The organism is uncultured Allofournierella sp. (assembly GCA_944382705.1).
Taxonomy (GTDB): domain Bacteria; phylum Bacillota; class Clostridia; order Oscillospirales; family Ruminococcaceae; genus Allofournierella.
Map to the genome: position 1 here is coordinate 1 of CALWNE010000006.1, position 42294 is coordinate 42294.

A 42294-nucleotide genomic window follows, 5' to 3' on the forward strand; every position below is an offset into this window, starting at 1 on the left:
GAGAATATATGAAGGCTGAAAACAGCGAAAGCAAGAAAGCTTTCATGTACAACGGCCGGTGCCGATGACGCAGAGGTCCCACCTGTTCCCATTCCGAACACAGTAGTTAAGCTCTGTTGTGCCGAAGATACTTGGTTGGAAACGACCTGGGAAAATAGGTAGGTGCCGGCTTTTTCTTTTTTTAATGCCAGGATTGTGCCTTGCAATTCTTTGGGGTGTCACGGCAGGCGTCTGCTGGTTGCGCCAGTTTTTTAGCAAATTACAGCATAATTTCACTAAAACCAGCATGAGGGAGTTTCCTTGTGCTGGTTTTTTATTTATACTGATATAAAGGGCTATGATGAAATAACATTATGCCTTGGTTTGCAAGGTGAAGTAAGGTGGAGTTTTGGGTATTTGGTTGCAGCTCTGTAATACAGCGGAGAGAAATTCAGGCTAACAGTGTTTAAATAAGAGACAGTGCAGGCAAGATGTCAAGGTGGTATGGTAGATTGAACGGAAGCATTTTTTAATGCAATGCTCCAAAAACATTGTTTTAAAAATCTATAATATTCCTGGCTGGAGATGATGAACCGGAAACAGAATTTTTTCAAACAATGTACCTCAGTGGTTAAATCTATGGAAAGATGCCAGACAGGTTGAACCATTTGAGTGGAGCCACAGTATAAGTGTTGCAGGTTTTGTCCTTGCAGAACGCTGTTTAAAAATAATTCCAGTGGGATTCGGTTGTTGGAGGATGAAACTTTTGCACTTTGTATCAAAATGGAGGTTCATCGATTTTTTTTAAGGAGATACTGTGTTTGAGGCGCTGCACTCGGTGAATGAATCAATTTAAGCAATAGGGTAGCTTGATTGCAATTTTTTGGAATTTACTTAAAAGGATTCGCAAAGCACCCAGGCAGTTTTGAAAGAAATCAAGAATTTCGGTGATGTTATACACATACCTGGAGAAACAACGCTTTTACCCTTAAAGATAAACATACAAAAAGCACAAAATTCATGCCCAGAAATACCAGGGGCAGATGGCTGTGAGAAAGGACGATTGAATTGTATGACTGAAATTTTGCGTCAGAATGGTTGGTGGGCTGCACTCCCGGCAAAGAGCAGGAAGTGGGCCTGCTTGCGAGGGGGAGTTACCCTTTTGTCGGTACTGCTATATCTGTTTGTGTGTGCGGCAGGTGGTGCCCAGATGCTTCGCTTGCCCTTGTTTTTGGCTGCGGCGGCAATCTATCTTTATCTGCCAGGGGTATGCTTGAGCCACTGGATTGGGCCAAAGCAAAAGGAATTGCAGCCCTTGCTATCCATTGTATACGGAAGTGCGCTGCTTGCAGCAAGCCACTGTGTGGTTGTTCGCTTTCAGATGCAGGAACTCTTATTTTTGATTCCCCTTGTACCCATCGTGCTGTTTGGTCGCAGTGCATTTCAACGGTTTAAGCAACCGAAAGAACAGCTGCTTTACCGTGCCGTAGAAGGCCTGTGCAGCCAAACAGCATTTGCATGGAGCATTCTGTTGTTTTTGTACACCATCTGCTTTTCGGCACGGAATCCGCACCCAACTGCCGCAGGTTCCGTGGTATTAAACCAGGATATGCTCTGGAATGTGGGCAACGCAGCGGCACTGGGAAATGCGTTTCCGGCACAGGACATTCGGTTTTCGGGCGTTCGTTTGTCCTACCACTATCTTACCGAGCTGCTGGCGTCTGCCCTAAGCCTTTTGAGCGGTGCAGAATGCTATGATGTATATGTGTTCTTTTTTGGTCCGCTGTTTCTGGCAGCGGAACTGACAGCCCTCAAGGCGATGGCCTCCAGCTATTATGCAAAAAACATCCGCAACGGCTGGCAGTGGCTTACCTTTTTGCTGGTTGGTTTTTCCTGTGCATCCCTCTGGAAACCTCTTTCCAACGGTGAAAGTTTGTTTGGCAACACTATGCTGCGCCATCTGGTGACTAACATCAATGCCCAGGCAACGGCGCTGGTGTTTTTGTGCGGATTTTTGTGTGCCTTCATTCACATGAGCCGTCGGCATTTTGCTGTGGAATGGAATTGGTATGCTCTGGCCTTGCTCTCCTTCTTTTTGCTGTCTGTGGGCTAAGGGCCGGAAGCAGCAATTCTAGTATGCAGCCTGGTGGTAACCATGGTTTTTGTGCTGGCGTTTCAAAAGCCGCAGTACGGTAAGGCATTGCTTCTGACCGCAGGGTGTGCAGGCGTTTTTGGAGTTGTGTATTTCATTCTGTTTTCTTCTGGTTCCAACAGCATGGAGCTATCCATTTTTGCCATGCGCAATTCCTGGTGCTACCGGGTTTTAAGCCCTCTCACCGATTGGCTGTGCCAGGTGGTGCCTATTTCTGGTTATGTGTGGCTGGTGGGGATTGGCCTGTGCAATGTGGTGTGCATGGTGCCCTTCCAGGTGATTCTGTGGGTTCTTACGATTCCCAGTTCGGTGCGCAATCTCTGCAAGCTGGATGCCACGCGCATTCTGCTTAATGGCGTAGCGGCTGGCGGATTTCTGGCCTACCAGCTGTTCTATCACACCAGTTCCAGCCAGGTGTATTTTGCTCTGGTTGCCATGATTGCACTGGCAATTTTGGGGGTAGAACCCTTGCAGCGTCTGCGAGAGGGCAAAAGATGGTATCGCTGGCCGGTGTATCTGGTGGGTGCTGTGGGACTGTTGAGCACGGTGTGCATGACCATAAATTACACAGCCCAGGCCGCTGGGCAGCTGGCTGTAACGGTAGGGGTTACCCAGCCCCAATTTGCGGAAAAAGCCATTACCGCAGAGGATGAACAGGCCATGGAGTGGCTGCGGCAAAATCTGCCCCTAGGCCAGCAATTTGCCACCAACAAAACCTCCAGCACTCCCGCCCAGACCGATGCCATCACCAATGTGTACAGCGCATTCAGCCAGCGGCAGGCGTACATGGAGGGGTGGACCTATGCCATGACCAACATGGGGGTAAGCATGGAGGTACTCACCCACAAACAACAGGTGAACGAGGCGTTTTTCAGCGCACAGACCTCCACCCAACACTTGTTGGAGCTGGCAGAGCAGGAGGGCGTGCAGTGCCTTGTGTATGCCAAACGCTGGCCAGGCGATGCACCAAGCGGCCTGATGCCTGCGTATGAAAGTGAAAATTTGGCCATTTACCTGCTGAATCAGCAGGGCTAATAAACTGTAAAGAAAAAAGGAGGAGTAGTTATGCAGCAGTTTTCTTGCCAAAAGCCGAAGGTAGCGTTTGTTTGCGTACACAATTCTTGCCGCAGCCAGATTGCAGAGGCCCTGGGCCGTCATCTGGCGGGGGATGTGTTTGAAAGTTATTCTGCCGGAACCGAAACAAAGCCCTGCATCAACCAGGATGCGGTGCGGCTGATGAAACAGGTGTACGGCATTGATATGGAACAGCAGCAGCGATCCAAGCTGCTGGAAGAAATTCCCCAGGCAGATGTATACATCTCCATGGGCTGTAATGTGGCCTGCCCCTATGTGCCGGGCAAAGAGCGGCAGGATTGGGGCTTGCAGGACCCCACCGGCCAGCCGGATGAGGTGTTTTTGAAAATCATACAAGCCATTGAGGAGCGTGTGCTGGCACTGCGTAGTCAGTTGCTGGAACAAGCAGCCAAAAGCTGAAACATAAGCTGTACTTTCCCAGCGGAGGAATTGCAAACAGTTTTTTGCGCCAGCCTCAGGGCAGGTCTCTACCATTTTGGGAGACTTTGTGATACAATAGCAAAAGACAGGCATTTAAAAATCTGCACCCCTGTTGCGGTGCGGAGTAAGGAGCGAATAAAAGTATGCAAATCTTTAATACGCTGAGCCGTAAAAAAGAAGAATTAATTCCCCAGGTACCAGGGGAGTACCGTATTTATGTGTGCGGTCCCACCGTATACAACTTTATTCATATCGGCAATGCACGGCCGCTGGTGGTGTTCGATACACTGCGTCGCTATCTGGAATACCAGGGCAATAAGGTTTTGTATGTATCCAACATTACCGATATTGATGATAAGCTCATTAAGAAAGCCCAGGAAGAGGGCGTTTCCATGCAGCAGGTGGCCTGCCGCTATGAGGAAGAATACATTAAGGACAGCCAGGGTCTGAATGCATTGCCGCCTACTGTGCGTCCCCGTGCAACCGAACATGTGCAGGAAATTCTGGACATTGTGAAGGATATTATTGATAAAGGCTATGGCTATGTGGCCAAAAATGGCGATGTCTACTTCCGCGCTAAAAAGTTTGCCGAGTATGGCAAGCTAAGCCACCTGAACCTGGATGATCTGGAGAGTGGAAACCGGGAACTGCGCAGCCAGATGGCGGATGATTTGAAGGAAGACCCCGCCGACTTTGCGGTCTGGAAGGCCGCTAAGCCCGGCGAGCCTGCCTGGGAAAGCTCCTATGGCCCCGGTCGTCCCGGTTGGCACATTGAGTGCAGCGCCATGGCCCGCAAGCATCTGGGCAACACCATTGACCTGCACTGCGGCGGTCAGGATTTGATTTTTCCCCATCATGAAAACGAAATTGCTCAGTCTGAGTGTGCCAACGGCTGCACCTTCAGCCGTTACTGGATGCACAACGGCTTTTTGAACATCGACAACCACAAGATGAGCAAGAGCGCCAATAACTTTTTCACTGTGCGGGAAGTGGCCGAGGTGTATGGGTATGAGCCCATTCGGTACTTTATGCTCACCGCAGGCTACCGGATGCCCCTGAACTATACAGTGGATTTGATTCGCTCCTGCAAGGCAAGCCTGGAACGGCTGTACACCTGCCGTGAAAATCTGGATTTCCGGCTGGAGAAGGCAGGCCAGGGCAGTGACGCATTGACAGAAAAGGCGAAGCAGGCCAAGGCGAAGTTCATCACTGCCATGGACGATGACCTGAATACACCCGATGCCTTGGGTGCCCTGTTTGAGCTGGTGAAAGATATCAATACTTTGGGCGAAGAAGCCAGCAAGGAAGCCCTGCAACAGGCTGCCCAGGTATTTGATGAGATTACCGGCGTACTGGGTTTGCTGTACAACCGCAATACCCAGCAGGTGCCCAGCGAGGTTATGAGCCTGGTGGAACAGCGTGCCGCTGCCAAAAAGGCCAAGGATTGGGCCACGGCCGATGCGCTGCGGGCACAGATTACCCAGATGGGCTGGGTGGTGGAAGATACCGCTCAGGGCCCCAAGGTAAGCAAAGCCTGATAAAAAAATAGGCTGAAATCAAAAAAGACCGCAGGGCAGCTGTTCGGATAAGAATCAGAACAGTGTGCTGTCTGCGGTTTTTTGTGTAACTGGAAAGAGGACAATATGAAGCAACAAAAAATCACTTTGCCTTCTGCCCTGCTGTTTCTGCTGGCTGGCAGCTTTGTGCTGCACCTGGGATTATCGGTTATTACAGATGGTTATTCCACCGATGTAAACTGTTTTGCCGCCTGGGCCAGTAAGCTGGCAGAGCAAGGCCCGGCGGCTTTTTACCAGCCGGATTATTTTGCCGATTATCCTCCCGGCTATATGCTGGTGCTATGGCTTTTGGGCAGCGTTTCACGGCTGGGCGGTATTGCATTTGGCACAAAGGCGTACACGGTGCTCATGGTACTGGTATCTACGCTGTGCACCATGGGGCTGGGCCTGCTGGTATGGCAGATTGCTTGCCGCTATCTGGATGAGGAAAGGGCATTGCGGCTGGCTGCGATGGCCCTGTTCTGCCCGCCGCTGCTGTATGACACTGCGGTGTGGAAACAGGTGGACAGTGTGTTTGCGCTGTGCATTGTGGGCGCCTTCTGGCTGGTATGCCGGCGCAAATTTTTACCCGGTGCCGCAGTGTTTGGTCTTGCGCTCACGGTGAAACCTCAAGCGCTGCTGTTTGGGCCGGTGCTGGCCATCTGCTTTTTGGCCCCCTTGCTGGAAAAAAGAGAGAGAAAGTCTGCCTGGGTGAAGGTGCTGACCACCAGCGTACTGGGCGGTATGGCCTCGGTGGGGGTGGTGCTGTTAAGCGCCCTGCCTTTTTGGGGCCAGCAGCCGGTGGGGTGGCTGCTGGAAAAGTACACCGGCACAGTGAACAGCTACCCCTATGCCAGTGTGAATGCCTTTAACCTTATTACTTTACTGGGCGGCAACTGGGTAAACCAGACCGATGCAATCTGGCCCGGCGGCCTTACCTGGCAGACCCTGGGCATCATGGGTATTACAGCTGCCACCGTGTGCCTGGCATTGCTGGCTTGGCAGGGGATGAACAACCGCCGCTTCAGCCCCATGCTGTTGGCGGCTGTTTATACCGCTCTGGTATTTTGCCTTGGACATCGGATGCATGAACGGTACCTGATGGCTTCGTTGCTGATGCTGCTTGCCGCTGCCGCCCGTATTGGGGACCGTCGGCTGCTGGGAGCTTTTGGGCTGCTGAGTTTTTCCACCCTTTTGAATGTGGCCATGGTGCTGATTAACAACGGCACAGAGGACCAGTTTTTAAACAGTACTACCTCCTGCATCATGATTGTAATTATCAGCGCCATGAATGTGGCAGGTACGGCGCTGCTGGTGTATGCCGCCTGGGCCATCTGCTCCGGGCGGGACATTGTGCCCTACACCTTGGCGGCGGAACCGGAACACAAGTCTGCCCCGGCAGGTCTGCCGGCCTGGACGGCCCGGGAGGCGGGGCTGCTGGCCCTGATTACAGCCCTCACCGCAGTGGTTTCCCTCTGGAACCTGGGCGACATGACCGCACCACAAACCGTGCAGGATGCCCAAGGAACAACCTTTACCGCTCAGGTTCAGGTGGAGGGGCAGCCAGCCAGCCTTTGGATTTATCCGGAGGTAAACTGGAATGGTACCCTTACCCTGTGGGATGAACAAGGCCAGCAGCTGGTGCAGCAGGAACTGGATTACAGCAATGTGTTCCACTGGTTGGAACTGCCGCTTTCCAATCTGGAAAGCGGCCAGCGGTATACTATTACTCTGGACAATGCAAGTGTGCTGGAAATTGCCTTTAAGGATGCTCAGGGCCAGCTGCTTTCGGTGCAGGGAGATGGGGCAGCCCTGATGGACGAGCAGGAGCTGGTGCCCCAGACCATCAGCTACCGCAACAGCATGTATTTCGATGAGATTTACCACGGGCGCACGGCCTACGAACATCTGCACGGAATGCCGGTATACGAAACAACCCATCCGCCTTTGGGCAAGGTGTTCCAGATGGTGGGCATCTGGCTGTTTGGCATGACTGGCTTTGGCTGGCGCATTTCCGGTGTGCTGTTTGGCATCGGCATGGTTCCGGTGCTCTACCTGTTTGTGCGCCGCCTGAGCCGCAAAACGGCCCCGGCCCTTTTTGCGGCCCTGCTGGCGGCTCTGGATTTAATGCGCTATGCCCAAAGCCGCATTGCTACCATTGATGTATACGGTACCTTCTTTATTTTGCTGGGGGCCTATTTTATGGTATGGTATGCCCAAAGCGTGCTGGAAAAAGGGGTGTGCAAAAGCATTCTGCCCATGGCACTGTGCGGATTGGCCTTTGGCCTGGGAGCGGCCAGCAAGTGGACGGGAATCTATGCCGGTGCAGGCCTTTGCGTGCTGTACTTTGGTGTGCTGTGGGTGCGCTGGCGGCAAAATCAGCCCGGGTTTGGCAGGGAACTGGCAACGGCCCTGGCTGGCGGCGTGGTATTTTTTGTGGCGGTACCGTTGCTGGTTTATTATCTGGCGTATCTGCCCTACTACTGGCGGGAGGGCGGTTTTAGCTTGCAGGAGTGGTGGCGCTGCCAAATCACCATGTTTGAATACCACAGCCAGTTAAAAAGTACCCATCCCTTTGAGTCTCGCTGGTATAGCTGGCCCTTTGATATTCGGCCGGTGTGGTATTATTCCGGCAGTGCAGCAGAAGGGATGCGGGCCACTATTTCCGGCATAGGCAACCCGGTGGTGTGGTGGTCTGCTCTGGTGGGGCTGGGTGCCCTGTTGTGGCGGCAGATCAGTGGCAGAGCCAACCGGGTGCAGGGAGGCATCCTTGTGTTCTATCTCACCCAGCTGTTGCCCTGGGTGTTGGTAACCCGCTGCACCTTCCAGTACCATTATTTCCCCAGCCTTTGGTTTGCAGTGGCAGCCCTGGCCCTGATGGTGGACCAGCTCCAGCAGCGGCATCCCCGGTTGGGCCGTTGGCTTTATTGGGGCTTGATTGCTGCGGCAGCCTTGGTGTTTGTGTGGTTTTATCCGGTTGTAACGGGCATCTCTGTGCCACAAGCCTGGGTGGACAGCACCAAGTGGTTGGCAAGCTGGTATTACTAAAGTTGTTTTGCGAAATTTAACTACAAAAAGTATAAAAAGACTTAAAAACAACAAAAATAACCCCCTTTTGCAGTGCAATCGGCTGCAAAAGGGGGTTATTTGCTTGCAAGAGGAGGGTGTTTTGTCAACACAGCAATGCTGCAAGAGCTCCCTTTTAGTGGAATAGTGGGCTTGCAACAGGATTTTACAAAGGCAGGTGATAGTGGTGCACCGCTTTTTGATTGAGCTGAATTTCCCGGGTCAATGTACCGCCGCAGTGCTTAATTACCTGAGCGGAGGGCAGATTTTCGGCCCAGCAGGTGAGCAGAAGCTGGTTCAGCCCCAGGCTGCGGCAGTAGGGCAGCAGTGCTTGCAGGGCCGCGGTGGCGTACCCCCGATTGCGCAAGCCGGGCCGCACACTGTACCCCACATGACCGCCCCAGCGAGCCAGGTGGTCGTCCAGCCTGTGGCGCAGGGCAATCATGCCCACCAGCTGGCAGGTGACGGCATCCATGACCAAAAACACCGTGGTGGGAACAGTTTCCCCGGCGGGGTGTTCTGCCCCTTGCACACGGGCCAGCCATTCTTCAAAGGTGGCAGCCCAGGCCAGCCCACAGGAACCATCAATGGAATCGCCACTGTTCAAAAACTCCTGGCGATAGGCCCAAACCGGCTGTTTGTGAAGGGAAAGAGGGGTGCACAAAAATACAGATGGCATGGCGGCAGCTCCTGTTTGCAAGATGTATTAACCACCAGTATACCACAGGAGCACAGGGCAAGAAAAGGCTGGCTTGAAGGAGATTTTGGCGCGTGTTACAATAGAACAAACAACACAGTACGGGAGGCTTTCATGAAATTTTTGCATCTTTCAGACCTGCATCTGGGCCGCAGGCTGTGCGAGCTGGATTTGTTTGAAGATCAGGCGCATATCCTGGCTCAATGCGTTGAGATGGCCAGCCAGAACCAGGTGGACGGTGTACTGGTGGCTGGGGATATATACGACCGCAATGTGCCCACCGTGGGGGCGGTAAATCTTCTGGATGAATTTTTAAGCCAGCTGAACCAGCTCAATATACCGGTGTATCTCATCAGCGGCAACCATGACAGTGCCGACCGTTTGGGGTTTGGCAGCCGTTTGCTGGCCAGCCGGGGAGTGTACCTGGCTTCCAGCTTTGAAGGCAGACTGGAACACTACCAGCTGGAGGATGAGCACGGCACCCTGCATCTGTGGGCACTGCCCTTTATACGCCCCAGCATGGTGCGCAGCCAGTGGCCCCAGGAGCAGATTGATGACTATACCCAGGCGGTGGAGGTGGTGATTCGCCATGCACAGCTGGACCCTTCGGCCCGCAATGTGCTTATGGCCCACCAGTTTGTGACGGCATCCGGCCGCTGCCCCGAAACCTGCGACTCCGAAAGCCTGAGCCTTGGCAACCTGGACCATGTGGAGGCCAGAGCATTCGATGGGTTTGATTATGTGGCACTGGGTCACCTGCATGGCCCCCAGCAGGTAGGGCGGCCCCAGGTGCGGTACAGTGGTTCGCCGCTGGCCTATTCGGTAAGTGAGGTGCATCACAAAAAATCTGCCGTTTTGGTGGAGTTTGGCCCCAAAGGCCAGGTGGAATGCAGGCAGCTGCCCTTTGCGCCCCTGCGGCCCCTGCGGCAGCTGAAAGGGCCTTTGGAGCAGCTGCTGGAACACGCCCAGCCCAGCGGTGACTACATCCACGCCATCCTTACAGACGAACAACCTCCGCTCAATGCGGCGCCCCGGCTGCGCAGCGTGTACCCCAACCTGGTAAAACTGGATTTTGCACCCAAAGCCAGAGAACAGAATGCCAGCAGCCGGCGGTGGCAGAAAAATATACACAGCACCAGCCCGCTAGAATTGTTCGGTGCTTTTTATGAAAGTGTGCACCACCGGCCCATGAATGCCCAGGAGCAAACGGTGATGGAACAGGTGTTTGAGGAACTGAAAGGAGAGGAGCAATGAAACCATTAACCCTTACCATGCAGGCGTTTGGCCCCTATGCGGGCTGTCAGCAGGTGGAGCTGGGCCAGCTGGGCAAAAGTGGTTTGTTTTTGGTGACAGGGGATACCGGAGCAGGCAAAACCACCTTGTTTGATGCCATTTGCTATGCCTTGTTTGGCAAGCTGACCGGCCAGGTACGGGACGAAAAGATGATGCGCAGCGATTATGCGGACCCTACCCTGGAAACAGCAGTGAAGCTGGTGTTTGAGCACCGGGGGCAGACCTACCGCATTGAACGCAGCCCGGAGCAGTACCGCCAAAGCCAGCGCAAAAAGGATGGGGTGTATCCTTTGGTAAAGGTCACTGCCAAGGCGCAGCTTTACCGGTGTGAGCCGGACGGTGACAAGGTACTGGCAGACGGCAAGGAAAAGGTGGATGCGGCGGTGAACGAATTGCTGCGCATCAATGTGGATCAGTTCCGGCAGATTGCCATGATTGCCCAAAACCAGTTTGCCCAGCTGCTGCACAAATCCGGGCAGGAGCGCAGTGCAGTGCTGCGGCAGATTTTTGGCACGCAGCTGTACCAGGCGGTACAAAAGAAATTGAAGGAAATGGCCTCCCAGTGCAATGCGGAGGGCAGCCAAACCCAAAAGGAGCTGGAACGGAACATAGGGGCCATCTGCCTGCCGGAGCAGCCCCCGGCGGAATTGGCAGAGCTGCTGCAAACCCCCCAGCGCATCTGGCGCTGCCCGGAAATTTTGGAGCAGCTGGCCCAGCTTTGCAGCCAGGATGCAGCACAGATGCAGCAGCTTACAGCCCAGATACAAACGCTGGACCAGCAGAGAGACCAGATAACCGGGCGGCAAAACCAGCTGCAAGTTTACTGTGCCCTCAGAGAGCAGCAAATAAGCAAGCAGCAGCAATACAGCCAGCTGATGGACATCTGGCCCAAGGCCCAGAAGCTGGAACAGCAAATCAAACGGGAAGAACTGGCAGCCTACACACTGGAGCCGGTATACCGGGAGTGGCAGCAGGCTATACAGCAGGCCCAGCAGGAGCAAACCGCCTACACCCAGGCTCAAAACCGATGGGAGGAGCTGGAGCGGCTGGCACCTGCCATGGAACAGGCCCAGCAGGAGTACCAGCAGCTTACAGAACAGTCCCAGCAGCTGGCGGTGGAACACAAGCAGCTGCACCAGGCGTTACAGCAGCTGCAAGAGCTGCTCAGTCTGCAAAATCAGCACAAGGAACAGGTACTACAACTGGAACAGGCCAGCCAAAAGGAAAAAAACGCCCGGGAACAGCTGGCCCAGCTGGAGGAACTGGTGCGCCAGAAAGAAGAACTGGTGCAGCAGCAGCCCCAGGCGCTGGAGCAGGAGCACAGGGCTCGCCAGAACAAGGAGCATTGGGACGGCGCACTGGAAGCACTGGGCCAGCTTTACACCAAAATGAAGCAGCTGGTGGAGCAGCAAAAGCTGCACCTTGGCAATGTGGATGCATTGCAGCGGTGCCAGCAGCAATTTGAGGAAGTCCAGACCCAGTACACCCAGGCAGAACGCTGGTTTTGGGATAACCAGGCCGGCGTATTGGCCCAAACCCTGCAAAAGGAGCAGCCCTGCCCGGTGTGCGGAAGTTTACACCACCCCGCCCCAGCCCAAATTGAGGTGGGAGAGCACCCAGTAAACGAAGCAATGCTCAATGACCTGCGAAGCCAGAAAGAGGCGGCAGAACAAAACCTGACCCAGGCCCGCAGCCAGGCGGCGGCCAGCAATACCACCGCCCAAACCCTGCGGCAGGAGTATCTGGAGCGGGCTGCTCAGGTGCTGGCCCTCTGCCAGGGCACCCAGCCCCAGGTTCAGGAGGATGCAAAGGCGGTAAGCCTTGCCTTGCAGGAGTGCCGTGCCCAGGCGCAGGCCCAGCAGCAGGAGGCCCAGCAAACATGGGAGCAGGCTCAGCAGGTGTGCCTGCGCTTGCAGCAGGAAGTTCGGCAGCTGGAGCAGCTGCGCCACCAGCGGCAGGAGCAGAGCCAGAAGTGGGAAAGCGCCCAGCAGCAGCGGCAGCATTACCAGGAGGAATGCAGCAGGGTTGGGGTTTGCGTTCGCCAGATGGAACAAACCCTGGGCCAGATGGATCCCCAACAGGCCAGCCAACGGGCCCAGCAGGTTGCCCAGGCTTTGGGGGAGAATGAGCAAAAGCGGCAGAGCTTGCAGCAGCGGCAGCAGCAGTACATTGCCCAAAGGGCGGCCGCCCAGGAAACCCTGCATAAGCAACGCCAGCGGCTGGCCCAAGCCGACCACAAGCAGCAGCAAAGCCAGGAGGCGTGGCACAATAAGCTGGCAAACAGCGGCATGACCGCCCAGCTGTTTGCGGAACATCGGGTAACACCCCAGCAGCTGGAGGAACACCGCCAGCAGCTAGCTGTGTGGAAGGAGCAAAAACAAACGCTGGAAGCCACTCTGGAAACCCTGGCCCAGCAGCTGAACCAGCAGTACAGTGGGCTGGCTCAGCTGCCAGAGACCGAATTAACCCAGCAGATGGAACAGCTGGCCCAGCAGCTGATGGAGTGCGAACATCAAAAGCAGCAGCTGGATGCCCGGCGGCTGCAGCTATCCGGCAGGCTGACCACAAACCAGGGAGTTTGCCGTCAGTTGGAGCAAACCTGGAAAGAGAGCCAGCAGCAGCAGGAGCGGCAGGCGCTGATTCGCCGTTTAAGCAACACCGCCAACGGAAACCTGGAAAAAGGCAATGTAAAACAGGAGTTTGAGCAGTTTGTGCTGGGAGCCTACTTTGCCGATGCGGTGGAGGCTGCCAACCAGCGGTTGTGGGTGATGACCGGCGGGCAGTACGAGCTGCAATGCCACCAGCTGCAAAACACCGAGGCGAAGGGCACACTGGATTTGGATGTGCTGGACCATTACACCGGCAAGGTGCGCAGTGTGGGCAGCCTTTCCGGCGGCGAAACCTTCCAGGCGGCCCTTGCACTGGCACTTGGCCTTTCGGATGTGATTCAAAGCTATGCAGGAGGGGTAGAAATTGATACCCTCTTTATTGACGAAGGCTTTGGCACACTGGATGAGGAGAGCCTGGAAAAAGCCATTCAAACCCTTCACGGGCTGGCACTGGATAACCGGCTGGTGGGCATTATCTCCCATGTGCCGGAACTGCGCACCCGCATTGAAAAGCAGATTCTGGTGCGCAAAACCACCAACGGCAGTCAGGTGCAGCTGAAATTTTTATAAATCCAGTGTGGCAGGTTTTGCAAAAACTGCCACAAAACAAAAAGAGAGCCTTTGCACTGCAAAGGCTCTCTTTTTTTATGTTTTATTGCAGGCGGATGTGACGGGGAACACCGTTCACAAAGATGGGCAGCTGCTCGCCCTGAATCAAGGGGCGGGCGTACCGCTCAAAGGCATCGGTGAGCTGGGTGCCGTCGGCGGTAATCCAGTCCTGAGGAATGACCTTTTCTTGGTTGGCTACCTGCTGCACATCCACGGTGTGGCACAGGGACTGATAGGGTGCATCCGACACACGCTGAATGGCGCTCATGCGGCCGGTCTCGCCGGCAATGGCAGCCTGCACACCGGCGCCGCCCACCTGGTAGGACTCGTTGATGTCGATGCGGCTGGTGAGGTGGCTGGCACACCGCTGCAGGGTGGACAGCTCAATGGCACGGGTCTTGCAGCCCAGATGTTTTTGAATCACACCGGCCAGGTAACGGCTGGTGCCGGAAAGGGCGGCCTTGTGGCCAAAGGCGTCCAGTGCGCCCTCCTCGCCCATTAAATCGCACAGGAACACGCCCTCGGGGGTTTTTACGCCTTCGCTGGCGGCAATGATGATGTTGTTCTTCTGCTTGCGGATTTTTTCCACCTGAGCCAGGAAGGTATCCTGACAGAAGGCAATCTCCGGCAGCAGAATCAAATCGGGGCCGTCGCAGTCGTCGCTCTTTGCAAGGCTGGAGCAGGCGGCCAGCCAGCCAGCATGGCGGCCCATGATTTCGGCCACGGTCACGCTTTGCAGGTCGTATACATTGGAGTCACAAATCAGTTCCTTCACAACGGTGGCAATAAACTTGCCGGCGCTGGCAAAACCAGGCGTATGGTCGGTGAGCATCAGGTCGTTGTCGATGGTTTTGGGCACACCGATAAAACGGATGGGGCTGCCGATGCGGCTGCCGTAAGCGGAAAGCTTTGCGATGGTATCCATGCTGTCGTTGCCGCCAATGTACAGCACTGCATCAATGGCGTACTTGGCAAAGATGGAAAACAAGGTTTGGTAAACGCCCTCGTCCTGCTCCGGGGTGGGCAGTTTGTACCGGCAGCTGCCCAGATAGGAGGAGGGGGTGCGTTTGAGCAGCTCGATGTTCAAATCGCTGCCCAACACCTGGTCCAGATCCACCAGTTTTTCCTGAAGCAGGCCCTGAATGCCGTACTGCATACCGTATACCTTACCAGCACCGTACTGGCGAGCAGTGGAGTACACACCGGCCAGGCTGGAGTTGATTACCGCAGTGGGGCCGCCGCTTTGGCCCACTAAAAAGTTCATACCCATTGTATTGTTACCGTCCTTTTTATTGCCGGGGGCATCCCGGCCAATCTATTAGCCGGGTATTATTTTATCGTATTTAGCCGGAAGGCACAAGAATTGCAGGTGATTTTGTAAAAAAGAATAGAGGAATTGGGATTTTCACACCGTTCTTCGGCGGGTTTGCCAGCCTTTATACCCAAATTGGGGATGGTGTGGCAATTTTAGGAGATGTTTGGATGGGTATCTCCAAAATCTTTTGGGCGGCAGGGCTGGTGCTGCCAAAATCCCGGTACCAGAACTTTTGGCGTGGGGCCGGCAGGGCATGGGCCAACCGGCAAAGAATGGCCCGCCCTCGCCGAAAAGGGGGAACAGGGAGCCTGCACCAGGGAACCGGAAAACTGGCCTTCGGGTGGCCCTGAAGCAAGGCACAGGGCAAAGAAAAAGTCCCACGGTTGTACCGTGGGACTTTTGAAAGGAAAGCGAAGGGAGATTAGCTGTTCTTTTTGCCCTTCAGGCTCTTCATGCGCATATCGTGGTTCAGGATACGCTTGCGGATGCGCAGATTTTCGGGGGTAACTTCCAGCAGCTCGTCGGGAGCCAGGAACTCCAGGCAGGCCTCCAGGCTGAACTTGGAAACAGGCACCAGACGCAGAGCGTCGTCGGAACCGGAAGCACGGGTGTTGGTGAGGTGCTTGGTTTTGCAGATGTTTACGCTGATGTCCTCGCCGGTGGCAGTGTAACCAATGACCATGCCCTCGTAGACCTTCTCGCCGGGGGTCACAATCAGGGTGCCACGGTTCTGGGCATTGTACAGACCGTAGGTAACAGCCTCGCCGGTTTCAAAGCTTACCAGGCTGCCGGTGCTGCGGCAGGAAATATCACCGCACCACTCATCGTAACCATCAAAGATGGTGTTCAGGATGCCCTCGCCATGGGTATCGGTGAGGAACTGGCTGCGGTAGCCGAACAGGCCACGGCTGGGCATACGGAACTCCAGGCGCACACGGGTGCCCATGGGCTCCATCTGCTGCAAAATGGCCTTGCGGGAGCCCAGAGCAGTCATAACAGCACCCTGGTACTCGGTGGGAGTATCCACAACCACACGCTCCATGGGCTCCATCAGCTTGCCGTCCTCCTCGTGGGTCAAAACCTTCGGGGGGCTTACCTGCAGCTCGTAGCCTTCACGGCGCATGGTTTCAATCAGGATGGACAGGTGCATTTCGCCACGGCCCATAACACGGAAGGAGTCGCTGGTGGCGGAGTCCTCAACCTTGAGGGCCACATCCTTCAGCAACTCACGCATCAGGCGGTCACGAATCTGACGGCTGGTAACGAACTTGCCTTCACGGCCAGCAAAGGGGCTGTCGTTCACAGAGAAGGTCATTTCCACAGTGGGATCGTTGATTTTAACAAAGGGCAGAGGCTCCACATTGGCGGGAGTGCACAGGGTGTTGCCGATGGTTACATCGGTAATGCCGCTGAATGCCACAATATCACCGGCGGAAGCTTCCTCGGCAGGCTCACGGCCATTGGCCTTGAACTCGTACAGCTTGGTGATACGGCCCTTAATGGAAACGCTGGGATCATGCCAGTCGCAAACCTGCACATCCTGGCCAACCTTCATGCGGCCATTCTGGATGCGGCCAATGCCGATACGGCCCACAAACTCGTTGTAATCCACGCTGGAGCACAGCATCTGGAAGGGGGCATCCGGGTCACCCTCAGGGCCACGCACATACTCCAGAATGGTGTCGAACAAGGGTTTCAGGTCGGTGCCGGGCACATCGGGGCTGTAGCTTGCGGTACCTGCACGGCCGGAGCAGAACACCATGGGGCTGTCCAGCTGTTCGTCGGTTGCGCCCAGATCCATGAGCAGCAGCAGAACCTCGTCGATAACCTCCTTGATGCGGGCATCGGGACGGTCAATCTTGTTAACGGCAATTACCAGGTTCAGATTCTGCTGCAAAGCCTTTTGCAGCACAAAACGGGTCTGGGGCATACAGCCTTCGGCAGCATCCACCAGCAGCAGAACACCGTTCACCATCTTGAGCACACGCTCAACCTCACCGCCGAAGTCGGCGTGACCAGGGGTGTCGACAATGTTGATTTTTACACCATTGTAGGTGGTGGAGCAGTTTTTGGCCAAAATGGTGATGCCGCGCTCCCGCTCGATGTCGCCGGAGTCCATCACACGCTCAGCAACCTGCTGATTTTCCCGGAAGGCACCGCTCTGCTTGAGCATCTGGTCCACCAGGGTGGTTTTGCCATGGTCAACATGGGCGATAATCGCAATGTTGCGCAAGTCTTTTCGTTCCATAGTTTTCCCTTTCTGATATTCGGTTCACTTCTATTACTACTATTATATAAACAGAGTTAGCAACGATACTTATACTAAAGCAGGAGAAAAGCTTTGTCAAGAATATACAAATAAATTTTCAATCCTTCATGCACACCTACAAAGGGATGGGAAGCTCTTGCAAGGGGGCTGGTTTTGGCAGCGAATTTGCAGTGTGCAGCAATCGATTTGGGATGAAGGGTGAAATAAAATGAAAAAAATTAAAAAAAGGGCTTGCATTTTTTGCAAACATTCGATATAATAAACGAGCTGAAACAACATGGACGGTTAGCTCAGCTGGTAGAGCATCTGCTTGACGTGCAGAGGGTCAGGGATTCGAGTTCCTTACCGTCCACCATAAGGCAGGGCGGGTATGCTGCTTGAGAAAGTAGTATGCCCGCTTTTTGTCTCCTTACATAGGAAATCAGATGAAAGCAGTTTTCCACACTCTAAGGGCTTCTTTGTGGAAAACTGCTTTTGCTATTTTAATCAACAAAACAGGCCCGCCCCTTTTGCAAAAGGAGCCGGGCCTGTTTTGTTTTTATCAAAGCATTTCCAGGAAGGCGGCGCAGCGGGTGCTGATTTGGCCCACATCGCTGGAAGAATAGTCGGTTTCGATGTACATATAGGGAATATCCTGCTGGGTGACGAATTCTTTTACCAGATGGGATTCCACGCTGTAGGTATGGCAGGCCTGCAAAACCACTTCCACCACACCGTCAATCTGGTACTCCTTCAAAAGACGGCCCAGCAGCTCAAACCGGTTGGGGTCCGGAGTCATGCAGGAGCAGCCGATGCTCAGGTACCGGTCTGCAATGGCCTTGTATACATCCGGCTCATTTTCGTCCACCAGCCGGTCCACCGCTTTAGCACCGCTGCAATTTTCGAAGCACACCACATTGCCGCCGTTTTCCTCAATGGCCTTTACAACCTTGAGGGCATTGCCGCCAATGGGGCAGCCGGTAATCAGGATACGGGGCTGTTTGGGCACCGGGCGGCTGCCTGCCTCGTACTCTGCCTGAATGCGGTCGGTGAGAGCATTTACCTCCTGAATGGCCTGCTGCCGGTTGAATTTAAAACCGGAACCGTACAGCACACTATACAGGCTGGAGCCAGGCATGGGGGGCGGGTCCAGCCGCATCAGCTCATAAAAACGGCGCAGGGCTTTGCGGTTTTCGTTGCACAGGCGCACCTGCTCCCAGAGCATTTCCTCGGTGATGGTAACGCCGAAGGTTTCTTCCAGGGTTTCTTTTAAGGCAATTACCTCCTGGCGCCAGAGCTCCTGCCCCACCTGAGACTGGCGGTTGGGCAACTCCATGACATGGGTCTTTTTAAAACGGCCCAGCAGCTCGTACATCTTCTTTTTGCCGTCGCAGGTGGTTTCGCCCACAATCAGATCGGAAAAATAAAAATAAGGGCACTTCTGGGTTTTGGCAAATCCATAGCTGGATTTTACCAGGGGGCACAGGTTGCGGGGCAGCTCCTGTTCGGCTTCCGGGATGGGCTCGTCCGAAAAGGAGCACAGGCCCACCGCCACTGCGCCAGCTGCCATAATTACTTCGGTGGGGGTGTAGGTGCAAAAGGTGCCCACAAAGCGAATGTTCTGCTTTTTGATTTCCAGAGCGTGCAAAAAGGAATTGCGCCGCTGCTGAGAAAATTCCTCAAAAATATCCGGCAGGGTTTGAATGATGTCCATACATTACTCTCCTTTGTAAAAAATTCGATTTAGGTATATAGATGGCAGGCCACAAAGTGGCCGGGATTGATTTGTTTCAGCGACGGCACCTGGGTGTGGCACCGGCTGGTGCATTGGGAACAGCGGGTAACAAAGGGGCAGCCGGTGGGGGTATGAAGGGGAGAGGGCAATTCACCGGACAGAATGGTTCCTTTGGGCTGACGGGCAATTTCAGGGTCCGGTATCGGTACCGCAGCCAGCAGGGCCTGGGTGTAGGGATGAGCCGGGGTTTTGTACAGATTGTGGCAGGGAGACAGTTCCACCAGATGACCCAGGTACATCACCGCAATGCAGTGGGAAATATGCTTGACAATGGCCAGGTCGTGGGCCACAAACAGCATGGTCAGATGCCGTTGCTGCTGTAGCCTGGTGAGCAGGTTGATGATTTGAGCCTGAACCGAAACATCCAGTGCAGAAACGGGTTCATCACAGAATAAAAATTCCGGTTCCACCGAGAGTGCCCGAGCAATGCCGATGCGCTGGCGCTGGCCGCCGGAAAATTCCGAAATGCTCCGCAGGGCGTGGTGGGCAGCCAGGCCCACCTGCTCCAGCAGCTGGGCAACCATTTGTTGCTCCTGGGCACGGCTGCTGGCCCGTTTGTGAATGCGGATGCCCTCGGCCAGAATGCCGTACACCGTTTGGCGAGGGTCCAGGGAGGAATAGGGGTCCTGAAAAATCATCTGCGCCTGGCTGGTGTGGGCAAAGCGTTCCCGGCGGGTCATGGTGTGGATGTTTTTGCCCCGGTACAACACCTGGCCGCCGGTGGGCCGCAGCATGCCCATGCAGGTTTTGCCGCAGGTGGTTTTACCACATCCGGATTCCCCCACAATGCCCAGGGTTTCGCCCGGATAAACCGAAAAGGAAACATGATTCACTGCTTTCAGGGTTTGCCCCCTGGGGGCTTTGTAGTATTTGCAGAGTTCCTGCACTTGCAGCAGTGGAGTGGTCATAGAGTGCTACCTCCTTCAAAAGCAGGACGGTTGTGGGCGGGCATTCTGGGATCACACAGCCAGCAGGCAGCCCGGTGCTCTGGAGAAAGCTGGGTGAAGGGGGGCATCTGTTGGGCGCAGATGTTCATAGCCCAGGGACAGCGGCTGCAAAACGGGCATCCGCTGGGCGGATGAATGGCATCCGGCAGCGTTCCTTCGATGGTGCTTAAAAGGGAGCCGCTCTCCTGGTCGATGCGGGGTACTGCATGGAGCAGGGCCCAGGTGTAGGGGTGCTGAGGGGTGTGGAACAGCTGGGTGCAGGGGCCTTCCTCCACAATTTTGCCTGCATACATCACCACAATGGTGTCCGCCATCTGGGCTACCACGCCCAGGTCATGGGTTACCAGCAGAATGGCCATGTGAATCTGCTGTTGCAGCTGAGCTAACAGAGCCAGAATCTGCGCCTGAATGGTAACATCCAGTGCGGTGGTGGGTTCGTCCGCAATCAGCAGCTGCGGTTTTGTAATGGCGGCGGCTGCAATCATGACCCGCTGCCGCATACCACCGGAAAGCTGGTGGGGATACCGTTTCATGCAGCTTTCGGCATCCGGAATGCCCACCAGCTGCAACATCTGGCACACCGCCTGGCGCAGCTGCGCCGGAGTAAGGCGGCAATCGGCATGGTTGCGCAGCCCTTCGGCAATTTGGCGCCCAATGGGCATGGTGGGATTCAGTGCCGAGGAAGCGTCCTGAAAAATCATGGAGACAGCTTTGCCACGGAACGACTGCCACTGCTTGGAAGTAAAGCGGGTTACATCCTGCCCGGAAAACACAATGGAGCTTTGGGGGTCTACCTGGCCGGGATGTTGAATCAAACCCATAAGAGAACGGCAGGTAACAGACTTGCCGCATCCGGATTCTCCCACCAGGGCGGTGGTACGCCCGGCTTGCAGGGAGAAATCGATGTTTCGTACCGAATGTACCTTGCCCAGCTGGGTTTGGTAGGAGATGCTGAGGTTTTGAACTTGTACCAATGGTTTCACAGCAAAATCCTCCGTTAAACAGGTTTTGGGTCCAGGGCACTGCGCAGTGCATCGCCCAGCAGATTGAAGCTCACCACCGTGAGCAGGATGAATAATCCCGGATAGACGGCCAGCTGGGGCTGGTCCAGAATATAGCTTTGTGCCTCTTGCAGCATACTGCCCCAGGAAGCATGGGGGATGGAGATGCCCAGCCCCAAAAAGCTAAGGGAGGATTCGGTGAGAATGGCGCTGGCAATGCCCAAACTGGCCGACACAATCACCGGCCCTGCAATGTTGGGGAGGATGTGGTGCAGGGTTACAAAAAAACCGCCGGCTCCCAGATTGCGGGAAGCTGCCACAAAATCCCGCTGCTTGAGGGAGAGGGTTTCGGCCCGTGTGATGCGAGCCACCGAAGCCCAGGAAAAAAGACTCAGCACCAAAATAAGGGTAGGAATACCGGGCTTTAACAGGGTGTTGAGCACAATCATCAGCAGCATGCTGGGCAGTGCCAGAAAAATATCCGTCAGACGCATGATAATCTGGTCTGGAATTCCGCCCACATAGCCGGAAAAAATTCCGATTACGGTGCCAATGCAGAGGGTGACTGCCATGGAACACATGCCAACCAACAAGGAGATTCGCCCCCCATACAGAATGCGGGTAAAGATATCCCGCCCGTAGGCATCGCAGCCAAACAGGTGCTGGGCACTGGCTGGAGCAAATTTTGCCGCCAGATTCAGCTTGTTGGGGTCGTAGGGGCTTAAAGGGGCAAGCAGAACGGCAAGCCCGATGACAACAAGAAACAGCAGGGAGAGCAGTGCCGGAAGGTTGCGTGTAAAAGTCAAAAGCAGTGGGTGCCTGGGCTGTTGATGAAGGCAAGCGCAGGGGGCGGCTTGCGGGGAACGAAAGGGCGAAAAGCTGCCTTCCGGCAGGGGATGAAGCTGTGTGGTCATGGTCAATTCTCCTTTTGAATTCGTGGGTCGGCCAAAGCGTACACCAAATCTGCCACCAGGTTGCCCACAACCAGGATAAAGCCGGACAGCATGACATACATCATGATGATGGGATAATCCCGCTTTCCGATGGCTTCCATGGCAAAGCTGCCAATACCGGGCCAGCCAAACACGCTTTCCACGATAAAGGAGCCGCACACCAGGGAGGCCAGATTCATGCCCAGCAGCGTAATGATGGGCAGTAAGGTGTTTTTGAGTACATGCCGGTGCAAAATCTGCCAGGAGGAACAGCCACGGGCCCGGGCAGCCAGCACATAATCCTCACCCATCTGCTGAACGGTGTTGGCCCGTACATAGCGGATTTTGGAGGCCATGGTGTCAAGGGCCAGGGTGAGTACCGGCATAATCATGTGCAGCAGGGTATCGGCCAGGGTGTTTATGCCCACCGTGTGCATGCCGGAGGAGGGCAGCCAGTGAAGGGTAGCAGTGAACAGGATAATCAGCAGAATGCCAAAGTAAAAGGGAGGGATGGACATACCCAGATAGGCAAAGCTGCTGATAAAATGATCAATCCAGGTGTTGCGTTTATAGCCTGCTACCAGCCCAAGGGGAACAGCCAGTGCCAGGGAAAGCGCCAAGGAGGTGCCCATGAGCAGAAGGGTGGAGGGCAAACGCTTGAGCAGCATGGGTGCCACAGGAGTTTTGTAAGAAAGGGAAACGCCGAAATTGCCCTGCAGCGCCTGCCCCAGCCAGGAGAAATAGCGTTGCATCATGGTTTGATCCAGCCCCAGTTTTTGAATTACCAGTTCCCGCTCTGCCTGGGTCATGTCTTGCGTAAGATACATGGAGGAAATATCGCCGGGAGCGGCCTCGATGACCGCAAAGGAAAAGAAGGAAATCAGCAAAAGAACCAGTGCAAGGCGCAGAGCCTTTATTGAAAAGCGTTTTATCATGGCAAAAGTCCTCGTTGGTAAAAAGGCTGCCCCCATTCCGAAGGATGGGAGGCAGCCAGATGGTTAAAATCAGCCGTTTACGGAGATGCTCAGATAGTCCACAAATTCCGGCACAATGGGGGTGCTGTCCAGACCAGTGACATACTTTTGAGAGACCATCACATAGTTGGTGTAGGTGAGGGGGTAGATGCGATGCTCGCCCAGAGCCTTCTCCATCAGTTCATCGGTGAGCTTGCGAGCCTGCTCCAGATCGGTGGTGGAGTTGATTTGCTTAGCCAGTTCGCCGCAGGCATTGGTCAGGCCCCAGGCATCACTGGGCTGGTTCAGGTAGCTGTATGCCTGGTTGAGGGTGGAGCCACGCATGGAGTCCCAGCCGTTGGTGCCCAGGTCCCAGGTGGTTTCCTGCCCGTTGAAGTTGTAGGAGGAGGCAGCGAAGAAACGGGGGAAGAAGGAGGAGGAATCCATGCCTTCGATGTTTAGGTTTACCCCGATTTGTGCCAGCTGCTGCTGCAGAACCACAGCCACCGCTTCCATGTTGGGGCGGTCTGCATTATAAATGTAAGTAAGAGTCATGCCGGTCAGGCCGGATTCATCCGCCAGCTGCTTGGCCTTTTCCAGGTCATACACATAGTCGGGTGTATTGGCGTTGTACAGGCTCATTTCCGGGGTAAGCAGAGAGTTGGGGTTGGTTGCCAGCTCCTGGGAACCATAGGCGCCGTCAATGACCTCGTCGCCGTTGATGGCGTAGAACAGAGCTTCCCGCTGGGCATCGTTCAGGGAGGCGGGGCCAAAGGGATTTACCTGGAGGTAGTTCAGACGAGCTTCCGGGAAGGAGTAAAGATTGTACTTTTCTGGTTGTGCCTGGTATTTTTCCAGCTCGTCCACTGTGGTAATGCGCATATAGTCGATTTCGCCGTTTTCAAAGGCAATGGCACGGGTAGAACCGGAGCCAATTACCTTCATTACCAGGGTTTTGATGGAGGGAGTACCCCGGTAATAATCCTCTCGGGCGGTACACACAAAGCTGTCTTCGTTAATCTCGCTCACCACATAGGCACCAGAGGTTACAAAGCCGGGCTTGCTGTAATAATCGCCGCAGTTTTCCAGCTTGGCAGGGTCGCCGTCAAAAATATGGGCGGGGTATACATTCATGCCGGACAGCAGCACAATCTCATAATTGTAGGGTTCCGGCAGCACAAACTCCATGGTTTTGTCATCCACGATGTTCATGGTACCCTCCACACCGTTTACCCGTACATACCGGTTGTATCCATAGCGGTGTACCGAGTAGTCGGCGCAGAATTGCAGGTCGGCCGTGGTAATGGGAGTACCATCGGACCAGGTGGCATCCTCCCGCAGATGGACGGTGTAGGTGAGGCCATCCTCCGAAATGGTAAGCTCATCGGCCAGGTAGTAGTCCAGGCCACCATCTGTATTTTCCAGAAAGAGCTTGTCGTACAGGGGGCGAGTCATGGAGGTGTAATCGTCCGAACCGCCGGAATGGGGGGCCAGGGTGTCGGGCATATAGCTGATGGCAGTGGTAAAGGTATCCCGCTGGACGCTCACGGACTGGTTGGAAGATTGGCTGTTGCCGGTTTGAGAAACCGAGCTGGAAGCTGTGCTGCCGCAAGCAGTGGTCAAAGCCAGCGAAATGGCCAGCAGGGCCGCAAAAATCGATCGTTTCATTAAGAATTAAATCCTTTCGTTGTAGTTTTAAAAAGTGTACGATGGGCAAAGCGATACCCCTAGCCAACAAACAAGCAGGGGGATGATTCGATAAAATTTTACCATAGCATGAGTGATTCGTCTAATTGTTTTTCTGAATGATGTTGCCGCTTTGCATTGATTTTTTCGCTTAAAAGAATGACTTTTGCCGAATAAAACAAAACCAGAACACAAGGCAGGAACAGGGGGACTGAAACATGGGACAAAGGGCAAAAATATATGGTTCTTTTATATGAATTATGCTATACTGTATCCGTATGAACGTAACACAAGAAAGAGTGTGAGGCTTTTTTCATGGATAAACGAAATCTTATGCGCTATTTTTCTGGCAATGCGCTAAAACATATGCCGCTGGGCAAGGTGCTGGCGGCTTTATTTTGTGTCATGCTGATTGTGCTGGGAACGGGTGTGGGTATTGCGCTTACCGTGGTAAATGCGGCCAATACTTCTGGCGTTGACTCATCGGTTAGCCAGGTGGTTGTAACCCCTACCCCTCAGCCCACCGCAACTGCCACACCGGAACCCACGGCCGAGCCGGTTCAGCTGGCTATTGAGGCAACCGCAGTGCAGCAAAGCATTGGCATTACCCTGATGAATGTGGCACAGGATATGCCCATGCTGGGAACAGCCTTTGACATTACGCTGGCCTATGAGCCGGCGAAGGGGTCTGACCAGAAGGCCGAAACCGAAACCCACCAAATTGACCCAAAGACAGGTACTCTGTTGATTGAAAATGCGGCAATCGGTTCCTACACCATCACCGTGGACCAGGTGGAAGGCTATGTAATGCCGGAGCCCACTGTGTTGGAAGTAACCGAAAAAGTGGAATATAAGGCCGATGTGGACGCAGTTAAGGATCAAATCAAACAGTCCGACGAGGTAAACGAAGCGGAGGAGGACAACGGAAAGAACTCCCATGTGGGTGCAGGCAGCGGCAGCGGTGCAGACCCCATGGCCACCCCGGTTCCGCCCACCCAAGCGCCCACAGAGGAGCCCACCGCTACCCCCGTTCCCACCCAGGCGCCTACCCAGGCGCCCTCCGGCAACGACTACAGCTACAATGAATCCAGTGTAGAGGAAAAGTGGACAACCGTTTATATTGCCCAAACCAAAACAGAGGGGGACCGGAAGTATCTGCTGTATACAGATGGTACCGTTAGCCCCTACTACATAACCAAAACTGCAAAAGCACAGGATGGAACGGAGTTTTTGGTGCAGGCTACCCTGGACGAAAGCAAGGTGAATACCCCTACCCAGCAGCCCACCCAGGAGCCTACCGAGCAGCCGGTTGCATCCCAGTCTGTACAGTCGGCTTCCGAAAGTGCAGATTCTGCTTCCCGGTCCATTTCCGGCCCGGCGGCGTTCCTGATGCAGCTGGATGCTGGCCGATTTGCCCGGAGCTTTTTGGGCGCCGGTGCTGCGGCGCAGTCCCGTGCACTGGAAGCAGTGCTCACCTTTTACGATGAAGCTGCCATGCAGGGCATTGCCCACGAAGGATTTATGGTAACGGGGCAGGAAAAGGTTATTACTACCCTTTATTCTGGATGGTACCCCAGTGTGGAGGACAAGCAGGCTTACTATGACCCGGACACCCACAAGAAGGTGACCGGAACCAAGGTGATTGCAGGGGTTAGCTACCAGTTTGATGCCAATGGCCAGCTGGTAAAGGCCACCGCCACCCCCGCACCCACCGCCACCCCCACCCCTGAGCCCACTGCTACACCGGTGCCTGCACCCACGCAGGCACCCAGCATCTGGACAAAGGGCGTGGATGTTTCCAAGTATCAGGGAGTAATCGACTGGAACCAGGTTAAGGCTTCCGGCATTGAGTTTGCCATCATCCGTGTTGGCTACCGTGGTTACGGCAGCGGTGTTCTGGTTGAGGACTCTATGTTTAAACGGAACATCCAGGGTGCGCAGGCAGCTGGCTTGAAAATTGGCCTGTATTTTTACAGCCAGGCCATTAACGAGGCAGAAGCTGTGGAAGAAGCCAGCATGGTGGTAAGTCTGTGCCGGGGCTACAACATTCAGTATCCCATTTATTTTGATACCGAAAAAGTATCGGGCGATACCGGCCGTGCTGATACAATCAGCCGCACCCAGCGTACCGCCAATGCTGTGGCGTTCTGCGAGACCATTCGCAACGCAGGCTACACTCCCGGCGTTTACAGCTATGCGGATTGGTTCTATAACAAGCTGAACATGGCAAACCTTACCAAATACAGCATCTGGATTGCCCAATACCGGGACCAGCTGTCCTTTGATTACAACTATGATATCTGGCAGTACAGCAGTACCGGCAAGGTTCCTGGCATTCCCATGGACAGCGACATGAATGTGAGCAAGCTGGGATGATGTATTACCTCTTGCTCTGGTAAGCAGTAAAGCCTCCGGCCCATCTTATGCAAAGAGTGGCCGGGGGCTTTTTGCGTGCATGGGCAAAGCAATAATTTACAGCGGGAATTTCATTGACATTGGGTAGCAACTGTGCGATAATAAAAAAATACGAGAAGCCTGGCTTTGCAGCCCGGCGGCTCTTTCCAAACAGGACACATGCAGCGCACTTGGGCTATTTGGAATCTTCCGGATAGCTGGGTGCGCTTTTTTGTATGGCTTTTGCCACAAACCAAATCATTTTTTAATAAACGAGGATATGGAATGACCAAAACATTTTTTCATCAGATGGAACTTACCCCTGCCATGGAAAAGGCGATTCAGCGCATGGGTTTTGAGGCTGCAACCCCTATTCAGGCACAGGCAATTCCGGTAATCCGCACCGGTGCAGATGTGATTGCCCGCTCTCGCACCGGCACCGGCAAGACTGTGGCCTTTGCCATTCCCGCACTGGAGCGGGTGGATACCAGCGAAAAAGCAGGCATCCAGGTGCTAGTGCTTTGCCCCACCCGTGAGCTGGCGATGCAGGCTACAGAGGAAATTCAGCGGCTGGCCCGCTTCCAGGAGGGCATCCGCCCGGTTGCCATCTACGGCGGCGCCCGTATTGATAAGCAGTGTATTGCCTTGCGCCGTGCCAATGTGGTGGTGGGCACCCCTGGCCGTGTGATGGATCATATGCGCCGTAAGAGCCTGAAACTGGCTGACCTGAAGATGGTGGTGCTGGACGAGGCCGATGAGATGCTGAACATGGGCTTTAAGGAGGATATTGAAACCATCCTGTCCGAAACACCGGAGCAGCGCCAGACCGTGCTGTTTTCGGCCACTATGCCCCCGGCCATTTTAAAGATTACCCATCAATTCCAGAAACAGCCCCAGATGATTCAGGCAGATGACCAGCAGCACCACGAGGAAAGCCGCATTCAGCAGCGGTACATTGCGGTGCCCCACAGCCAAAAGAAAGCCGCTCTTTCTTTGCTGCTGCGCTACTACGACCCCAGCCGGGCCATTGTGTTCTGCGGCACCAAAAAGATGGCGGATGAACTCTGTCAGGACCTGGAGGAGCAGGGCATCAGTGCCCAGAGCCTGCACAGCGACATCAAGCAGGATCAGCGCACCGCTGTGATGCGCAGCTTTAAAAGCGGCAAAACCACCGTGCTGGTGGCAACGGATATTGCTGCCCGTGGCATTGATGTGAACGATGTGGAGTGTGTGTTCAACTACGATCTGCCCCAAAACAAGGAGCACTACATCCATCGCATTGGCCGTACCGGACGGGCGGGCAAAAGCGGCGTGAGCGTAACCATCTGCACCAGCCGCAGAGAGGCTGCGGAGCTGGAGTATATGTCCGGCCGTCAGGCCCAGGAAATGCCCATTCCCTCCACACAGGATATTCAGGAGCGGAGCGCTGCCCAGATGGCCTGTGCAGTGGAGTCGGTGCTGGATGGAGCTGTGGCAGAGGTCTTTGGTCTGGTGGTTAAGGAGCTGCGTCAAAAGGGATATTCTCCTGAACAGATTGCCCAGGCCGCCCTGGCTTTGCACTATGGCAGCCAGATGCAGCCGGTGGAGCAGGTGTGCAGCCTGGCCGAAAAGGCAGCCCGCAAGGGCAGCGGTGCCTACCGGGCCATCCAGCTGGATATTGGCCGCCGCCATAAAGTAGGGGTGAACCATCTGGTGGGAGCCATTACCGAGCAGGCGGGTATTACCTCCAAGCAGGTGGGCCGCATTGATATTTTGGATGAGGAGTGCCTGCTGGAAGTGGAGGCTGGATGCCTGGAGCAGGTTTTGGAGTCCATGCAGGGGGCACGCATCTGTGGCCGCACGGTGTATGCAGTGCCCTCCGAACGCAAACCCCAGGGGCGGCCCAGCCGTCGTGGAACATCCCAGAAGTCCCAACAGGATGCACACCGTGCAGCCCGTAGTTCCCGCAATGCGTTCCAGCGAGAGCACAAGGAACGCCGGCGCAAGCGCAGATAAGCCGGAAACCGGCAAAAACCCCGTAAAAATTGCGGTTTTTTGGCAAAATGCGCATAAATCCATGGTAAATATTGTGTTGTTTATTCATTGACGAAGTTTTTGTCAGGTATTATAATACTAACAACATTGCGATGCATTTTTTCAGGGACCCCGGCAGGCTCCTTTTATGCAAGGGAGTGTGCCGGGGCCTTTTGTATCCTTTTTTACACAGCGTGCAGAATGGATGCAACGCCAAGGAAGAATGTTGCGATTTGGCAAATATGCTAATGTTTACAGGAAAAGACTGGAATATTTGCCATTGACAAACCATAAAGAAACTTGGTATGATTGAATGCAAGGAAGCAACCTGGCAATTACAGAACATGAGGGTGCCAATGCATGAAACCAATCACCCCAAAAACTGTTTCTGATGCAAAGCAGGGGAGCCAAGCAGAATTGGCTGCACTGGTGGCACATATGATGCCTTGTATCCGCCATAACGCCGCACAGAATGTGGGGCCAGGGCTGGAATTTGAGGACGCTGTGCAGGAAGGGGTAATCGCCCTGTTCCAGGCCATCTGTACTTATCAGGAGCAGCAAGGTGCCAGCTTTGAAACCTATGCTGCTGTTTGCATCCGCAATGGTATCGTTGCAGCAAGGCGTGCTGCCCAGCGCAAAAAGCATGGGCCGCTGAATTACAGCCTGCCTCTCAACGAGCAAACACCAACTCCAGGGCCGGAGGAATTGGCCATTCAGCAGGAGGGTCTTAATCACACTCTGGAGCTTATCCAAACCCAGCTGTCAGACCTGGAACAAACTGTTCTGGAACTTACACTGGATGGAAACAACAGTTCTCGGATTGCACAGAAATTGGGCTGTACACAAAAAACAGTGGAGAATGCCTTGTTCCGTGCCCGCCGAAAACTCCGCCGCAGCCAGCAAATGCGGCCTTAACAATGGTTATAAGCCACAAGGGCTTATACAAATATTATTTTCTGCCCCGGTAGCTTAACATTTAGAGCATTGGTCAAACCAAAGGTGACGGTTGAAATCCTTCCTTGGGCAAATTACAAATGCAGAGGAGATAACTAGCATGTACGAAGATAAGACCCTGGTATGCAAAGATTGCGGCAAGGAATTTGTATTTACCGCCGGTGAGCAGGAGTTCTACGCAAGCCGTGGCTTCGAGAACGAGCCCCAGCGCTGCAAAGGCTGCCGTGACGCTCGCAAGAACGCCACCCGCACCACCCGTGAGATGTTCGACGCCACCTGCGCTGCTTGTGGCAGTGTAGCTCGCGTTCCCTTCCAGCCCCGCGAGGACCGTCCTGTATACTGCAGCGAGTGCTTCGCAAAGATGAAGGAGAACTAATCACATTAAAACTGTGATGTTTTCGAGGACGCCTGAGAAATCAGGCGTCCTTTTTTGTGCAAACGCAGAGCCTTGGCTTGACGAAAAAATAGATTGTAGTATACACTAAAACTATCTGTGTTTTTATGCCAAACGGCAAAACAAAAGGGCAGAATATACATTATTATAATAGTGATATTTGATATACAGGGAGGGAAAGCAACCATGACTGCATCGGGCCGTCAAAACCATTGCAGCAAAAAAACGCTGGCGGCTGGCCTTGTACTGGCGCTGCTTACGGCGCTGGCGCTGTGCTGGTGTGGCTATGCGTTTGTACGCCATGTGGACGACCAGTCCAAGTATGTTCAGGTGCATGAGTTTTACACCGAAGATCAAATCATGACGGCAACAGACCCCGCACAAGGGTGGCTGCAAACCATTCAGGCTGGGCCCGAAACGCCGCTGTATGGCGTTCGGCTCTACTTTACCACCTTTAACCGGGTAGTGCGGGGCACCCTGTATGTGGACCTGCTGGACGAAAGCGGCCAGAAGCTGGCACAGGGCGTGTGCGATATGACCGAAATTATAGGGCTGGATTACCAGGCGATTTTGTTTGAAAAAGCTGTTTATCCTACCCAGGCGGCCACCCAATACACGCTGCATATCTACTACCAGCCCCAGACAGCGGAGGATGTGCTGGGGCTTTTGTACGGCACCGGTGAGATGCCCCAGCTGGAGCTGGACGAAAACGGGATTCCCTTGCTGGACGAAAACACGCCTGCCGGTTTGAATGCGGCAAACAGCAAGTTTCCACTGGTGGATGCAGCCACCGGAACCGGACCTCAGGCCACGGCGGCTATCCAGTACCTGGTGAATTACAGCGGTCAGATTGGAATGCTGATTTTTGCGCCGGTGGCGGTGCTGGTGTTCTGTGCCGTACTGGGCGGTTGGTGGCTGTTGTTCTGTAAATCCAGCCCTTTATGGGTTTGCTTTGCTTGGGTGGGTGGATGCCTGTGCGCTGCCTATCTTTGGGTAACACCTCCCATGGCTGGGCCGGATGAATACACCCATCTGGCAGCCTCTTACTCTATGGCCAGCCAGATGATGGGCCAGGAAGGAGCCTATGCAGGCCAGGATGAACAGGGCAATACGGTAAGTCTGCTGCCCATGCGCAGCTGTGATGCACCCCATATGAGAAACCGCTCGGGCCAGGGGAGTATTTTTGCCTACAAGGCCATTCTGGATGATGCAGAAAACACATGGGGCAACCAAGGGGAGCTTACCCACACAGCCAAGGTGGTAATTTCGGACCGATTGCAGCCGGTGCTTCAGCTGCCCAGTGCCCTTGGCATTCTGGTTGCACGGCTGCTGGGTCTTGGGTTTTACCCCATGCTGATGCTGGGCCGTGGATTCAGTGCGGCGGTGTATCTGGCACTTATGAGCTGGGCCGTGGCAAAAATGCCCTATAAGCCGGGCTTGCTGTGTGCGGCAGCACTGATGCCTATGGGGATGGAGCTGGCGGCCTGTTTTTCCACCGATACCATGATTTTGGGCATGAGCTTTTTGTTCATCAGCCTTTGTTTGAACTCCATTCAGCAGTCAAAGCCTGTTTCGCTGGCAAGACAGGGCATTTTGCTGGTTTTGGCAACCTGCCTTGCTCCGGCGAAGGCGGTTTATGTGCTGCTTATAGCACTGGCGCTGTTGATTCCGGCACAAAATCTTGGTGGCCGGCGCAGGTCGATTGCATTCAAGATTCTCCTGTGCGGGGTCAGTGCGATGGTATGGCTGGGAGCCAATCTCCAGACAGTGGTTTACCTGGTGCAGGGGATAGGTCTCTGGGTGGTTGCGGCCGGGGGCTTTGCTGGCCTTGCAGGCATAGCTGCCCTTGTTTGGCTCTGGCGTAAGCTGGAAGGCAAACCGGACCTGCGCCGTTGGCTTCTGCTGGCAGGTGCGGGCCTTGCAGCCCTTGGGCTATCTGCGCTGCTGTGGAAGATGCAGCACGGCCCCATGCATTTTACCGAAGCGGACATTCTGGCCAACATGAAAGAAAACGGCGATTGCAGCATTGTGTACAATCTGGGCTATACCCTGAGCAATCTGCCTCGGGTGATACGGCTGCTGGCCAATACCTTTACCCGGCAGATGCCGGTCTATCTGCAAGGTTTGGTGGGAGCGCTGCCAGGCGAGCCCATTGTGCACCATCTAGAGCTTAGCTGGATTACCACCATGGGGTTGCTGCTGGTGCTGGTCATCAGCGGTTTGCCTGTGCAGGGAGAGACTGGGCAGCCCAGCAAAAAGGTATGCCGGAGCATGGGGGCTATCTTGGCCGGTGTGGCCCTGCTGATTGTGATGGCGGCCCTCTCCTGGACACCGGCAAACTACCAGGTGATTTTTGGCATTCAGGGCCGTTATCTGCTGCCGGTGCTGCCCTTGGGGCTTGTGCTGCTGGGCCAAACCAAGATGGTTCAGGTTACACGGGATGCAGCACGGCCGCTTTGCTTGGCCAGTGCCTGCCTGGGCTCGGCAGCAGTGGTGGAAAGCCTGCTGCTGTTTTGCGGGGTATAATAGTTGCAAAAACCTGTAAAATTGGATATAGTATAATCAATAAGTGCAATCTGCTTGAATTTTGAAGCAAGACAAGCAGCAGCCAATCAAAAGAAAGTGGGTAAACGATTATGACCATTACCAAAAAGACAATCATCGGTGATATTCTGGATGCCGACGGCACCGTAGCTCCTCTGTTCCTGGAAATTGGTATGCATTGCCTGGGCTGCCCTGCATCCCGTGCAGAAACCATCGAGGAAGCCTGCATGGTGCATGGCACCGACGCTGACGCACTGATTGCAAAGTTGAATGCACACTTTGGCGGTTAAGGGAGCACCGCACCTGGATGCCAGACTGGCTGCTGCGGCCAGTCTGGTTTTGCCAGGGGGTACTGTGGCGGACATTGGGTGCGATCACGGCAAGCTGACCGCCTACCTGGCGTGTACCGGCAACCATGACCGCATTATTGCCGCAGACCTGCGGCCCTCTCCGCTGGAGTCTGCCAAGCAAACCTGCTTGCAGGCAGGATGCAACCATAAGGTGGAGTTTCGCTTGGGAGATGGATTGCAGGTCTTGCAGCCAGGCGAGGCCCAGAGCATCGTACTGGCAGGGGTCAGCGCACTGACCACCATTCAAATCATCCAGCAGGCACCATGGGTCTTTGCACCCGGGGTTCGCCTGGTGTTGGTTCCTGCCACCAAGCCGGAGCTGCTGCGCCAGTGGTTGTGGGAACAAGGCTTTGCCCTGGTGGAGGAACGCTTGGTGCAGGCCGCTGGCCGCTGGTATGTGGTGATGGGCGCAGAATACACCGGGCAGCCTTCCAGTCATAGTTTGCTGGAGTGCTATCTTGGGCCCGAAGGGGCAAAGCCCCAGGCAAGAGCCTACCGGGAGCATCTGCTCCAGCGGCTGCGCAAGCACCGCAAAGGCCTGGAAGCAGACCCTGCCCGTGCCGCAGAAATTGACCAGCTGCTGCTTGCCTTGCAGCAGCTTCAGGAATGAAATGGATAGGGAGCCTCTATGATTACGGTAAACGAAGTAATGAATTGGATGGCCCAGCAGGCACCCTGCGAGATGGCTGAAAGCTGGGATAATGTGGGGCTTTTGGTGGAGAGCGGCCGCCCGGTGGAGAAGATTCTGGTCTGCCTGGACATCACTCCCGCCGTTGTTCGGGAGGCAGCGGAACAGAATTGCCAGCTGATTGTATCCCATCATCCGGTTATTTTTAAGCCGCTGCGCCGGCTCGATACGGCGAATCCGGCATTCCAGTTGGCTCAGCAGGGGATTTCTGCCATCTGTATGCATACCAATCTGGATGCAGCCCAGGGCGGAGTGAATGATGTACTAGCCCAGCGCATGGAACTGGAGCAGGTGCAGCCCTTTGGCGAGGGCGGTCTTGGCCGAATGGGCTATCTTTACCAGCCCTGCACTGCCCGGCAGCTGGCAGATCGCTGCGCACAGGCACTGAATGCCCACATCAAATATGCCGATGGAGGCAAGGGGATTCAGCGGTTGGCGGTAGTTGGCGGCAGCGGCGGCGATTTCTGGCGGCAGGCCCAGGCGGCTGGTGCCCAGGCGCTGCTTACCGGCGAGGCCAGCCATCACGATGCACTGGATGCACAGGCAGCGGGCTTTACCCTGTTGGTGGGCGGGCATTTTTGCACCGAGCAACCCATGGTGGAGGCGCTTGCCCATCGGCTGGCGGAACAGTTTCGGTCTGTGCAGGTGCAGCTGAGCAGCCAAAGCAAAGACCCATATCAATATCTGTAAAACCTATTTGGCTGTGTTGCGCAGCTGGCTCTCACGGTTTGGAGCCAGCGGAATCACTGGGGTGTAGGCAAAAAGCTGCCCTGGTGAGGGCAACACGGCCTTGTTTTTTTAATAAGAGAGGTGGAACTACCATGGCATTGGATGCTGCATTGCTGGCACTAACGGCCCGCGAATTGAGCAAAGTGCTGCTGGACGCAAAAATCGATAAAATTTTTGAACCCACACGGGATGAAGTAGTGGTGACGCTGCGCACCCGTACCGAAACCCATAAGCTGCTGCTTTCGGCCCGCAGTGGGTCCGCCCGTGCCTGCCTGACTCATGAAAGTTTTGAAAACCCCCAAACACCCCCCAGCTTTTGTATGCTGCTGCGCAAACACCTTACCGGTGGGCGCTTGGTGGAATTGAAGGTGGAACCGGGTGACCGGTTGGCCTTTTTTACCTTTCAGTGTACCAACGAAATGGGGGACCTGGTACGCAACACCCTGGCAGTGGAGCTGATGGGCCGGTATTCCAATCTGGTACTGGTGCAGGATGGACGCATCATCGATGCCCTCAAACGGGTGGATTTTGAGGATTCGGAAATTCGGCAGCTGCTGCCCGGCCTGCCTTATACGCTGCCCCAAAAGCCTGCAAAGCCGGATTTGTTTGCGGTAAGCAGCACCGGGCTGGTGGCGGCAGCCTGCCAGAAGGATTTGCCGGTGGCAGATGCCCTCATGCGCAGCTGCAGCGGCGTTGGCCCGGTGGTCTGCCGGGAGATTGCCTTCCGTGCTTTGGGCGAGGGAGCGTTCCAGGCGGATTCTCTGACCGATGCACAAAAGAGTGCCCTGACAGGGGTGATTGAGCAGGTGCAGCAGGAGTTTGCACAGGGCGGAACGCCCTGGCTGGCTGCGGATGAAACCGGCAAACCGGTGGAGTTCAGTTTTTTACCTCTCACACAATACGGTGAGGGGCGGCTGCGCTCCTTCGATTCTTACAGCCAGATGCTGGAGGGATACTACTCGCAAAAAGACCGGGCGGAACGCCTGCGCCAAAAAAGCAAGGACCTGGCCAAAACCGTGCGCAACCTTCATGACAGGGCCATCCGCAAGCAGGCGGCCCGTCGGGAAGAATTGCAGCAAACCGGCAAGGCAGATACCCTTCGTTTGTACGGAGAACTGCTGCAAGCAAACCTTTGGGCCGTGGAAAAGGGAGCAAAATCCGTAACGGTTACCAACTACTACGATGGCCAACCGGTGCAGATTCCCCTGGATGTTCGCCTGAATGCCAGCGCCAATGCCCAGAAGTATTTCAAGGAATACAAAAAGAAACAGACGGCGGCCCGGATGCTGGCCAAGCTTCTGGAGGAAGGTGAGCGGGAGATTGCTTATCTGGCTACCGTGCTGTACGAGGTGGAAACCGCCACCGGCGAACAGGCTTTGGGCGAGATTCGTGCAGAGTTGAAAAGTCAGGGGTATTTGAAGTATTATAAGATTAGGGATAAAAAACAAAAGCCGGCGGATTTTTACCGGTATCGCTCCAGCGACGGATTCCTGATCTTGGTGGGCAGAAACAACCTGCAAAACGACAAGCTTACCCTGCACACCGCACGGGGCAAGGATATGTGGTTCCATGTGAAGGATGCGCCTGGCAGCCATACAGTGGTCATGAGCGAGGGCAGGGATATTCCCCTCAGCACCCAGAATGAAGCCGCCATGCTGGCAGTGGTGCATTCCAGCCTGAATGGCGGGGCCAAGGTACCGGTGGATTATACCGAGGTGCGCAACATCCGTAAAACCGGCGATTTAAAGCCGGGCATGGTGCTGTACGAAAAGTACGAAACCGGCTATGTAACCCCCGAACCCGGAATCGAAGAACGCTTGAAGGAGTCTGGCAGCCACAACGGGTAAGCTGTATGACTGCGGAAGTGCCAAACAAAGGAGGAATGGAATATGTATTGCAAACAATGTGGCCGTTACATGAAAGAAAACGAAACTGTGTGCCCTTTGTGCGGCACCTTGCAGGATACACCGCCAGCCCAGCAGACGGAAACTGCTGGGGAGGGTGGGGCGTACTCTTACAGCCAGCAGGCAGCGCCTGCGCCTTTGTACCAGAGCGGCAAGCCCGAGCCAGAAGCTGAAAGCACCGTTGTTTCCACCGTGGAGTGGGTTTGGTCCATTTTGCTGAGCGCCGTTCCGCTGGTGAACCTGGTGGTGCTGATTATCTGGGGCTTTGGCGGCGGCACGGCTGCCTCCAAGCGGAACTGGGCCAGAGCGCAGCTGATTCTGGTTGCAGTGGGGACGGTATTCAGTATCCTGATGATGGTACTGCTCGCTTCGCTGGCATGGACGACCTTCCAGAGTACGCAGCATGGTATGCATTTTTGAATCAGACCCTCGTCCCAAAGATGGGACGAGGGTTTTTGGCAAAAGAGAGAAAAATTTTTTGAGAATTTTAAATTTTTTACAAAAAGCCCTTGCAACTGGCCATTGGGTGTGATACAATGAGTCTCGGCTGCAAATGGCTTGTGTACCAAGCTGCGCAAGCCACGATATGCGTTGATGCAGGAGGTTGCCGTCGCTAGACGGGTTTTTCTGCGGAGTATGTCCGATCTAGAACCGGGCGAAACAATTACTTAGAGCAAAGGGATAAGTACTCTGTCGCATTCTGCGCGGCGTACCAATGTCCAACTCAATTTGCCGAAGATTATCCGGGGGAAACTGCATGGCGGTTCACCGGTTTTTATCGTGCCAAATTGTGAAACACCCGGCGCTGTGTTAGTGATTGATCGGCCGCCTAGGCACCAAATAAACATAGGAGGCGACAAAAATGGCAGTCAAAGAGAAAATCAGAATTCGTCTGCAGAGCTACGATCATCAGCTGATCGATTCCGCTGCGGAGAAGATCGTGGAGACCGCTAAGCGCACTGGCGCTCGTGTATCTGGTCCCATTCCTCTCCCCACCGACAAGGAAGTGGTTACCATCCTGCGCGCTGTTCATAAGTACAAGGACAGCCGTGAGCAGTTCGAGAGCCGCACCCATAAGCGTCTGATCGACATTCTGAAGCCGTCCAACAAGACGGTTGAGGCCCTGATGGGTCTGCAGCTCCCCGCTGGCGTAGACATCGAGATCAAGCTGTGAGCAACAGCCTTCGGTAAGTAAGGGCAGCTTCAAGCTGCCAACTGCTGAACGGAAGACTGACATCACACAAAACTCGATGCGCTGTGCGCACGGAGAGGTCATGTTGGCGCCTTAAGTTACTCAAGGTGTCAACCAATAACCTTATATGGAGGAAAAACAAATGCAAAAAGGTATCATCGGCAAAAAGCTGGGCATGACTCAACTGTTCGATGAGAGCGGCAAGGTCGTTCCCGTAACTGTAATTGAGGCTGGCCCCTGCACCGTAGTGCAGAAGAAGACCGTGGAGAGCGATGGCTACCAGGCTGTACAGCTTGGCTTCGGCGATGTCTCTGTGAAGCGTGTTAACAAGCCTGCCAAGGGTCACTTCGCTAAGGCTGACGTAGCCCCCAAGAAGACCCTGCGCGAGTTCCGCCTGGCTGATATCAGCTCCGTAAATGTGGGCGATATCCTGAAGGCTGATGTGTTCGCTGCTGGCGACCACATCGACGTAGTTGGCGTAAGCAAAGGTAAGGGCTACGCCGGCACCATTAAGCGCTGGAATGGCCATCGCCTGCGCGAGAGCCACGGCACCGGCCCTGTTGCCCGTCATGCGGGTTCCATGGGCTCCTGCTCCACTCCCAGCCGCGTATTCAAAGGCAAGAAACTGCCTGGCCACCTGGGCGCCGAGCGGGTTACCATTCAGAACCTGACCGTCGTTAAGGTAGACGCCGAAAATAATCTGATCGCTATCAAAGGCGCTGTTCCCGGCCCCAAGGGCGCTGTGGTTTGCATCAGCGATAGCGTGAAGGCGTAAAGGAGGGAAAGCACAATGGCACAGTTTGACGTTTTGGATATGAACGGCAAGAAAGTTTCCACCGTAGAGCTTTCCGACGCCGTCTTTGGTATCACCCCCAATGAGAAGGCTGTTCATGCCGCTGTGGTCAACTTCCTGGCCAACCAGCGTCAGGGCACCCAGAGCACCAAGACCCGCAGCGAGGTTTCCGGCGGTGGCCGCAAGCCCTGGCGTCAGAAGGGTACTGGTCACGCTCGTCAGGGCTCCATCCGTTCTCCCCAGTGGACTCACGGTGGCGTTGCCCTGGGCCCCAAGCCCCGCGATTACAGCTACCGCATCAACCGCAAGGTGAAGCGTCTGGCCGTTCTGAGCGCTCTGAGCGCTAAGGCAGCTGCCGGCGACATGATCGTAGTTGACAACCTGACCGTTGCCGAGTACAAGACCAAGACCGTGGTCAACATGCTGAACGCCCTGGGCGCCAGCAAGAAGGCTCTGATCGTTACCCCCGTGGTTGACGCTAAGCTCGTTAAGAGCGCTGCCAACATCCCCGGCGTGGTGACCACTGTGGCTACCAGCGTGAACACTTACGACGTTGTAAACGCCGACAAGTTCATCGTGAGCGTAGACGCAGCCAAGAAACTTGAGGAGGTTCTGGGCTAATGAAAACTGCACAAGACATCATCCTGGCTCCTGTCATTACCGAGAACTCTATGATGGGCGTTGCTGCCAAGAAGTACACCTTCCAGGTAGCTACGGATGCCAACAAGGTAGAAATCGCCAAGGCAGTTGAGAAGCTGTTTGGCGTACAGGTAGAGAAGGTCAACACCATCAATGTGCGTGGCCGCTACCGCCGCCAGGGTCTGCACGGCGGTTACACCGCTGCAAAGAAGAAGGCTGTTGTTACCCTGAAAGAGGGCAGCAAGGGCATCGAGTTCTTTGAGAGCATGATCTAACCACTGCATCTCTTGCAGTGTGAGCCTGAGCAAGGCTCATGTATGGGGATATGACCCCGATAACAATTCATAAGTATAAAAGGAGAATCGCAATGGTTATCAAAAAGTATAAGCCGACTACCCCGGGCCGCCGTGGTATGACTGTAACTGATTACAGCGTGCTGAGCAAAGTGGCCCCCGAGCGTAGCCTGCTGGAGCCCATGAAAAAGGCTGCTGGCCGCAATAACACCGGCCGCATCACCGTTCGCCATCATGGCGGCGGCAATCGCACCAAGTACCGTGTGATTGACTTCAAGCGCAACAAGTTCGACATTCCCGCTACTGTTAAGACCCTGGAGTACGATCCTAACCGTTCTGCTCACATCGCTCTGGTACAGTACGAGGACGGTGAGAAGCGTTACATCCTGGCTCCCGAAGGCCTGAAGGTTGGCGATGTAATCATGGCTGGCCCCAACGCCGACATTAAGCCCGGCAACGCTCTGCCCTTTGCCAACATTCCCGTTGGTACCACCATTCACAACATCGAGCTGTACCCCGGTAAGGGCGGCCAGCTGGTACGCAGTGCCGGCAACATGGCTCAGCTGATGGCGAAAGAGAACGGCTACGCTCTGGTTCGTCTGCCCTCCGGCGAGATGCGCAACATCCCTCTGAACTGCATCGCTACCGTTGGCCAGGTTGGCAACGTGGATCACGAAAATGTGAACCTGGGTAAAGCCGGCCGTAAGCGTCACATGGGTTGGCGTCCCACCGTTCGTGGTTCTGTAATGAACCCCTGTGACCACCCCCACGGTGGTGGTGAAGGCAAGAGCCCCGTTGGCCGTCCCGGCCCTGTTACCCCCTGGGGCAAGCCTGCTATGGGTTACAAGACCCGTAAGAATCACAACCGCTCTGACAAGTTTATTGTCAAGCGTGCGAACGGTTAAGAGAGGAGAACGAACATGGGTAGAAGTCTGAAAAAGGGACCTTATGTCCTGCCTGTTCTGCTGAAGCGTGTTCAGGAGATGAACGCCGCCGGTGAGAAGCGGGTTCTCAAAACCTGGAGCCGCTCCTCCACCATTTTCCCTGACTTTGTCGGTCACACCTTTGCTGTGCATGACGGCCGCAAGCATGTGCCTGTTTATGTAACCGAGGATATGGTTGGTCACAAGCTGGGCGAGTTTGCCCCCACCCGTACCTTCAAAGGTCATGCTGGTTCCAAGACCGGTAAGTAATTAAAAGGAGGAGTAAAGCAATGGAAGCTAGGGCACATCTTAGATACGCCCGCATCAGCCCCCGCAAGGTTTCGGTTGTTCTGGATCTGATCCGCAACCAGCCTCTGGAGAAGGCGCTGGCGATTCTGCAGTACACCCCGAAGGCCGCTTGCGAGCCCCTTCTGAAGCTGGTGAAGTCTGCTGCCGCTAATGCGGAAAACAACCACAACATGGATAAAAACAGCCTGTATGTGGCCGAGTGCTTTGTCACCCCCGGCCCCACCCTGAAGCGCATTCGTCCCCGCGCACAGGGCCGCGCATACCGTGTGCTGAAGCGTACCAGCCATGTTACCGTGGTTCTGAAAGAGAAAGAGTAAGGAGGTAAACACGATGGGCCAGAAAGTCAATCCCCACGGCATCCGCGTGGGTGTAATTAAAGATTGGGACAGCCGCTGGTTTACTTCCAAGAAGGAATTCGGCGACACCCTGGTAGAGGACTACAAGATCCGTAAGGTGCTGAAAAAGCAGCTGTACGGCGCTGGTGTTCCCAAGATTGAGATCGAGCGTACCGTTGACAACCAGTCCGGCGCTCCCAAGCTGAAGGTCAGCATCTACTGCGCTAAGCCCGGTATGGTTATCGGCAAGGGCGGCAGCGAGATCACCAAGCTGCAGGAGCAGCTGGCTAAGATGACCGGCAAGTCTGTCAATGTGAACATCGTTGAAGTTAAGAACATGGACACCAACGCTCAGCTGGTTGCTGAGAACATCGCTGCTCAGCTGGAGCGCCGCATCGGCTTCCGTCGCGCTATGAAGCAGTGCATGGGCCGTGCTATGCAGCGTGGTGCCAAGGGTATCAAGACTCAGGTTTCCGGTCGTCTGGGCGGTGCTGACATCGCTCGTACCGAGAGCTACCATGAGGGTACCATCCCCCTGCAGACCCTGCGTGCCGACATCGACTACGGCTTTGCTGAGGCTGCTACCACCTACGGCCGTATCGGCGTTAAGGTGTGGATCTACAAGGGCGAGGTTCTGAAGGGTTCCAAGCCCGCATCCCGTAAGGAAGGAGGCAACAAGTAATGTTACTGCCTAAGCGCGTTAAATACCGCCGTGTGCATCGTGGTCGTATGACCGGTAAGGCCATGCGCGGCAACACTGTAAACCAGGGCCAGTATGGTCTTGTTGCTCTGGAGCCCGGCTGGATCGATTCTCGCCAGATCGAGGCTGCCCGTATCGCCATGACTCGTTACATCAAGCGTGGTGGTAAGGTTTGGATCAAAATCTTCCCCGATAAGCCTGTTACCCAGAAGCCCGCTGGTACTCGTATGGGTTCCGGTAAGGGTGCACCTGAGTACTGGGTGGCTGTTGTTAAGCCCGGCCGCGTAATGTTTGAGCTGGCCGATGTGAACGAGGAAATCGCTCGCGAAGCTATGCGTCTGGCTATGCACAAGCTGCCTGTTAAGTGCAAGTTCGTGAAGCGCGAAGAGAATGTAGTAGAGGAGGGTGGTAACGCATGAAAGCTGCAGAACTGCGTGGCATGTCCGCTGCCGATCTGAATAAGAAACTGGCTGAGCTGAAGGAAGAGCTGTTCAACCTGCGTTTTCAGCACGCCATCAACCAGCTGGAAAACCCCGGCCGCATCGAGGCCGTAAAGCGGGACATCGCTCGTGTGCTGACTGTCCTGGCAGAGAAAGCGTAAAGGAGGTTAAACGATGGAACGCAATTTGAGAAAGACCCGTGTGGGCACCGTTGTGTCCAACAAGATGGATAAGACCATCGTGGTTGCCGTGAAAGACAGCGTGCAGCACCCCCTTTACAAGAAGATCCTGAAGCGCACTGTTAAGTTCAAAGCCCACGACGAAAACAACGAGTGCGGCATTGGCGA

The 42294-nt window shown here is 54.8% G+C and carries 37 protein-coding genes, 1 tRNA gene and 1 rRNA gene; 30 read left to right on the forward strand and 9 right to left on the reverse strand.

Annotated elements, in window-relative coordinates; translation table 11 throughout:
* Positions 1 to 54 precede the first annotated feature (54 nt).
* From rrf to ACH2EM_RS00395, 6 genes are all read left to right on the forward strand, one after another.
* Positions 55 to 171: ribosomal RNA gene (rrf, locus tag ACH2EM_RS00370) — 5S ribosomal RNA — on the forward strand.
* A gap of 970 nt (positions 172 to 1141) precedes the next feature.
* The gene (locus ACH2EM_RS00375) at positions 1142 to 2092 is read left to right on the forward strand and encodes a hypothetical protein (RefSeq protein WP_395150040.1); all 951 of its coding nucleotides are present in this window, start codon (positions 1142 to 1144) and stop codon (positions 2090 to 2092) included.
* A gap of 33 nt (positions 2093 to 2125) precedes the next feature.
* Positions 2126 to 3166 carry a hypothetical protein gene (locus tag ACH2EM_RS00380; protein ID WP_395150041.1) on the forward strand — a complete coding sequence of 347 codons (1041 nt, stop codon included), beginning with the start codon at positions 2126 to 2128 and terminating at the stop codon, positions 3164 to 3166.
* A gap of 30 nt (positions 3167 to 3196) precedes the next feature.
* Positions 3197 to 3625 (forward strand): arsenate reductase ArsC, encoded by a 429-nt coding sequence (locus tag ACH2EM_RS00385; RefSeq protein ID WP_395150042.1) that lies wholly within the window; start codon positions 3197 to 3199, stop codon positions 3623 to 3625.
* A gap of 164 nt (positions 3626 to 3789) precedes the next feature.
* Positions 3790 to 5184 carry a cysteine--tRNA ligase gene (gene cysS, locus ACH2EM_RS00390; RefSeq protein ID WP_395150043.1) on the forward strand — a complete coding sequence of 465 codons (1395 nt, stop codon included), beginning with the start codon at positions 3790 to 3792 and terminating at the stop codon, positions 5182 to 5184.
* A gap of 105 nt (positions 5185 to 5289) precedes the next feature.
* Positions 5290 to 8250, forward strand: a complete 2961-nt coding sequence (locus ACH2EM_RS00395) for a phospholipid carrier-dependent glycosyltransferase (protein ID WP_395150044.1) — start codon at positions 5290 to 5292, stop codon at positions 8248 to 8250.
* A 184-nt stretch (positions 8251 to 8434) separates the two neighbouring features.
* Here the strand turns inward: ACH2EM_RS00395 and ACH2EM_RS00400 are convergent, their stop codons facing one another.
* The gene (locus ACH2EM_RS00400; protein WP_395150045.1) at positions 8435 to 8947 is read right to left on the reverse strand and encodes a GNAT family N-acetyltransferase; all 513 of its coding nucleotides are present in this window, start codon (positions 8945 to 8947) and stop codon (positions 8435 to 8437) included.
* A 132-nt stretch (positions 8948 to 9079) separates the two neighbouring features.
* Between ACH2EM_RS00400 and ACH2EM_RS00405 the strand changes: the two genes are divergently transcribed.
* Both ACH2EM_RS00405 and ACH2EM_RS00410 read left to right on the forward strand, forming a co-directional pair.
* Positions 9080 to 10219 carry an exonuclease SbcCD subunit D gene (locus ACH2EM_RS00405; RefSeq protein WP_395150046.1) on the forward strand — a complete coding sequence of 380 codons (1140 nt, stop codon included), beginning with the start codon at positions 9080 to 9082 and terminating at the stop codon, positions 10217 to 10219.
* A complete protein-coding gene (locus ACH2EM_RS00410) occupies positions 10216 to 13437 on the forward strand; it encodes an SbcC/MukB-like Walker B domain-containing protein (protein ID WP_395150047.1) in 3222 nt (1073 codons plus the stop codon). The genes ACH2EM_RS00405 and ACH2EM_RS00410 overlap by 4 nt, the downstream gene beginning before the upstream one ends.
* 82 nt (positions 13438 to 13519) lie before the next feature.
* Here ACH2EM_RS00410 and ACH2EM_RS00415 read toward each other — a convergent pair whose 3' ends face one another.
* Both ACH2EM_RS00415 and typA read right to left on the reverse strand, forming a co-directional pair.
* A complete protein-coding gene (locus ACH2EM_RS00415; protein WP_395150048.1) occupies positions 13520 to 14746 on the reverse strand; it encodes a 6-phosphofructokinase in 1227 nt (408 codons plus the stop codon).
* A gap of 466 nt (positions 14747 to 15212) precedes the next feature.
* Positions 15213 to 17039 (reverse strand): translational GTPase TypA, encoded by a 1827-nt coding sequence (gene typA, locus ACH2EM_RS00420; RefSeq protein ID WP_395150049.1) that lies wholly within the window; start codon positions 17037 to 17039, stop codon positions 15213 to 15215.
* A gap of 300 nt (positions 17040 to 17339) precedes the next feature.
* Between typA and ACH2EM_RS00425 the strand changes: the two genes are divergently transcribed.
* Positions 17340 to 17415, forward strand: a tRNA-Val gene (locus tag ACH2EM_RS00425).
* Between the two features lie 186 nt (positions 17416 to 17601).
* Here ACH2EM_RS00425 and ACH2EM_RS00430 read toward each other — a convergent pair.
* The 6 genes from ACH2EM_RS00430 to ACH2EM_RS00455 all read right to left on the reverse strand — a co-directional run bounded on the left by ACH2EM_RS00430 (position 17602) and on the right by ACH2EM_RS00455 (position 24335).
* Positions 17602 to 18753, reverse strand: a complete 1152-nt coding sequence (locus ACH2EM_RS00430) for a double-cubane-cluster-containing anaerobic reductase (RefSeq protein WP_395150050.1) — start codon at positions 18751 to 18753, stop codon at positions 17602 to 17604.
* Between the two features lie 29 nt (positions 18754 to 18782).
* Positions 18783 to 19742, reverse strand: coding sequence for an ABC transporter ATP-binding protein (locus ACH2EM_RS00435; RefSeq protein ID WP_395150051.1), 960 nt, complete (start codon positions 19740 to 19742; stop codon positions 18783 to 18785).
* Positions 19739 to 20764, reverse strand: coding sequence for an ABC transporter ATP-binding protein (locus tag ACH2EM_RS00440; protein ID WP_395150052.1), 1026 nt, complete (start codon positions 20762 to 20764; stop codon positions 19739 to 19741). Before ACH2EM_RS00440 ends, ACH2EM_RS00435 begins: the two co-directional genes overlap by 4 nt.
* 14 nt (positions 20765 to 20778) lie before the next feature.
* A complete protein-coding gene (locus ACH2EM_RS00445; protein WP_395150053.1) occupies positions 20779 to 21696 on the reverse strand; it encodes an ABC transporter permease in 918 nt (305 codons plus the stop codon).
* Between the two features lie 2 nt (positions 21697 to 21698).
* Complete coding sequence (locus ACH2EM_RS00450; protein ID WP_395150054.1) at positions 21699 to 22649, reverse strand: ABC transporter permease; 951 nt, start codon at positions 22647 to 22649, stop codon at positions 21699 to 21701.
* A gap of 69 nt (positions 22650 to 22718) precedes the next feature.
* Entirely contained in the window at positions 22719 to 24335 is a 1617-nt protein-coding gene (locus tag ACH2EM_RS00455) for an ABC transporter substrate-binding protein (protein WP_395150055.1), read from the reverse strand.
* A 333-nt stretch (positions 24336 to 24668) separates the two neighbouring features.
* On the opposite strand from ACH2EM_RS00455, the gene ACH2EM_RS00460 reads away from it, so the two are divergent.
* From ACH2EM_RS00460 to rpsQ, 21 genes are all read left to right on the forward strand, one after another.
* Positions 24669 to 26729 carry a glycoside hydrolase family 25 protein gene (locus ACH2EM_RS00460; RefSeq protein WP_395150056.1) on the forward strand — a complete coding sequence of 687 codons (2061 nt, stop codon included), beginning with the start codon at positions 24669 to 24671 and terminating at the stop codon, positions 26727 to 26729.
* Between the two features lie 303 nt (positions 26730 to 27032).
* Complete coding sequence (locus ACH2EM_RS00465; RefSeq protein WP_395150057.1) at positions 27033 to 28742, forward strand: DEAD/DEAH box helicase; 1710 nt, start codon at positions 27033 to 27035, stop codon at positions 28740 to 28742.
* A gap of 378 nt (positions 28743 to 29120) precedes the next feature.
* Positions 29121 to 29675 carry a sigma-70 family RNA polymerase sigma factor gene (locus ACH2EM_RS00470; protein ID WP_395150058.1) on the forward strand — a complete coding sequence of 185 codons (555 nt, stop codon included), beginning with the start codon at positions 29121 to 29123 and terminating at the stop codon, positions 29673 to 29675.
* A 139-nt stretch (positions 29676 to 29814) separates the two neighbouring features.
* Complete coding sequence (locus ACH2EM_RS00475; protein WP_395150059.1) at positions 29815 to 30090, forward strand: zinc-ribbon domain containing protein; 276 nt, start codon at positions 29815 to 29817, stop codon at positions 30088 to 30090.
* Positions 30091 to 30294: 204 nt separating this feature from the next.
* Entirely contained in the window at positions 30295 to 32634 is a 2340-nt protein-coding gene (locus ACH2EM_RS00480) for a DUF2142 domain-containing protein (RefSeq protein WP_395150061.1), read from the forward strand.
* A gap of 110 nt (positions 32635 to 32744) precedes the next feature.
* A complete protein-coding gene (locus tag ACH2EM_RS00485) occupies positions 32745 to 32942 on the forward strand; it encodes a DUF1858 domain-containing protein (RefSeq protein WP_395150062.1) in 198 nt (65 codons plus the stop codon).
* Positions 32943 to 33006: 64 nt separating this feature from the next.
* Complete coding sequence (locus ACH2EM_RS00490) at positions 33007 to 33612, forward strand: class I SAM-dependent methyltransferase (RefSeq protein WP_395150063.1); 606 nt, start codon at positions 33007 to 33009, stop codon at positions 33610 to 33612.
* Between the two features lie 18 nt (positions 33613 to 33630).
* Positions 33631 to 34380 carry a Nif3-like dinuclear metal center hexameric protein gene (locus tag ACH2EM_RS00495; RefSeq protein ID WP_395150064.1) on the forward strand — a complete coding sequence of 250 codons (750 nt, stop codon included), beginning with the start codon at positions 33631 to 33633 and terminating at the stop codon, positions 34378 to 34380.
* A gap of 131 nt (positions 34381 to 34511) precedes the next feature.
* A complete protein-coding gene (locus tag ACH2EM_RS00500; RefSeq protein ID WP_395150065.1) occupies positions 34512 to 36266 on the forward strand; it encodes an NFACT family protein in 1755 nt (584 codons plus the stop codon).
* A 42-nt stretch (positions 36267 to 36308) separates the two neighbouring features.
* Positions 36309 to 36743 carry a hypothetical protein gene (locus ACH2EM_RS00505; RefSeq protein WP_395150066.1) on the forward strand — a complete coding sequence of 145 codons (435 nt, stop codon included), beginning with the start codon at positions 36309 to 36311 and terminating at the stop codon, positions 36741 to 36743.
* A gap of 442 nt (positions 36744 to 37185) precedes the next feature.
* Complete coding sequence (gene rpsJ, locus ACH2EM_RS00510) at positions 37186 to 37497, forward strand: 30S ribosomal protein S10 (RefSeq protein ID WP_395150067.1); 312 nt, start codon at positions 37186 to 37188, stop codon at positions 37495 to 37497.
* Positions 37498 to 37657: 160 nt separating this feature from the next.
* A complete protein-coding gene (gene rplC / locus ACH2EM_RS00515) occupies positions 37658 to 38290 on the forward strand; it encodes a 50S ribosomal protein L3 (RefSeq protein ID WP_395150069.1) in 633 nt (210 codons plus the stop codon).
* A 15-nt stretch (positions 38291 to 38305) separates the two neighbouring features.
* Positions 38306 to 38929: a 50S ribosomal protein L4 gene (gene rplD / locus ACH2EM_RS00520; RefSeq protein WP_395150070.1), complete on the forward strand. Its 624-nt coding sequence runs from the start codon at positions 38306 to 38308 to the stop codon at positions 38927 to 38929.
* Entirely contained in the window at positions 38929 to 39222 is a 294-nt protein-coding gene (gene rplW, locus ACH2EM_RS00525) for a 50S ribosomal protein L23 (protein ID WP_395150071.1), read from the forward strand. Before rplD ends, rplW begins: the two co-directional genes overlap by 1 nt.
* Positions 39223 to 39314: 92 nt before the next feature.
* Positions 39315 to 40145: a 50S ribosomal protein L2 gene (gene rplB / locus ACH2EM_RS00530; RefSeq protein WP_395150073.1), complete on the forward strand. Its 831-nt coding sequence runs from the start codon at positions 39315 to 39317 to the stop codon at positions 40143 to 40145.
* 15 nt (positions 40146 to 40160) lie between these two features.
* The gene (rpsS, locus tag ACH2EM_RS00535) at positions 40161 to 40433 is read left to right on the forward strand and encodes a 30S ribosomal protein S19 (protein ID WP_395150074.1); all 273 of its coding nucleotides are present in this window, start codon (positions 40161 to 40163) and stop codon (positions 40431 to 40433) included.
* Between the two features lie 20 nt (positions 40434 to 40453).
* A complete protein-coding gene (rplV, locus tag ACH2EM_RS00540; protein ID WP_395150075.1) occupies positions 40454 to 40789 on the forward strand; it encodes a 50S ribosomal protein L22 in 336 nt (111 codons plus the stop codon).
* Positions 40790 to 40802: 13 nt separating this feature from the next.
* On the forward strand, positions 40803 to 41489 hold the full coding sequence (gene rpsC / locus ACH2EM_RS00545; RefSeq protein WP_395150076.1) for a 30S ribosomal protein S3: 687 nt from the start codon (positions 40803 to 40805) through the stop codon (positions 41487 to 41489).
* The gene (gene rplP / locus ACH2EM_RS00550) at positions 41489 to 41926 is read left to right on the forward strand and encodes a 50S ribosomal protein L16 (protein WP_395150077.1); all 438 of its coding nucleotides are present in this window, start codon (positions 41489 to 41491) and stop codon (positions 41924 to 41926) included. The genes rpsC and rplP overlap by 1 nt, the downstream gene beginning before the upstream one ends.
* A complete protein-coding gene (gene rpmC, locus ACH2EM_RS00555; protein ID WP_395150078.1) occupies positions 41923 to 42108 on the forward strand; it encodes a 50S ribosomal protein L29 in 186 nt (61 codons plus the stop codon). The genes rplP and rpmC overlap by 4 nt, the downstream gene beginning before the upstream one ends.
* Positions 42109 to 42121: 13 nt before the next feature.
* Positions 42122 to 42294, forward strand: a 173-nt coding sequence (gene rpsQ / locus ACH2EM_RS00560; RefSeq protein ID WP_395150079.1) for a 30S ribosomal protein S17, incomplete at its 3' end; no start/stop codon positions are given.

Excerpts from the sequence above, each read along its gene's own strand:
- ACH2EM_RS00415 (WP_395150048.1), bottom strand. The coding sequence starts at position 14,746 with ATGGGTATGAACTTTTTAGTGGGCCAAAGCGGCGGCCCCACTGCGGTA.
- cysS (WP_395150043.1), top strand. The coding sequence starts at position 3,790 with ATGCAAATCTTTAATACGCTGAGCCGTAAAAAAGAAGAATTAATTCCC.
- ACH2EM_RS00455 (WP_395150055.1), bottom strand. The coding sequence starts at position 24,335 with ATGAAACGATCGATTTTTGCGGCCCTGCTGGCCATTTCGCTGGCTTTG.
- ACH2EM_RS00460 (WP_395150056.1), top strand. The coding sequence starts at position 24,669 with ATGGATAAACGAAATCTTATGCGCTATTTTTCTGGCAATGCGCTAAAA.
- rplW (WP_395150071.1), top strand. The coding sequence starts at position 38,929 with ATGAAAACTGCACAAGACATCATCCTGGCTCCTGTCATTACCGAGAAC.
- rplC (WP_395150069.1), top strand. The coding sequence starts at position 37,658 with ATGCAAAAAGGTATCATCGGCAAAAAGCTGGGCATGACTCAACTGTTC.
- ACH2EM_RS00505 (WP_395150066.1), top strand. The coding sequence starts at position 36,309 with ATGTATTGCAAACAATGTGGCCGTTACATGAAAGAAAACGAAACTGTG.
- rplB (WP_395150073.1), top strand. The coding sequence starts at position 39,315 with ATGGTTATCAAAAAGTATAAGCCGACTACCCCGGGCCGCCGTGGTATG.
- ACH2EM_RS00475 (WP_395150059.1), top strand. The coding sequence starts at position 29,815 with ATGTACGAAGATAAGACCCTGGTATGCAAAGATTGCGGCAAGGAATTT.
- typA (WP_395150049.1), bottom strand. The coding sequence starts at position 17,039 with ATGGAACGAAAAGACTTGCGCAACATTGCGATTATCGCCCATGTTGAC.
- rplP (WP_395150077.1), top strand. The coding sequence starts at position 41,489 with ATGTTACTGCCTAAGCGCGTTAAATACCGCCGTGTGCATCGTGGTCGT.
- ACH2EM_RS00450 (WP_395150054.1), bottom strand. The coding sequence starts at position 22,649 with ATGATAAAACGCTTTTCAATAAAGGCTCTGCGCCTTGCACTGGTTCTT.
- rpsS (WP_395150074.1), top strand. The coding sequence starts at position 40,161 with ATGGGTAGAAGTCTGAAAAAGGGACCTTATGTCCTGCCTGTTCTGCTG.
- ACH2EM_RS00470 (WP_395150058.1), top strand. The coding sequence starts at position 29,121 with ATGAAACCAATCACCCCAAAAACTGTTTCTGATGCAAAGCAGGGGAGC.
- ACH2EM_RS00405 (WP_395150046.1), top strand. The coding sequence starts at position 9,080 with ATGAAATTTTTGCATCTTTCAGACCTGCATCTGGGCCGCAGGCTGTGC.
- ACH2EM_RS00410 (WP_395150047.1), top strand. The coding sequence starts at position 10,216 with ATGAAACCATTAACCCTTACCATGCAGGCGTTTGGCCCCTATGCGGGC.
- rplD (WP_395150070.1), top strand. The coding sequence starts at position 38,306 with ATGGCACAGTTTGACGTTTTGGATATGAACGGCAAGAAAGTTTCCACC.
- ACH2EM_RS00400 (WP_395150045.1), bottom strand. The coding sequence starts at position 8,947 with ATGCCATCTGTATTTTTGTGCACCCCTCTTTCCCTTCACAAACAGCCG.
- ACH2EM_RS00495 (WP_395150064.1), top strand. The coding sequence starts at position 33,631 with ATGATTACGGTAAACGAAGTAATGAATTGGATGGCCCAGCAGGCACCC.
- ACH2EM_RS00430 (WP_395150050.1), bottom strand. The coding sequence starts at position 18,753 with ATGGACATCATTCAAACCCTGCCGGATATTTTTGAGGAATTTTCTCAG.
- ACH2EM_RS00435 (WP_395150051.1), bottom strand. The coding sequence starts at position 19,742 with ATGACCACTCCACTGCTGCAAGTGCAGGAACTCTGCAAATACTACAAA.
- rpsC (WP_395150076.1), top strand. The coding sequence starts at position 40,803 with ATGGGCCAGAAAGTCAATCCCCACGGCATCCGCGTGGGTGTAATTAAA.
- rpsJ (WP_395150067.1), top strand. The coding sequence starts at position 37,186 with ATGGCAGTCAAAGAGAAAATCAGAATTCGTCTGCAGAGCTACGATCAT.
- ACH2EM_RS00445 (WP_395150053.1), bottom strand. The coding sequence starts at position 21,696 with ATGACCACACAGCTTCATCCCCTGCCGGAAGGCAGCTTTTCGCCCTTT.
- ACH2EM_RS00500 (WP_395150065.1), top strand. The coding sequence starts at position 34,512 with ATGGCATTGGATGCTGCATTGCTGGCACTAACGGCCCGCGAATTGAGC.
- ACH2EM_RS00465 (WP_395150057.1), top strand. The coding sequence starts at position 27,033 with ATGACCAAAACATTTTTTCATCAGATGGAACTTACCCCTGCCATGGAA.
- ACH2EM_RS00480 (WP_395150061.1), top strand. The coding sequence starts at position 30,295 with ATGACTGCATCGGGCCGTCAAAACCATTGCAGCAAAAAAACGCTGGCG.
- ACH2EM_RS00385 (WP_395150042.1), top strand. The coding sequence starts at position 3,197 with ATGCAGCAGTTTTCTTGCCAAAAGCCGAAGGTAGCGTTTGTTTGCGTA.
- ACH2EM_RS00485 (WP_395150062.1), top strand. The coding sequence starts at position 32,745 with ATGACCATTACCAAAAAGACAATCATCGGTGATATTCTGGATGCCGAC.
- rplV (WP_395150075.1), top strand. The coding sequence starts at position 40,454 with ATGGAAGCTAGGGCACATCTTAGATACGCCCGCATCAGCCCCCGCAAG.
- ACH2EM_RS00395 (WP_395150044.1), top strand. The coding sequence starts at position 5,290 with ATGAAGCAACAAAAAATCACTTTGCCTTCTGCCCTGCTGTTTCTGCTG.
- rpmC (WP_395150078.1), top strand. The coding sequence starts at position 41,923 with ATGAAAGCTGCAGAACTGCGTGGCATGTCCGCTGCCGATCTGAATAAG.